Source organism: Limimaricola hongkongensis DSM 17492 (assembly GCF_000600975.2).
Taxonomy (GTDB): Bacteria; Pseudomonadota; Alphaproteobacteria; order Rhodobacterales; family Rhodobacteraceae; genus Limimaricola; species Limimaricola hongkongensis.
Genome location: NZ_KK088649.1, coordinates 466617 through 521768, shown reverse-complemented (window position 1 = coordinate 521768; position 55152 = coordinate 466617). Strand labels below are relative to the sequence as shown.

The 55152-nt window shown below is 70.1% G+C and carries 52 protein-coding genes, 1 tRNA gene, 1 pseudogene and 1 riboswitch (2 of these 55 running past the window's edge); of the genes and pseudogenes, 37 read left to right on the top strand and 17 right to left on the bottom strand.

Annotation, left to right across the window (positions count from 1 at the left end; all coding sequences use genetic code 11):
* Positions 1-1035, top strand: the 3' portion of a protein-coding gene (locus LOKHON_RS04545) for a DNA polymerase IV (protein WP_017927584.1). The gene continues 219 nt to the left of window position 1, outside the view; 1035 of the gene's 1254 nt are visible here — the last part of the coding sequence; its start codon lies beyond the left edge, outside the window; the stop codon is at positions 1033-1035.
* Here the strand turns inward: LOKHON_RS04545 and LOKHON_RS04540 are convergent.
* Together LOKHON_RS04540 and LOKHON_RS04535 are read right to left on the bottom strand one after the other, a co-directional pair.
* Positions 1032-1907 (bottom strand): lytic transglycosylase domain-containing protein, encoded by an 876-nt coding sequence (locus tag LOKHON_RS04540; RefSeq protein ID WP_017927585.1) that lies wholly within the window; start codon positions 1905-1907, stop codon positions 1032-1034. The two genes, LOKHON_RS04545 and LOKHON_RS04540, sit on opposite strands and share 4 nt — an antisense overlap.
* Before the next feature lie 71 nt (positions 1908-1978).
* Entirely contained in the window at positions 1979-2842 is an 864-nt protein-coding gene (locus LOKHON_RS04535; protein WP_017927586.1) for an N-formylglutamate amidohydrolase, read from the bottom strand.
* A 145-nt stretch (positions 2843-2987) separates the two neighbouring features.
* On the opposite strand from LOKHON_RS04535, the gene LOKHON_RS04530 reads away from it, so the two are divergent.
* Both LOKHON_RS04530 and ykgO read left to right on the top strand, forming a co-directional pair.
* A tRNA-Val gene (locus LOKHON_RS04530) sits at positions 2988-3062 on the top strand.
* An 82-nt stretch (positions 3063-3144) separates the two neighbouring features.
* Positions 3145-3270: a type B 50S ribosomal protein L36 gene (gene ykgO / locus LOKHON_RS04525; protein WP_008884645.1), complete on the top strand. Its 126-nt coding sequence runs from the start codon at positions 3145-3147 to the stop codon at positions 3268-3270.
* Positions 3271-3418: 148 nt separating this feature from the next.
* Here the strand turns inward: ykgO and LOKHON_RS04520 are convergent, their stop codons facing one another.
* The 3 genes from LOKHON_RS04520 to LOKHON_RS16045 form a co-directional block, all read right to left on the bottom strand.
* Positions 3419-5083 (bottom strand): peptidoglycan-binding domain-containing protein, encoded by a 1665-nt coding sequence (locus LOKHON_RS04520; protein ID WP_017927587.1) that lies wholly within the window; start codon positions 5081-5083, stop codon positions 3419-3421.
* Between the two features lie 156 nt (positions 5084-5239).
* Positions 5240-6085, bottom strand: coding sequence for a DUF481 domain-containing protein (locus tag LOKHON_RS04515; protein WP_017927588.1), 846 nt, complete (start codon positions 6083-6085; stop codon positions 5240-5242).
* A 187-nt stretch (positions 6086-6272) separates the two neighbouring features.
* Complete coding sequence (locus LOKHON_RS16045) at positions 6273-6449, bottom strand: hypothetical protein (protein WP_162561753.1); 177 nt, start codon at positions 6447-6449, stop codon at positions 6273-6275.
* Between the two features lie 108 nt (positions 6450-6557).
* Here LOKHON_RS16045 and LOKHON_RS04510 point away from each other — a divergent pair, with 108 nt between their 5' ends.
* The 6 genes from LOKHON_RS04510 (at position 6558) to LOKHON_RS04485 (ending at position 11948) form a co-directional block, all read left to right on the top strand.
* On the top strand, positions 6558-7556 hold the full coding sequence (locus tag LOKHON_RS04510) for a glutathione S-transferase family protein (protein ID WP_033315444.1): 999 nt from the start codon (positions 6558-6560) through the stop codon (positions 7554-7556).
* A gap of 79 nt (positions 7557-7635) precedes the next feature.
* On the top strand, positions 7636-8019 hold the full coding sequence (locus LOKHON_RS04505; RefSeq protein ID WP_017927590.1) for a DUF1636 family protein: 384 nt from the start codon (positions 7636-7638) through the stop codon (positions 8017-8019).
* Entirely contained in the window at positions 8016-8951 is a 936-nt protein-coding gene (locus tag LOKHON_RS04500) for a threonine-phosphate decarboxylase (RefSeq protein WP_017927591.1), read from the top strand. Before LOKHON_RS04505 ends, LOKHON_RS04500 begins: the two co-directional genes overlap by 4 nt.
* A 20-nt stretch (positions 8952-8971) precedes the next feature.
* Entirely contained in the window at positions 8972-9853 is an 882-nt protein-coding gene (cbiB, locus tag LOKHON_RS04495; protein ID WP_033315445.1) for an adenosylcobinamide-phosphate synthase CbiB, read from the top strand.
* A gap of 64 nt (positions 9854-9917) precedes the next feature.
* Positions 9918-11132 carry a lytic murein transglycosylase gene (locus LOKHON_RS04490; RefSeq protein ID WP_017927593.1) on the top strand — a complete coding sequence of 405 codons (1215 nt, stop codon included), beginning with the start codon at positions 9918-9920 and terminating at the stop codon, positions 11130-11132.
* Positions 11133-11210: 78 nt separating this feature from the next.
* Positions 11211-11948, top strand: a complete 738-nt coding sequence (locus tag LOKHON_RS04485) for a glutaredoxin family protein (protein WP_017927594.1) — start codon at positions 11211-11213, stop codon at positions 11946-11948.
* 355 nt (positions 11949-12303) lie between these two features.
* Here LOKHON_RS04485 and LOKHON_RS04480 read toward each other — a convergent pair.
* Positions 12304-15762, bottom strand: a pseudogene (locus tag LOKHON_RS04480) (chromosome segregation SMC family protein).
* A gap of 165 nt (positions 15763-15927) precedes the next feature.
* A riboswitch (cobalamin riboswitch) is annotated at positions 15928-16150 on the top strand.
* A 34-nt stretch (positions 16151-16184) separates the two neighbouring features.
* On the opposite strand from LOKHON_RS04480, the gene LOKHON_RS04475 reads away from it, so the two are divergent.
* Positions 16185-16355 (top strand): CbtB domain-containing protein, encoded by a 171-nt coding sequence (locus tag LOKHON_RS04475; protein WP_017927596.1) that lies wholly within the window; start codon positions 16185-16187, stop codon positions 16353-16355.
* 10 nt (positions 16356-16365) lie between these two features.
* Complete coding sequence (locus LOKHON_RS16655) at positions 16366-17142, top strand: CbtA family protein (protein WP_425412362.1); 777 nt, start codon at positions 16366-16368, stop codon at positions 17140-17142.
* Here the strand turns inward: LOKHON_RS16655 and LOKHON_RS15610 are convergent.
* The gene (locus LOKHON_RS15610) at positions 17052-17432 is read right to left on the bottom strand and encodes a DUF1636 family protein (protein WP_017927598.1); all 381 of its coding nucleotides are present in this window, start codon (positions 17430-17432) and stop codon (positions 17052-17054) included. The two genes, LOKHON_RS16655 and LOKHON_RS15610, sit on opposite strands and share 91 nt — an antisense overlap.
* On the opposite strand from LOKHON_RS15610, the gene cobW reads away from it, so the two are divergent.
* Both cobW and LOKHON_RS04455 read left to right on the top strand, forming a co-directional pair.
* Complete coding sequence (gene cobW, locus LOKHON_RS04460) at positions 17431-18495, top strand: cobalamin biosynthesis protein CobW (RefSeq protein WP_017927599.1); 1065 nt, start codon at positions 17431-17433, stop codon at positions 18493-18495. The two genes, LOKHON_RS15610 and cobW, sit on opposite strands and share 2 nt — an antisense overlap.
* Positions 18492-18944, top strand: a complete 453-nt coding sequence (locus tag LOKHON_RS04455; protein ID WP_017927600.1) for a GNAT family N-acetyltransferase — start codon at positions 18492-18494, stop codon at positions 18942-18944. The genes cobW and LOKHON_RS04455 overlap by 4 nt, the downstream gene beginning before the upstream one ends.
* Before the next feature lie 2 nt (positions 18945-18946).
* Here the strand turns inward: LOKHON_RS04455 and LOKHON_RS04450 are convergent, their stop codons facing one another.
* A complete protein-coding gene (locus LOKHON_RS04450) occupies positions 18947-19129 on the bottom strand; it encodes a hypothetical protein (protein ID WP_017927601.1) in 183 nt (60 codons plus the stop codon).
* Positions 19130-19207: 78 nt separating this feature from the next.
* On the opposite strand from LOKHON_RS04450, the gene cobN reads away from it, so the two are divergent.
* From cobN to cobO, 4 genes are all read left to right on the top strand, one after another.
* Positions 19208-22909 (top strand): cobaltochelatase subunit CobN, encoded by a 3702-nt coding sequence (gene cobN, locus LOKHON_RS04445; RefSeq protein ID WP_017927602.1) that lies wholly within the window; start codon positions 19208-19210, stop codon positions 22907-22909.
* A 91-nt stretch (positions 22910-23000) separates the two neighbouring features.
* Positions 23001-23351, top strand: a complete 351-nt coding sequence (locus tag LOKHON_RS04440) for a CidA/LrgA family protein (RefSeq protein WP_017927603.1) — start codon at positions 23001-23003, stop codon at positions 23349-23351.
* Positions 23348-24085, top strand: a complete 738-nt coding sequence (locus LOKHON_RS04435; protein WP_017927604.1) for an LrgB family protein — start codon at positions 23348-23350, stop codon at positions 24083-24085. The genes LOKHON_RS04440 and LOKHON_RS04435 overlap by 4 nt, the downstream gene beginning before the upstream one ends.
* 57 nt (positions 24086-24142) lie before the next feature.
* On the top strand, positions 24143-24751 hold the full coding sequence (cobO, locus tag LOKHON_RS04430) for a cob(I)yrinic acid a,c-diamide adenosyltransferase (protein ID WP_017927605.1): 609 nt from the start codon (positions 24143-24145) through the stop codon (positions 24749-24751).
* 21 nt (positions 24752-24772) lie between these two features.
* Here the strand turns inward: cobO and LOKHON_RS04425 are convergent, their stop codons facing one another.
* The 3 genes from LOKHON_RS04425 to LOKHON_RS04415 form a co-directional block, all read right to left on the bottom strand.
* Complete coding sequence (locus LOKHON_RS04425; protein WP_017927606.1) at positions 24773-26149, bottom strand: HWE histidine kinase domain-containing protein; 1377 nt, start codon at positions 26147-26149, stop codon at positions 24773-24775.
* A 77-nt stretch (positions 26150-26226) separates the two neighbouring features.
* Positions 26227-27876: a thiamine pyrophosphate-binding protein gene (locus LOKHON_RS04420; protein ID WP_026147369.1), complete on the bottom strand. Its 1650-nt coding sequence runs from the start codon at positions 27874-27876 to the stop codon at positions 26227-26229.
* 88 nt (positions 27877-27964) lie between these two features.
* Positions 27965-29011: an NAD(P)/FAD-dependent oxidoreductase gene (locus LOKHON_RS04415; RefSeq protein WP_017927608.1), complete on the bottom strand. Its 1047-nt coding sequence runs from the start codon at positions 29009-29011 to the stop codon at positions 27965-27967.
* Positions 29012-29059: 48 nt separating this feature from the next.
* Here LOKHON_RS04415 and mnmC2 point away from each other — a divergent pair, with 48 nt between their 5' ends.
* Together mnmC2 and LOKHON_RS04405 are read left to right on the top strand one after the other, a co-directional pair.
* Positions 29060-29737: a tRNA (5-methylaminomethyl-2-thiouridine)(34)-methyltransferase MnmC2 gene (gene mnmC2 / locus LOKHON_RS04410; RefSeq protein WP_017927609.1), complete on the top strand. Its 678-nt coding sequence runs from the start codon at positions 29060-29062 to the stop codon at positions 29735-29737.
* Positions 29737-30603, top strand: coding sequence for a DMT family transporter (locus LOKHON_RS04405; RefSeq protein ID WP_017927610.1), 867 nt, complete (start codon positions 29737-29739; stop codon positions 30601-30603). The genes mnmC2 and LOKHON_RS04405 overlap by 1 nt, the downstream gene beginning before the upstream one ends.
* 16 nt (positions 30604-30619) lie before the next feature.
* On the opposite strand, the gene LOKHON_RS04400 is transcribed toward LOKHON_RS04405, so the two are convergent.
* Positions 30620-32731: a lytic transglycosylase domain-containing protein gene (locus LOKHON_RS04400; RefSeq protein ID WP_017927611.1), complete on the bottom strand. Its 2112-nt coding sequence runs from the start codon at positions 32729-32731 to the stop codon at positions 30620-30622.
* Between the two features lie 148 nt (positions 32732-32879).
* Between LOKHON_RS04400 and dapA the strand changes: the two genes are divergently transcribed.
* The 7 genes from dapA to LOKHON_RS04365 all read left to right on the top strand — a co-directional run bounded on the left by dapA (position 32880) and on the right by LOKHON_RS04365 (position 39119).
* The gene (gene dapA / locus LOKHON_RS04395; RefSeq protein ID WP_017927612.1) at positions 32880-33755 is read left to right on the top strand and encodes a 4-hydroxy-tetrahydrodipicolinate synthase; all 876 of its coding nucleotides are present in this window, start codon (positions 32880-32882) and stop codon (positions 33753-33755) included.
* 220 nt (positions 33756-33975) lie between these two features.
* Positions 33976-34452, top strand: a complete 477-nt coding sequence (smpB, locus tag LOKHON_RS04390) for an SsrA-binding protein SmpB (protein WP_017927613.1) — start codon at positions 33976-33978, stop codon at positions 34450-34452.
* Between the two features lie 64 nt (positions 34453-34516).
* Entirely contained in the window at positions 34517-35416 is a 900-nt protein-coding gene (gene sseA / locus LOKHON_RS04385; RefSeq protein ID WP_017927614.1) for a 3-mercaptopyruvate sulfurtransferase, read from the top strand.
* A 2-nt stretch (positions 35417-35418) separates the two neighbouring features.
* Complete coding sequence (locus LOKHON_RS04380) at positions 35419-36603, top strand: amino acid aminotransferase (RefSeq protein ID WP_017927615.1); 1185 nt, start codon at positions 35419-35421, stop codon at positions 36601-36603.
* A 209-nt stretch (positions 36604-36812) separates the two neighbouring features.
* Positions 36813-37589: a hypothetical protein gene (locus LOKHON_RS16330; RefSeq protein WP_017927616.1), complete on the top strand. Its 777-nt coding sequence runs from the start codon at positions 36813-36815 to the stop codon at positions 37587-37589.
* Positions 37586-38023 carry a phage holin family protein gene (locus LOKHON_RS04370; protein ID WP_017927617.1) on the top strand — a complete coding sequence of 146 codons (438 nt, stop codon included), beginning with the start codon at positions 37586-37588 and terminating at the stop codon, positions 38021-38023. Before LOKHON_RS16330 ends, LOKHON_RS04370 begins: the two co-directional genes overlap by 4 nt.
* Positions 38016-39119: a DUF3618 domain-containing protein gene (locus LOKHON_RS04365; RefSeq protein WP_017927618.1), complete on the top strand. Its 1104-nt coding sequence runs from the start codon at positions 38016-38018 to the stop codon at positions 39117-39119. Before LOKHON_RS04370 ends, LOKHON_RS04365 begins: the two co-directional genes overlap by 8 nt.
* A 69-nt stretch (positions 39120-39188) precedes the next feature.
* On the opposite strand, the gene LOKHON_RS04360 is transcribed toward LOKHON_RS04365, so the two are convergent.
* Complete coding sequence (locus tag LOKHON_RS04360; protein ID WP_017927619.1) at positions 39189-40559, bottom strand: ammonium transporter; 1371 nt, start codon at positions 40557-40559, stop codon at positions 39189-39191.
* Between the two features lie 28 nt (positions 40560-40587).
* Positions 40588-40926, bottom strand: a complete 339-nt coding sequence (locus LOKHON_RS04355) for a P-II family nitrogen regulator (RefSeq protein WP_017927620.1) — start codon at positions 40924-40926, stop codon at positions 40588-40590.
* Between the two features lie 267 nt (positions 40927-41193).
* Here LOKHON_RS04355 and LOKHON_RS04350 point away from each other — a divergent pair, with 267 nt between their 5' ends.
* Positions 41194-43503, top strand: a complete 2310-nt coding sequence (locus LOKHON_RS04350) for a transglycosylase domain-containing protein (protein WP_017927621.1) — start codon at positions 41194-41196, stop codon at positions 43501-43503.
* Between the two features lies 1 nt (position 43504).
* Here LOKHON_RS04350 and LOKHON_RS16435 read toward each other — a convergent pair whose 3' ends face one another.
* Positions 43505-44161, bottom strand: a complete 657-nt coding sequence (locus tag LOKHON_RS16435) for a hypothetical protein (RefSeq protein ID WP_017927622.1) — start codon at positions 44159-44161, stop codon at positions 43505-43507.
* Positions 44162-44338: 177 nt separating this feature from the next.
* Here LOKHON_RS16435 and LOKHON_RS04340 point away from each other — a divergent pair, with 177 nt between their 5' ends.
* From LOKHON_RS04340 to LOKHON_RS04315, 6 genes are all read left to right on the top strand, one after another.
* Positions 44339-46078 (top strand): type I secretion system permease/ATPase, encoded by a 1740-nt coding sequence (locus LOKHON_RS04340; RefSeq protein WP_033315452.1) that lies wholly within the window; start codon positions 44339-44341, stop codon positions 46076-46078.
* Entirely contained in the window at positions 46075-47397 is a 1323-nt protein-coding gene (locus LOKHON_RS04335) for an HlyD family type I secretion periplasmic adaptor subunit (protein ID WP_017927624.1), read from the top strand. The genes LOKHON_RS04340 and LOKHON_RS04335 overlap by 4 nt, the downstream gene beginning before the upstream one ends.
* 70 nt (positions 47398-47467) lie before the next feature.
* A complete protein-coding gene (locus LOKHON_RS04330) occupies positions 47468-47941 on the top strand; it encodes a RidA family protein (protein WP_017927625.1) in 474 nt (157 codons plus the stop codon).
* A complete protein-coding gene (locus LOKHON_RS04325; RefSeq protein ID WP_017927626.1) occupies positions 47938-48714 on the top strand; it encodes a glycerophosphodiester phosphodiesterase family protein in 777 nt (258 codons plus the stop codon). The genes LOKHON_RS04330 and LOKHON_RS04325 overlap by 4 nt, the downstream gene beginning before the upstream one ends.
* A gap of 31 nt (positions 48715-48745) precedes the next feature.
* Positions 48746-49948: a GNAT family N-acetyltransferase gene (locus tag LOKHON_RS04320; protein WP_017927627.1), complete on the top strand. Its 1203-nt coding sequence runs from the start codon at positions 48746-48748 to the stop codon at positions 49946-49948.
* Positions 49945-50232 (top strand): 4a-hydroxytetrahydrobiopterin dehydratase, encoded by a 288-nt coding sequence (locus LOKHON_RS04315; RefSeq protein WP_017927628.1) that lies wholly within the window; start codon positions 49945-49947, stop codon positions 50230-50232. Before LOKHON_RS04320 ends, LOKHON_RS04315 begins: the two co-directional genes overlap by 4 nt.
* A 79-nt stretch (positions 50233-50311) precedes the next feature.
* Here the strand turns inward: LOKHON_RS04315 and LOKHON_RS04310 are convergent, their stop codons facing one another.
* Complete coding sequence (locus LOKHON_RS04310; RefSeq protein ID WP_017927629.1) at positions 50312-50797, bottom strand: peroxiredoxin; 486 nt, start codon at positions 50795-50797, stop codon at positions 50312-50314.
* An 88-nt stretch (positions 50798-50885) separates the two neighbouring features.
* Between LOKHON_RS04310 and LOKHON_RS04305 the strand changes: the two genes are divergently transcribed.
* Positions 50886-52097: an NAD(P)/FAD-dependent oxidoreductase gene (locus LOKHON_RS04305; RefSeq protein WP_017927630.1), complete on the top strand. Its 1212-nt coding sequence runs from the start codon at positions 50886-50888 to the stop codon at positions 52095-52097.
* The gene (gene rsmD, locus LOKHON_RS04300; RefSeq protein WP_017927631.1) at positions 52094-52654 is read left to right on the top strand and encodes a 16S rRNA (guanine(966)-N(2))-methyltransferase RsmD; all 561 of its coding nucleotides are present in this window, start codon (positions 52094-52096) and stop codon (positions 52652-52654) included. Before LOKHON_RS04305 ends, rsmD begins: the two co-directional genes overlap by 4 nt.
* Positions 52655-52657: 3 nt before the next feature.
* Here rsmD and map read toward each other — a convergent pair whose 3' ends face one another.
* Positions 52658-53491 (bottom strand): type I methionyl aminopeptidase, encoded by an 834-nt coding sequence (gene map, locus LOKHON_RS04295; protein ID WP_017927632.1) that lies wholly within the window; start codon positions 53489-53491, stop codon positions 52658-52660.
* 115 nt (positions 53492-53606) lie between these two features.
* Between map and LOKHON_RS04290 the strand changes: the two genes are divergently transcribed.
* Positions 53607-54329, top strand: a complete 723-nt coding sequence (locus LOKHON_RS04290; protein ID WP_017927633.1) for a competence/damage-inducible protein A — start codon at positions 53607-53609, stop codon at positions 54327-54329.
* A gap of 109 nt (positions 54330-54438) precedes the next feature.
* Positions 54439-55152 carry the 5' portion of an OmpA family protein gene (locus tag LOKHON_RS04285; protein ID WP_017927634.1) on the top strand. 210 nt of this gene lie beyond the right edge of the window, so the window shows 714 of its 924 coding nt (coding positions 1-714); the start codon lies at positions 54439-54441; its stop codon lies off the right edge, out of view.

The window sequence follows — 55152 nt, the reverse complement described above, 5'->3', positions numbered from 1 at the left end:
ACCGCCTGCTACCTCGCCCGCATCCGCGGCGTGAAATCGGCCATGCCGATGTTTCAGGCGCTCAGGCTCTGCCCCGACGCGGTGGTGGTGAAGCCGCGCTTCGAGGCCTACACCGAAGCGAGCCGCGCGATCCGCGCGATGATGGAGGAGATGACCCCCGCGATCGAGCCGCTCTCGCTCGACGAGGCGTTTCTCGACCTCACCGGCACCGAACGGCTGCACGGCGCGCCACCCGCGGTGATGCTGGCGCGGCTGACGCGCCGGATGCAGGAGGAGCTCGGACTCACCGGCTCGATCGGGCTGTCGCACAACAAGTTCCTCGCCAAGATGGCCAGCGATTTCGACAAGCCGCGTGGCTTTTCGGTGATCGGCCGCGCCGAGACCGTGGATCTTCTGCGCCCCAAGCCGATCGGGCTGATCTGGGGCGTCGGGCCGCAGGCGCAGGCGGCGCTCGACGCGGTCGGCATTCGCACATTCGAGGACGTTCTGCGCTGGGAGCGCGACGACCTGATCCGCCGTTTCGGCGGCCTCGGCGAACGGATCTGGTACCTCGCGCGCGGCGAGGACCGCCGCCGCGTCACCGCGCATGAGCCGGTCAAGGGCATCTCGAACGAGACCACCTTCGACGCAGACACACGCGACCCCGAGATTCTCGACGGCCATATCTGGCGCATGGCCGAAAAGGTGTCCTCGCGCGCCAAGGCGAAGGACCTCGTCGGTCGGGTCGTGACGCTCAAGCTCAAGCGCGCCGACCACACCTTGCTGACGCGCCGCGTCTCCTTGCGCGCGCCGACCCAGACCGCGGACACGCTCTATCGCACCGCGCGCGGGCTGTTCGACGCGCGCGGCGAAAGCGGCGCCTACAGGCTCTTGGGGGTCGGGCTGTCGGACCTGTCGGCGGCGGCGACGGCACCGTCCGAGGCCGACCTGCTCGATCCGAACCGCGCGGCGCGCGAACGCGCCGAACGCGCCGCCGACGCGATCCGGCAGCGATTCGGCGCCGACGCGATTCTCAAGGGCCGGGCCCTGCGCTAGTTCTTGAGCACCATGCAGGCCGCCCCGGCGGCCCGCAGGCGCCGGCACAGCGCCTCGGCCCCCGTGCGGCTGTCGCGGCCGATCTGGGCGACGTGACGGCGCGCGGGCTGGCCGGGCAGCCGCGACCGGGTGAAGGCCACCTGCTCGGCGCCGATCACCCCGCCGACCTGCCTGCGAATCTGCGCCAGCCGCCGCTCCACCGCGCCGCGTCCGGGCGCGGAAGCGAGAATCACGCCCCATGGCAGCACCGGCGCCGTCACCCGGAACTGGGAAATGCTGCGTCCCGCCGCCTGTTCGGTGCAGGCCTCCTGAAAGGGCCGCCCCGCCGCCAGCGCCAGGTCGATCTTTTCCGGCGGGCGGTCGCGCCATTCCAGTGCCGCGCGCCCGGTGATCGCCTGCACATAGGCCTCGGTCTCGCCGGGCAGCCAGTCATTGCCCGCGAGGAATTTCTCGGCCCGCGCCTCGCCCGCGTTATAGGCCACGGCGGCCAGCCCGAGCGAGCCATAGCGCTCGGCCAACTCGGCCAGATAGCTGGCCGAGGCCGCCAGCGCCTGCGCCGGGTCGAACGGATCGGCCAGCCCGCGCAGCTTGGCGGTGCCGGGCATGAACTGCGCGATGCCGAGCGCGCCCGCCGGGCTGACCGCGCCCGCATCGAACAGGCTTTCGCGCCAGACCAGCCGCGCGAAGAACCCCACGTCGAGCGCGTGGCGCAGGGCCAGCGTTTCGATCGCGGCGCAGACATCGGGGATGTAGCTGTCGAGCGCGATGCAGGGCCCGCCGGGCACGCAGCGCCGCTCGGAGGCGGGTTCGGCCATGGCGGGCGGCGCGGCGAAGGTGAAAACGAGCGACAGGCAAAGCGCGATACGGGACATGCCGACCAGTCTGATCGAAACCGCGGGGCGGAGGAAATCAACTCTGCGCGGCGGGCACGGCATCCGCGCGGCTATTCGGCGGCGAGCCGTTCGATCTCGGGCCGCCCGATGGCCGCGATCTCGGCGATCACCGCCGCGAGCCGCGCCCGGAACGGCTCGAACCCCGCATGCGGCGCGATTCGCGCCTCATCCATGTAGAGCGCGCGGTCGATCTCGATCTGCACGGCGTGCTGGCGCCGCGCCGGACGACCATAGGCCTGCGTGACATAGGCCCCGGCAAAGGGCGTGTTGCGCGCCACCTTGAAGCCGGCATCGGCAAAGGCGGCCTCGATCCGCGCCACGATGCGCGGCGCCGCCGCCGCGCCGTAACGGTCGCCCAGCACCACCTGCGGCCTCTGCCCGCCCGGCCCGCCCGCCAGGTCGATCGCCTCGTGCGGCATAGAGTGGCAATCGATGAGAATCGATTCGCCGAACTGCGCGTGGCTTTCGGCCAGAAGCGCGTCCAAAGCGGCGTGATAGGGCGCCCAGCCGGTGGCGAGACGCTCGCGCGCCTCCGCCAGATCGATCTTGCCGGTATAGATCGCCCGTCCGCCCGCCACGACGCGCGGAATCACCCCCAGCCCGCTGGCCACGCGCGGGTTGTGGCTGCGCCGCGTCACCCCTTCGATCAACGCGGGATCGAGCTCGTCGGCGGCGCGGTTGAGGTCGATCCAGGCGCGCGGCACCCGCGCCGCGATGAGCGGCGCGCCATGCTCGGGCGCCGCCGCGAACAGCCGGTCGACGAAGGCATCCTCGGAGGATCGGATCTGCCGCGAACCAAGCCGCGTGCGCGCCAGAAGCGTTTCGGGATAGTCGCGGCCCGAATGGGGCGAGGCGAAGACGACGCAGCTCGTGCGCGCCGCCGGTCGGGTCAGGTCGAAGGCGGCCATGCGCATGAACTCCGGGCGTCTCTACGGAAAGGATAGCTTGGAAACTTCTTCGTCCAAAACCCCTTGAACCCCTCCGCCGTTCCCCGTATAGCACCGCTCACCCGACGACGAACGGTGAGCCTGAAAGGGACACGGGGCGTTGAACGGCAAAGGGCGGTTAGCTCAGCGGTAGAGCACTTCGTTGACATCGAAGGGGTCACAAGTTCGAACCTTGTACCGCCCACCACGGATTTCACCGGCCCCCAATTTTGGGGGCCGAATCTTGCAACCACGGCGCAATCGCCGCGCCGCGACAAGGAGAGAGCACCATGAAGGTCGCCAACTCGCTTCGTTCGCTCAAGCAGCGCCATCGCGATTGCCGCGTCGTGCGCCGCAAGGGCCGCGTCTACGTCATCAACAAGACGCAGCGCCGCTTCAAGGCCCGCCAGGGCTGAAGCCGGCTTTCCACCCCATCGGTGGATCCACGGATCAGGGGCCGTCTCCGAAAGGAGGCGGCCCTTTCCGTTTGCCCGGCCCCGCCTGGTGCGATGTTCCCGCCCCTCTAGGCGATGCCCCCGCCCTCCGCGGGCGGGGGCGGGACGCTCAGGGATCGACGATGTCGCTGACCGAATCGGCCAGCAGCCGCACCACGGTCGCCTCGTCGAGAAAGCCCGACGCCTCCAGCTCGCGGTCGCGCTGGTAGCGGCGAATCGCGCGACGGGTCTGCTTGTCGAATTCGCCATCCACCTCGCCGGGTTCCAGCCCCTGCGCATCAAGCCGCTGCTCGACCAGCCGCGCGGTCAGCGCGTTGAGCCCCAGGTCGCGCTCGACCTGCTCGGCCTGTGCGCGCGTCTCGCTTTGCGCCGCCTCCTGCCGGAGCGCGGCGATTCGCGCCTCGGCCTCTTCGCCGAAGCTGCCCTGGGCAAAGGCCCGGCGGTAATCGCGATACGCCTCGATCGTGTCGGCCTCGCGCGCGCGGTCCCATGCGGCGCGGTCCTCGGCCTGCGCGGCGCGGCGCTTTTCGTCCTCGATCAACGCCAGCCGGTCGGCGGCGGTCTCGGCGAACAACCCGTCGGGATAGCGGTCGAGATAGGCCCGAAGCCCCGGCTCGTCGCCGCGCGACCCGGTTTCCTCCCAGAAGGAGCGGTCGGCCCGCGCCGCCTGCTGCCGCTGGCGCTCAGCCTCGGCCTCCAGCTCGGCGGCGCGGCGCGCGGCCTGCGCGTCGATCCGGCTGATCTGCTCGGGCGTAAGATATGAGGTCTGCGAAAAGCCGTTCTGCTGCTGCCAGTTGGTGATCGCCTGCCGCGTGCCGGGGCCGAAGATGCCGTCGATGCCGCGGGTGTTGAAATCCAGCAGGCTCAGGCTGCGCTGGATATCCCGGCGCTGCTCGCGGTCGAGATCGAGCGCCTCCTCGGCCAACCGCTGCTCGCGGTCGGGTTCGGCGATGATTTCGGCGATGGCGGTTTCGGCCTCGTCGGCGTGCACGCCGCGCGGATACCGCCCGAGATAATCGCGATAGGCCTCGACCGTGCCGAGCGCGACGGTGCCGCGCCACAGCGCCGCCTCGGCGGCAGAGGCTTCCTCCGGGGCGTCCGGCGCCTCCGGCGTCTCGACCCGGTCGGGCATGAACACGCGCGCGCGCGGCAGGTAGCCCTGCGCCTCCAGCCCGTCGGCCTCGCGGATCGCGCGCGAGAGATCGCCGCGCGGTTCGGCCAGGGGCCCTTCCATGAAACGCGCCACCGCGCGCGGGCTGCCGGTCAGCACCGTGACGCCCTGCGGGATCTCGAGCGCACCGAGCCCCTCTCCGACCCAAGGATCGAAGCTGTCCGATCCGTCCGGCTCCACCGCGATCAAGAGCAGCGACCGGCCCGGCGCCTCGGCCAGCGCCCTGAGCACCCCCTCGACCGGCAGCGCCGCGGCACCCGGCGTCAAAAGCCCCGGCCCCTCGGCCTCGGCGGTCAGAAACCAGCTGCGCGCCCCGTCGGTCGCGAACCGCCCCGACAGCGCCACCACCAGCCGGTTCGCCTCCGGCACCCGTTCGAGCCAGCCGCGCGCGGTTTCGGCGGTGGTCCCGGCCCGGCCATTGGGCAGGGAGAACACCTCGAACCCCAGCTCCCGCAACCCGTCCGCCGCATCGAGGATCTCGGTGCCGCGCGACAGCCGGCCCAGCGTCTCGTAGCGCTCGGTGCCCAGGAGCAGCGCCGCGTCCTGCGCCAGCGCCGCGCCGGCCCAGAAGAAGAGAGCGGTGCTCGTCAACAAATGGCGCATGCAGATCCTCCGTCCTGTGTCGCGGCCAGATTGGCCCGGTCGGCCGCCGTCATCAAATAGCAACTTCGTCACGTTGCGCGGCCGGGCCCCCGCGCACGAAAAAGGGGAGGTGGGTTGCCCCACCTCCCCTCTCGGAATGCAACCGATCGAGAAAGATCAGTTGAAGGAGTAGACGACCGACACGCCGAGGGTGTTGTCGGTGTCGTCGAAGCCGGGCTCCGGGTCGGTGCGGTACTCGGTGAACAGGTTGGTGCGCAGCGCCAGCGCGTTGCTCATCGAGACGGTCACGCCGAAATCGTTGGTGACATAGGTGTCGCGATCCGAAGCGAGGACGTCGGTGTCGTTCGTGATGAACATGTCCTCGTTGATGCGGTTGTAGTAGTTCGACGACACCGAAAGCGCGGCTTCGTCGATCTCTTCGCCGCTGTCGGCTTCGAGGTAACGGTAGCCCGGGCCCGCCTGCACGGTCCACTGCACGTCGGCGGTGTCGAACACGCGGTAGCCGACGCCGACGCCGACGAAGGCATCGGTTTCGAAGCTGTCGAACTCGTCATAGGCGAGCACGGCGGTCGCGAAGCCGTAGAAGGTGTCCGAGAAGTCGCGGGTATAGTCGTAGCCGGCGAGCAGGTTGTTGGTCAGCTCGTCGCCATCTTCCTCGGCATAGGAATAGCTCAGGCGCATCTCGTGGCCGTTGATGCCGTCGAAGAAGCCGAAGCGCGCGCCAAGACCGATGGTGGCGACGTCGGTGTTGCCGTCGGTCGCGGTGCCGCGGGCCGAGATCGAGCCGGTGAAGCCCAGCTCACGGCCTTCGTTGCCGAAGGTCGGGTCTTCGACTTCGAAATCGTCTTCGATGTCCTCGTCGAGATCCTCGAGGTTGTCGTCGAGACGGTTCTCGGTGCCGAAGACGCGGCCCTCGGCGGCGTCGAAGGTCTGCGCGATGGCCGAGGTGCCAAGCAGGCCGAGGATGGTGGAGGCCATCAGGAGTTTGTAAGTGGCGGTCATTTCATTGTCCTTTCGGGTCCAGAGTCCGGCCGTTCACCGGGGTCCGTTGCGGGTTCCATGGTCGCTGAACGCGGGCCTTTCAAATCCGGTCCCCCAGCGCAAGCGATGGCTGAAAGGAGGGACATTTTTGCAACAGGACCGCGCTTCGCCCTCTTCGTTCCGAGATATGAGCCCGTCGGACGGGGCGTCAAACGAAATTGACGTAGGGGAACGCGGCGATATCCACGCCAAAAAAGAACTGCGTCAAAAAAGCAACACAAACTATACCGCAAGCCGTGGCCGCGCCCGGCCGCACAACTCCTGAGCCGATGCGTCCGGTGCCGTTCGCCCCTTTCAATGCGTCTGGCCGCGCCCCGATCGCCATGCTCCGTTCCGCGCGGGAACCGCACAACTCCTGTTCGCGCAGCGGCCTGCCCGCGGCGGCGGTCCTGACCTAGATAGGAGGGGAACCGATACAACCGAGGAGCCGATGATGGGACGCTTGCACAACGGCGAATGGCAGGATGTCTGGTACGACACCAAGTCGACCGGCGGGAAATTCGAACGCTCCACCACGGCGTTCCGCAACTGGATCACTCCCGACGGGGCGCCGGGCCCCTCCGGCGAAGGCGGGTTTCCGGCGCAGTCGGGCCGCTACCACCTCTATGTCTCCTATGCCTGCCCCTGGGCGCATCGTGCCCTGATCTTTCGCGCGCTGAAGGGCCTCGAGGCGCATATCGGCGTCAGCGTCGTGCACCCCGAGATGCTGTCCGAGGGCTGGGAGTTCCGCGCCGATTTCGACGGCGCCACGGGCGATCGCCTGTTCGACCTGCCCTTCCTGCGCGACATCTACACCAAGGCCGACCCTCAGATCTCGGGCCGCGTCACGGTGCCGGTGCTGTGGGATACCGAGCGCGGCACCATCGTCTCGAACGAGAGCGCCGAGATCATCCGCATGCTGAACTCGGCCTTCGACGACCTCACCGGCAACCGCGACGATTACTGGCCCGAGCCGCTGCGGAGTGACATCGAGGAGGTCAACGAGCGGGTCTATCACAGCGTCAACAACGGCGTGTACAAGGCGGGCTTCGCGACCACGCAAGACGCCTATGACGAGGCGGTGGGCGAGCTGTTCGACAGCCTCGACTGGCTCGAGGCGCGGCTGTCCGAAAAGCGCTACCTGATGGGCGACGAGATCACCGAGGCCGACTGGCGGCTTTTTACCACGTTGATCCGTTTCGACGCGGTCTATCACGGCCACTTCAAGTGCAACCGCGCCAAGCTGGTCGAATATCCGAACCTCTGGAATTACACGCGCGAGCTGTACCAATGGCCGGGCGTGGCGCCGACGGTACATTTCGACCACATCACCCATCACTACCACTACAGCCACGAGACGATTAACCCGCACCGCATCGTGCCGATCGGGCCGGATCTCGACCTGATGGCCCCGCATGGGCGCGAAGGAATCGGGCAACGCGACGCCGCCTGACGGCACCGCGCCGCGCCGACGCTTCGAAACCGCCCCGTCCCGCTTGTGGACGGGGCGGTTTTCGGTTTGAACCGGCGCCATGAGCACACAAAGCCCCACCACCTGGATCACCATCTGCGACACCTGCAAGCGCGAGGGCTGGGACGCCGCCTCCGGCGCGACCGACGGCGAACGTCTCGCCGCGCTGGTCGAGGCGGCGGCCAAGGACATGCCGGTGCGCACCCGCCGCGTTTCCTGCCTGATGGGCTGCCAGCAGGGCTGCAACGTCGCCGTGCAGGCGGCGGGCAAGCTGAACTACACGCTGGGCCGGTTCGAGGTTTCGGAGGAAACGGCGCGCGGCATCGTCGACTGGGCGGTGCTGCACGGCGAGAGCGCGACGGGCCAGGTGCCCTACCGGACATGGCCGCAGGCCGTGAAAGGGCACTTCGTGACCCGCCACCCGCCGCTGCCCGACGCCGAATGACGGGCGCGCGCGACCATGGCGGCGGGCTCGACGCCGCGATCGCGCGCCATGGTGGCACGCGCGACGGCTGGCTCGACCTGTCGACCGGCATCAACCCCGTGCCCTACCCGGTCGGCACCCTGCCCTTCGACGCCTGGACCGCGCTGCCGGATGCGGGCGCCCAGGCCCGGCTGATCGCCGCCGCGCGGCGGTTCTGGCGGGTGCCCGAAGGCGCCGCGATCCTCGCCGCCCCCGGCGCCTCGGCGCTGATCGCCCGGCTGCCTCGCCTTGCCCCGACCGGCGCGGTGCGGATTCCGGGGCCGACCTACAACGAGCACGAGGCCGCCTTTGCCGCCGCGGGCTGGAAGATCTCCACCCGCTCGGCCAAGGCGCAGGTGGCGGTGCATCCCAACAACCCCGATGGCCGGATCTGGCAGGCCTCCGAGATCACCGCCGGATTCGCGGTGATCGACGAAAGCTTCTGCGACATCCGGCCCGATGCCTCGCTCATCGCGCTCGCGGGCCGTCCCGGCACGGTGGTGCTGAAAAGCTTTGGCAAGTTCTGGGGTCTTGCCGGTCTGCGCCTGGGCTTCGCCATCGCGGAACCCGCATTGATCGAGGCGCTGGCCGAAAGCCTCGGGCCATGGCCGGTTTCGGGCCCCGCGCTCGCCATCGGCGCGCGGGCGCTCGAGGATCACGGCTGGGCCCGGACCACGCGCGAGCGGCTGAAATCCGACGCGGCGCGGCTCGACACTCTGATGACGGCCAAGGGCGCGACCGTCTCGGGCGGCACCGACCTGTTCCGTCTCTACGAAGTCGACGACGCCGCCGCGTGGCAGGACCGCCTGGCGCAGGGCGGCGTCTGGAGCCGCGTCTTCCCGTGGTCGGCCACGCATCTGCGGCTCGGCCTGCCCGCGCCCGACCGCTGGGGGCAGATCGAGGCGGCGCTGTGAGCCTCTGGCTCGCCATCGCCATGGCGCTCGACGCCGCCTTCGGCGAGCCCGACGAAATCTGGTCCCGCGCCCCCCATCCCGCCGTGCTGATGGGCCGGGCGGTGGGCTGGTTCGACCGGACGCTCAATATCGGCGGCACGGCGCGCGGGCGCGGCATCCTCGCCTGCGCCGCGCTGGTCTTCGCCGCCTTCTCGCTCGGCGAGGCGCTGGCCGCCCTGCCCGGCCCCTTTGCCGAAATTCTCGTCGCCGCGATCCTGCTCGCGCAGCGCAGCCTCGTCGATCACGTCCGCGCCGTGGCGCGGGGACTGCGCCATTCGCTCGCCGAAGGCCGCCGCGCGGTTTCCATGATCGTCGGGCGTGACACCGGCGAAATGGACGAGCCCGCCATCGCCCGCGCCGCGATCGAAAGCGCCGCCGAGAACCTCTCCGACGGCGTCACCGCGCCCGCCTTCTGGTTCCTGATCGGCGGGCTGCCGGGCCTCTTGGTCTACAAGATCGTCAACACCGCCGATTCGATGATCGGTTACCGCACGCCGCGCCACGAAGGCTTCGGCTGGGCCAGCGCGAAGCTCGACGACGCGATGAACTGGATCCCGGCCCGGCTCACCGCGCTGCTGATCTGGCTCGTCGCGGGCCGCCCCGCCCCCTGGCGCGAGATCGCCGCCGAGGCCCGGCTGCACCGCTCGCCCAATGCCGGATGGCCCGAGGCGGCGATGGCGCGCGCGCTCGGCGTGGCGCTGTCGGGGCCGCGCGCCTATCACGGGCGAATGCAGGACTTTCCATGGGTGAACCCGCAGGGCTTTCGCGACATCGGCCCGGCGGCGATCGAGGCCGCCTGCGCGATGCTGTGGAAGGCTTGGGCGGCGGGGTTTTGCGTGGTGATCGTTCTGGCGTGGACGTGAGTTGCCCATGCCCGGTGCGGCTGGCAGGCTCCGCCGCGACCCGCAACGGACAGGACATTCACACATGCGCCCCAAGGCCCGTCTTCTCGCCCCGCTGATTCTCGCGGCCCTCCCCGCCTTCGCCCCCGCCCTCACGCAGGCGCAGGAGGCCACCGGCCCCAAGCCGCCCTGCGGCGGCGATTTCGGCGCATGGGTCGATGGCGTGAAGGCCGAGGCCACGGCGCTGGGCCACGCGCCAGAGACCGTCGACGCCTTCTTCTCCGGCATCCGCACCGATCCGGCGGTGCTCAAGGCCGACCGCGCGCAGGGCGTGTTCCAACGCGATTTCGTCGATTTCTCGCGCCGCCTGATCTCCGAGAACCGGATCGCCAATGGCCGCGCCAACGCCGAAAGATACGACGCGACCTTCGACCGGATCGAGGCCGAATACGGCGTGCCGCGCGGCGTGCTTCTGGCCTTCTGGGCGTTCGAGACCGATTACGGCGCGGTGCAGGGCGATTTCAACACCGCCGACGCGCTCGCCACGCTGGCGCATGACTGCCGCCGCCCCGAGCTGTTCCGCCCGCAGCTCATCGCCGCCATCGAGCTTTACGCGAAAGGCGGCCTCGACCCGGCCTCGACCACCGGCGCCTGGGCCGGCGAGATCGGGCAGGTGCAGATGCTGCCCGAGGACATCCTCGTGAACGGCGTCGATGGCGATGGCGACGGGCGCGTCGATCTCAAGAACTCGCCGCGCGACGCGCTTTTGTCGGGCGGCAAGATGCTGGCGCATCTGGGCTGGCGCGCCAACGAGCCGTGGCTGCAGGAGATCGTGGTGCCCGAGGGGCTCGACTGGAGCCAGACCGGGCTCGACACGCAAAAGCCCGTCTCCGAATGGCAGGCGCTGGGTATCGCCGGGCGCTCGGGCGATCTGGGCCGCGCCGACCTGCCCGCCTCGGTGCTGCTGCCGATGGGCAAGGACGGCCCGGCCTTTCTCGCCTACCCGAACTTCCGGGTCTATTTCGAATGGAACCAGAGCCTCGTCTACGTCACCACCGCCGCCTATTTCGCCAACCGGCTGAGCGGCGCGCCGGTCTATGACGCGGGCAACGCCGCGCCGGGGCTGTCGGGCAACGAAATGGTGCGACTGCAGGAAAAGCTGCAGGCGCGCGGCTACGATGTCGGCGGCGCCGACGGCATCCTCGGCGAAATGACCCGGCAGGCGGTGCAGGCCGAACAGCAGCGGCTCGGCATGCCCGCCGACGCATGGCCCACGCCGGCGCTGCTCGGCGCGCTCTGACGCGATGTGACGCGCGGGGAACCTTCCCGCGCTGGAGGGGCGTTGCGGGGGCAAGCCCAGTCGAGAGGAGCCCCCGCCATGGCCGAAGCCAAGCTCTACCGCATGTCGATGCCCAAGCACCTCTGCCCGTTCGGGCAGAAGTCGCTTCATTTGCTGAAATCCAGGGGGTTCGAGGTCGAGGATCACCCGCTCACCACGCGCGAGGCGACCGACGCCTTCATGCGCGAGCACGGGGTGAAGACCACGCCGCAGACCTTCATCGATGGCAAGCGCATCGGCGGCTATGACGATCTGCGCGCGCATTTCGACATGCGCCCGGCCAAGCCCGAGGGCACGACCTATGCGCCGGTGATCGCCATCTTCGGCATGGGGCTGGCGCTCGCCATCGCGGTGACATGGGTGGCGCTGGGCAGCTTTCTCGCCTGGCAGACCATCGGCTGGTTCATCTCGATCTCGATGTGCCTGCTGGCGCTGCAGAAGCTGCGCGACGTGGAGGGGTTCACCAACGGTTTTCTGAACTACGACCTCTTGGCGCAGAAATGGGTGCCCTACGCCTATGTCTACCCCTGGGCCGAAGCGGTGGCGGGGGTGCTGATGACCGCGCTGCTGCTCACATGGGTCTCGGCGCCGCTGGCGCTGTTCATCGGCACGGTGGGCGCGGTGTCGGTGATCAAGGCGGTCTGGATCGACAGGCGGGAGCTGAAATGCGCCTGCGTCGGCGGCGACAGCAACGTGCCGCTGGGGTTCATCTCGCTCACCGAGAACCTGATGATGGCCGGGATGGGGCTGTGGATGCTGGTGCGGCTCGTGGCCTGAGGCTTTACAATTTCTCAGCCGATGCACATTATACCGGCCATACGGTAGTGATCGGTCGATGATGTCTCATCCCTGATCTGGACCCCGCAGAGTGGCCGCTCTGCGGGGTTTCTCTTGGCCGGGACTTACTTTCCGACCCAGAGACGGATGGCGGTCATCACGAGCGTCGCCACTGCGATCCCCACCATCCACTTACGGTAGCTGGCTTCGGTCAATGCATATCACCTCCCCTCGCCGCGAAGTGTCGCGGCAGGGGGAAGTCTTGCCAAATAAGAGACCACCCCTCAAGTGTTCTCTTTATGTTCTTATATCACGACTTGCTTCGGGCTGAAAGAAAAGCCCAGAAGACAAGGCGTTAGGCTACCATCTGCTCGGCGCGGCGCAGATCGACGGAAACCAGCTGGCTCACCCCCTGCTCGCCCATGGTGACGCCGTAGAGCCGGTCCATCCGCGCCATTGTCACCGCGTGATGGGTGATGATCAGGAAACGGGTGTCGGTGCGGCGGGCCATCTCGTCCAGAAGGTCGCAGAACCGCGTCACGTTGGCATCGTCGAGCGGCGCGTCGACCTCGTCGAGCACGCAGATCGGCGCCGGGTTGGCGAGGAACACCGCGAAGATCAGCGCCAGCGCGGTCAGCGTCTGCTCGCCGCCCGACAGCAGCGACAGCACCGAGAGCTTCTTGCCCGGCGGCTGGCACAGGATCTCGAGGCCCGCCTCGAGCGGGTCGTCGCTCTCGACCAGCGTCAGCCGCGCCTCGCCGCCGCCGAACAGATGCGTGAACAGCGTGCCGAAATTCTCGTTCACCTGCGCGAAGGCGGCAAGCAGCCGCTCGCGCCCTTCGCGGTTGAGGCTGTTGATGCCGGTGCGCAGGGTGCGGATCGCCTCTTCGAGATCGGCCTTTTCGCCGACCAGCCCGTCATGCTCCTCGCGGATCGCGGCGGCGTCTTCTTCGGCGCGCAGATTGACCGAGCCAAGCCCGTCGCGCTGGCGCTTGAGCTTGGCGACGCGGGCCATACGACCTCGTCGGTGGGCGGCAAGGCCAGCGCGCCGATATCGAGCGTCTCGAACAGCGCCTCGGGCGTGGTTTCAAGCACCTCGGCGATCCGCTCGGCGGCCTGCGTGACGGCGGCCCGGGCGGCTTCGGCGCGCGCCTCCGAGGCGGCGCGGCGCTCGCGCGCCTCGGAGGCCGCCCGCTCGGCGGCGCGCTCGGCGGCCTGCGCATCCGCAAGCGCGCCCTCGGCGGCGCGCAGGGCCTCCGTGGCCGCATCGCGCCGCGCCTCGGCCTCGCTGATGCCCGCATCCAGCGTGCGCCGTTCGGCAAAGATCGCCTCGGGGCGGCTGCGCGCCCGCTCCAGTTCGGCCTCGGTCTCGGCGCGCCGCGCCGTCAGCTCGCCGACCCGGCCCCGCGCCGTCTCGGCGCGCTGGCGCCAGCCGTCGAGTTCGCGCGCCACGGTGTCAGAGCGCCGCGCGCGCGCCTCGCCGTTCCGGCGCAGCTCGTCGGCCTCCGAACGGCGGGTGATCATGGTGATCCGCGCCGCCTCGACCAATTGGCGGCCCTGTTCGACCGCGTCGCGCGCGGCGTCGAGATCGTCGAGATCACGGGCGGCGGCTTCGGCCTCGACCAGCGCCTCGCGCCCGGCGCGGCCTTCGGCCTCGTGGCGATCCATCGCCTCGGTCGCGGCCTCGCGCCGGGTCTGGGCACGGCCCTTTTCGCCCTCGGCACGGCTGAGCCCCCTCGCCGCCTCCGACAGCGCGGCCTCGGCGGCGCGGCGCGCGGCGCGGGCGCGGGTTTCGGCCTCGCGCGCCTGCTCCAGCGTGGCGGCGGCCTCTGCATGCAGATCGCTCAAATCGTCGAGCCGGGCCTCGATCACCTCCAGCTCCGCGCGCAACGCGGCGAGCCGGTTGACCTGTTCGAGCCGAAGCGCCGCGGCGGAGGGCGCATCCTCGGCGCCCGCGCGATAGCCGTCCCAGCGCCACAGGTCGCCCTCGCGGCTGACCAGACGCTGTCCGGGCATGAGCCGGGCCTGCAGCGCGGCGCCCTGATCGCGCGCGACCACGCCGACCTGCGCGATGCGGCGGCCCAGAAGCCCCGGCGCCGCGACGGCCGATGCCAGCGGCGCGGCCCCCTCGGGCAGCGGCTGATCGGCATCGTAGCCCGGCAGCTCGGCCCAGCCGGTCGCGCCGCGCGCCTCCACCAGCGGCGCCTTGAGATCGTCGCCCAGCGCCGCGCCCAGCGCCTTTTCGAAGCCCGGCTCGACCTTGAGCAGGTCGATGAGCTGCCGGCCCGTGTCGTCGCTGCGCTCGACCAGCCGCGCCAGCCCCGCCACCTCGGCGCGCAGCGCCTTGGCCTCGCCTTCGACGCTCGACCGGATGGCGCGCGCATCGGCTTCGGCGCCCTGCGCTTCGGCGCGCGCGGTTTCGGCCTGCGCGAGATCGGCCTCGGCGGCCTCGGCGCGCGCGCGCGCCTGCGTGTCGGCCTCCGCGGCCTCCGTCAGGCCGGTTTCGGCCTCGGCGCTCGCGGCATGGGCGGCGTCGAGCTGGGCCTTGGCCTGTTCGGCGGCCTCGGCGCTCGACGCGATGCGCGTTTTTCGCCTCGGCCACGAGCCGCTGCGCCGATTGGTGCCGCGCGGCCAGCCGCGCGGTGTCCTCGGTGCGCTGCCCTTGGGCGCGCTCGGCCTCGCTGAGGATCTCGCCCGCCTCGCGCGCCGTCTCCTCGATCTGCGCGAGCCGCGCCTCATGGCCCTGCCCGGCCTGCGCCAGCTCGTCGGCCTCGGCTTCGAGCGCGCGCATCGTCTCGCCCGCGTCACGGTCGAGCACGCTCTCGCGCTCCATGTCGCGGTCGAGCTGCTCGATCCGCGCGCCCAGCGCCCGGATCGCGCCGCGCGCGCGTTTTTCCTGATCGAGCAGCCGGTCGCGCTCGGTCTCCTGCCGGTTCAGCACGGCGTTGGCGACGGTCGCCTCCTCGCGCAGCGGCGGCAACGCGGCTTCGCAGGCCGTGCGCGTCTCGACCGCCTTGGCCGCGCCCCCGTCGGCGCGGGCCGCGGCCTGCGCCATCTCGCGCAGCTCTTCCTCGGCGGCGCCGCGCATCGTCTCCGCCGCGTTCCAGCGCAGCCACAAGAGCAGCCCCTCGGCCCCGCGCAGCGCCTCGCCGATCTCGCGGTAGCGCGCCGCCGTGCGGGCCTGCCGCGCCAGCGTCGCGAGCTGCGCGGCCTGTTGTTCGACCACGTCATCGACGCGGGACAGGTTCTGCTCGGCGCCGCGCAGCTTCAGCTCCGCCTCGTGGCGCCGCTGGTAAAGCCCGGAAATGCCCGCCGCCTCTTCGAGGATGCGCCGCCGCGAGGTCGGCTTGGCGTTGATCAGCTCGGCGATCTGGCCCTGCCGCACCAGCGCGGGCGATTGCGAGCCGGTCGAGGCGTCGGCGAAAAGCATCTGCACGTCGCGGGCCCGGACATCCTTGCCGTTGAGCCGGTAGGCCGAACCGAGATCGCGGGTGATGCGGCGCACGATCTCCAGCGCATCGGCATCGTTGAAGGCCGCGGGCGCCAGCCGCTCGGCATTGTCGATCGACAGCGTCACCTCGGCGTGGTTGCGCGCGGGACGGGTCGCGGCACCGGCGAAGATCACGTCCTCCATGCCGCCGCCGCGCATCGCGGTGGGGCGATTTTCGCCCATCACCCAGCGCAGCGCCTCCAGAAGGTTCGACTTGCCGCAGCCATTGGGGCCCACCACGCCGGTGAGCCCGTCCTCGATCACCAGATCGGTCGGGTCCACGAAGCTCTTGAAGCCGTTCAGCCGCAGCCGGGAGAATCGCATGAAAGCCGCCCTCATTCGCGCTCTTGTCCGCGCGCCTATGCGCGACGGGGGGGCTTGGAGTCAACGCGCGCGGCCCTTGGAACGCGGGCTTCCGCCGCGTTTGGACGCGCTGCGGGCCGCGACCGGGCCCGTGGCCTTCGCGCTTGACGCGGCCCGGCAGAGCGGCGCAGAACGGAGGAGCAAGGTTCCCCGATGCGGCGCGAAGCGCCCGAGGGGAGGAAATCGGGAATGCGGAAGGGGCCGATCCAGTCAGGAGGCCCGTGGCCGCAGCCGCCCCCGCGACTGTGAGCGGCGAGCGTCCCCCCGAAACCACTGGGAGCGATCCCGGGAAGGTGGGGGCACGTCACGACCCGCGAGCCAGGAGACCGGCCCTGCGTGACGCAACCCAATCCCCGTCGGGTGGACGGGACAGGAGACACGACATGACGACCAGGACCTTCGCCGCGACCGGCGCTTCGACCGACATCATGACCATCGCCTTTGCCGCGATCCTCGGCCTCGGCCTCATCTTTGCCGCCGGTTTCAGCCAGGCGGGCGCGATGCACGACGTGGCCCATGATTCGCGCCACGCCACCGGCTTTCCCTGCCACTGATCCTCTCGACATGATCAGACAGATTGGCGCCAGCGCGCTCTTCGCTGGACTCGCCGCAGGCGTGCTTGCCGCGCTCCTGCAATTCTGGTTCGTCGTGCCGCTCCTGATGGAGGCCGAGCTTTACGAGTCCGGCGCGCGATCGCATTTCACCGACGGCTATATCGGCTCGGACGCGGGCACGCCGCCCCTGGGCGATGCGCTGGCGCGCCATGCGGGCACGCTGGCGATGAACGTCGTCGCCTGGATCGGCTTCGGCCTCGTGATGGCGGCGGGCTTCGCGCTCGCGCATCGGCGCGGGGTTCGGACCGACGCGCGCACCGGGCTCTTGTGGGGCCTTGGCGGCTTCACCGCGCTGGCGCTCGCGCCGTCCTTCGGGCTGCCGCCCGAGCTGCCCGGCACGATCGCCGCCGAGGTGTCGGTGCGTCAGGTCTGGTGGGGCTTTTGCGTGATCGCCACCGCCGCCGGGCTGGGCGTCATGGCGTTCGGTCGCGGGCCGCTCTGGCTCGGGGCTGGGGGCGGTGCTGATCGCGGCGCCGCACCTGATCGGCGCGCCGCATCTCGACCGCTATTTCGGCACCGCGGCGCCCGAGCTTGCGGCGCTGTTCTCGACCCGCGCACTGGGCGTGTCGGCGGTGGCATGGGCGCTCTTGGGCGTCATGGGCGGCTGGATCTGGTCGCGCGAGACCGCCTGAGCGGTCAGGCGGCCGGGATGCGGCCCAGAAGCCGGTGCCTGAGCCCACCAAGGGGCCGCGCGTCGGTGATGTCACCGCCCGGCGCCGCCGCGTAGAGATCGGCAAGCACACGGATCTCGGCCGCCTGCGCGGCCGGGTCCACCCCGGCAAAGAGATAGGCCGTCTTGCCCGCCCCCCGGATCGACAGGGCGACGGGCGAATGGCAGACATTGAGACAACCCGCGAGGCGCACCACGCATCCCTCGCGCAGCCCGTCGCGCACCGCTTCGGCCAGCCTCGTTCCTTCGGGCGCCTGCCCCGGTGCCGCGCAGCTCGCGCAGATCGTGATGCAGTCCATATCCACCCCCGGCGCCAGTCGCGCCGACCAGTAACGGAAACGCACCATGCCCGCCAAGATCCCCGCCACCGTCGTCACCGGCTTTCTCGGTGCCGGAAAGACCACGCTGATCCGCCACATGCTCGACAATGCGGGCGGCAAGCGGATCGCGCTCATCATCAACGAATTCGGCGATCTCGGCGTCGATGGCGGCATCCTCAAGGGCTGCGGCATCGAGAATTGCCGCGACGAGGACGTGGTCGAGCTGTCGAATGGCTGCATCTGCTGCACCGTCGCGGACGATTTCATCCCGACGATGGAGAAGCTCCTCGACCGCGAGGACCGGCCCGATCACATCGTGATCGAGACCTCGGGGCTGGCGCTGCCGCAGCCGCTGATCCGCGCCTTCAACTGGCCCGGCATCTCGACCCGCGTGACCGTGGACGGGGTCGTCACCGTGGTCGACGGCAAGGCGGTCGCCGAGGGCCGTTTCGCGCATGACATCGCCGCGATCGACGCCCAGCGCGCCGCGGATGACGGTCTCGACCACGAGACGCCGCTGTCGGAATTGTTCGAGGACCAGATCGCCGCCGCCGACATGATCGTCGTCAACAAGACCGACCTGATGGAGCCGGGCGCCGCCGAGACGCTGGCCGCCAAGCTCAAATCCGAAGCCCGCGACGGCGTGCAGGTCGTGCGCGCGACGATGGGCGCGCTGCCCGTGGAGGTGCTGCTCGGCCAGGGTGCCGCCGCCGAGACCGACATGGAGGCGCGCCACGAGGTGCATCACCACCATGATCACGACGACGAGGACGGCGACCATCACGACGCCGAACACCACCACGGCCATGACGAGTTCGAAAGCTTTGTCGTCACCCGGCCCGAGGTGACCGACCCCAAGGCCTTTGCCGCGCAGGTTTCGGAGGTGATCCGCGCGCATGACATCCTGCGGCTCAAGGGGTTCGTCGCGGTGGCGGGCAAGCCGATGCGGCTGACGCTTCAGGCGGTGGGCCCGCGCGTCGACACGCATTTCGACCGGCCCTTCGGCGCCGATCCGCGCGAAACCCGGCTGGTGGTGATCGGCGAGGCGGGGCTCGACCGCGCCGCGATCGAGGCCGCGCTCGCGGCATGAGCGTCGAGATCATGGCGGCGCGCGCGACCGATCCCGGTCCGCGCGCGCTGATCGAGGCGAGCCAGGACCTGATGCGGGCGATGTTCCGGCCCGATCAGAACCATTTCCTGCCGATCGAGGCGCTCGACGCCCCCGACATCCGCTTTGTCGTGGCCCGCGACGGGGCCGCGCTTCTGGGCTGTGGCGCGCTGCAGGTGAAATCGGGCTATGGCGAGCTGAAATCGGTTTTCGTGCGCGACGCGGCGCGCGGGCGCGGCGTCGGCGCCGCGCTCATCGGCGCGCTCGAGACGGCGGCGCGGGCCGAGGGGCTGACGCTGCTTCGGCTCGAGACGGCGGAAGAGCTGGCCGCCGCCTGCCGGCTTTACGCGCGCCACGGCTATGCGCGGCGCGGGCGGTTCGGCGACTACGTCGAGAACGGCTGCAGCGTCTTCATGGAAAAGCGGCTGTGAGCTCAGCCCTTGGGCTCTGGCGCTTTCTCGGCGGCCTTTTTCGCGGCGTCCCTCATGCGGCGCAGCAGGTCGGCCTTGTCCTCGCGCTTGTCATACGGGGTCTTTTCGGTGCCGCGCGCGTTGTGCTCGCTGTGCTTGGGCGCGTTGCGGGTCTGTTTCGGCCCGCCCGACTTGCTGTAATCCATCATCCGCTCCTGTAACTGGGGGGTGCCGCTCCCTGCCCCAACGCGCAGACCTGCGCAAGCGTTCACGAAAGGGCCGCCATGCATCTTCTCGCCGCCACGCCGGGCACCGTCTCCGACGGCACCGAGGCCGTCGATCTCGGCCAGAGCCCCGGCGATCTCGTCGTCATCTCCGCCGCCGACACGGAACTCGCCGCGCTGAGCGCGGCGCGGGCGCAGATGCCGGACGCGCCCGACCTGCGGCTGGCGAGCCTCATGCACCTGCAGCACCCGATGTCGGTGGATCTGCATCTCGACGACTGCGCCACGAAATCGCGCCTCGTCGTGGCCCGGGTGCTCGGTGGCTCGGGCTACTGGAAATACGGGCTGGTGCAATACGCGGCGCGGCTGGCCGAGGCCGGCGTGCCCTTCGCCGCCCTGCCCGGCGACGACAAGCCCGACGCGGAGCTGCGCGAGCTGTCGACCGTGGCGGCGCGGGATTACGACGCGCTCTGGTCCTACCTCGTCGAGGGCGGGCCAGAGAACGCGAGCGCCTTTCTCGCCCATGCCCGCCACATGCTCGACGGTACGGAGGCCCCGCAGGCCGCCCGACCGTTGCTGCGCGCCGGTCTGTACTGGCCCGGTCTCGGCATCGCCGATCTCGACCGGCTGCAGGCGGCATGGACGCCCGATGCCCCGGTCGTGCCGATCGTGTTCTACCGCGCGCTGTTGCAGGGCGCGCAGCTGGCGCCGATCGACCGTCTGGTGCGGGCGCTTCTGCGGCAGGGGCTCAACCCGATGCCGGTCTTCGCGGCCTCGCTCAAGGACCCGGTGTCGCGCGATACGCTGGCGGGGCTGATGGCCGAGGCGCCGCCAGCGGTGATCCTCAACGCCACCAGCTTCGCGACCGGCGGCGCGGTGGCGGGCGACGCCGCCTCGCCCAACCCGCTGGCCGGGCCGGAGGCCAACGAGGCCCCGGTGTTCCAGATCGTGCTCTCGGCCAGCAGCGAGGAGACGTGGGAAGAAGGCCTGACCGGCCTCTCGGCGCGCGACATCGCGATGAACGTGGCGCTGCCCGAGGTCGATGGGCGCATCCTGAGCCGCGCCATCGGTTTCAAGGGCGAGGCCTTCTTCGACGAGGCGACGCAGTGCCGCGTCGCCACCTACCAGCCCCGCGCCGACCGGATCACCTTCGTGGCCGAGCTGGCCGCGGCCTGGGCGCGGCTGCGCGCCACGCCCGCGCCCGACCGCAAGGTGGCGCTGATCCTCGCCAATTACCCCAACAAGGACGGTCGTCTCGCCAATGGCGTCGGTCTCGACACCCCCGCCGCCACGCTCCATGCGCTGCGGCTGATGCAGGGTGCTGCGTATGGCGTCGAGAACATTCCCGAGGATGCGCAGGCGCTGATGGACCGGCTGATGGCGGGTCCGACCAACTGGCTCACCGACCGGGCCGCGCGCGAAGGCGGCGAGGTTCTGTCGCTCGAAGAGTACGAGCGTCATTTCGCGGATCTTCCCTGGGCGGCCAAGAGCCAGGTTCTTGATCGCTGGGGGCCTCCGGGCGACGATCCTTTCATCACTCCCCAAATACGCAGATCCGAGGCTGGGTCCGGGCGCGGCTTTGCCCTGTCGCTGCACCGTTTCGGCAATGCGGTTGTCGGCCTGCAACCCGCGCGCGGCTACAACATCGACCCCACCGACACCTATCATTCGCCCGATCTCGTGCCCCCGCATCACTACCTCGCCTTTCATTTCTGGCTCCGGCACCACTGGGGCGCGGATGCGGTGGTGCATATGGGCAAGCACGGCAATCTCGAATGGCTGCCCGGCAAGGCGGTGGCGCTGTCGGAGGGCTGCTGGCCCGAGATCGCTCTGGGCGCGACCCCGCATCTTTATCCCTTCATCGTCAACGATCCCGGCGAGGGCACGCAGGCCAAGCGCCGGGCGCAGGCGGTGGTGATCGACCACCTGACCCCGCCTCTGACCCGTGCCGAGAGCTATGGCCCGATGCGCGATCTGGAGGCGCTGGTGGACGAGTATTACGAGGCGGCGGGGGTCGATCCGCGCCGCATCACCCATCTGCGGCGCGAGATCCTGAGCCTTGCGGAAACCACCGGCCTCGCCTCGGATGCCGGGTTCGAGGGGCAGGCCGACACCGACCTGGCCAAGCTCGACGCGTGGCTGTGCGAGCTGAAGGAGGCGCAGATCCGCGACGGGCTGCACGTGTTCGGGCAGAGCCCCGAGGGGCGGCAGGAGCGCGACCTCGCCATTGCGCTGGCGCGGGTGCCGCGCGGGACCGGCGCGGCCTCGATTTTGCGGGCGCTGGCCGAAGATCTGGAGCTCGGCTTCGACCCGCTCGACTGCGATATGGCCGAAACCTGGACCGGCCCGCGTCCCGAGGCCCTGGACGGCCCCGGAAAATGGCGCAGCGCCGGCGACACGGTGGAGCGGCTGGAGGAGCTGTGCCAGCGGCTGCTCGATGGGCAGGCTCCGGCCCCCGGCCCCGCCTCGGCGGCGGTTCTGGAGGAAATCGAGACGCGGCTCCGCCCCGCCATCGCCGCCTGCGGCCCGGCCGAGGGCGCGGGCCTGCTGACCGGTCTCGACGGCCGCGCCGTCGCTCCCGGCCCCTCGGGCGCGCCGACGCGCGGGCGGCCCGACGTGTTGCCGACGGGGCGCAACTTCTTTTCGGTCGATGCGCGCGCGGTGCCGACGCCGACCGCCTGGGCGCTCGGCTGGAAATCCGCGAACCTGTTGATCGAGAAGCACCTGCAGGATCACGGCGACTGGCCGCGCAGCATGCTCGTCACCGCCTGGGGCACGGCCAACATGCGCACGGGGGGCGACGACATCGCGCAGGCTCTGGCGCTGATGGGCGTGAAGCCGACATGGGACAGCGCCAACCGCCGCGTCACCGGGTTCGAGGTGCTGCCCGAGGGCGTTCTGGGCCGCCCGCGCGTCGACGTCACGCTGCGCATCTCGGGCTTTTTCCGCGATGCCTTCCCGCAGCTCGTGGCGCTGGTGGATTCGGCGGCGCGCGCGGTGCAGGCGCTCGACGAGCCCGAGGAGATCAACCCGGCGGCGGCGCGGGTGCGCGCGGGCGAGAGCGAGGCGCGGGTCTATGGCTCCAAGCCCGGCGCGTACGGCGCCGGTCTTCAGGCGCTGATCGACGAGCGGATCTGGACCGAGCGCGCCGATCTCGGGGCGGCCTATCTCGACTGGGGCGGTTATGCCTATGGCGCGGGACAGGAGGGCGAGGCCGACCGCGACGGCTTTGCCGCGCGGCTGGGACAGGTCGAGGCGATCGTCCAGAACCAGGACAACCGCGAGCACGACATTCTCGACAGCGACGACTACTACCAGTTCGAGGGCGGCGCCGCGGCGGCGGTGGCGAGCCTTCAGGGCCGGGATCGCCCGATCTACCACAATGACCATTCCCGCCCCGAGCGCCCCGTGATCCGCAGCCTCGACGAGGAGATCGCCCGCGTGGTGCGCAGCCGCGTCGTGAACCCCAAATGGATCGATGGCGTGAAGCGCCACGGCTACAAGGGCGCGTTCGAGATCGCGGCGACGGTCGATTACCTCTTTGCCTTCGCCGCCACGACGCGGGCGGTGAAGACCCACCATTTCGATCTCGTGGAAGAGGCGGTTCTGGCCGACGAGGACACGCGCGATTTCATCGCCGAGCACAACGCCCCCGCGCTGCGCGAGATCGCCGAGCGGCTTCAGGAGGCGATCGACCGCGGGCTGTGGCAGCCGCGTTCGAACTCGGCCCGCGCGCGGATCGAGGCGCTGCGGCAGGCGTGACGGCGCCGGCGGTTGCCCGGTGGCAAAGGCGCGCGCGCTTGACGGCGCGCGTGCCGGCCCCAGAGTGAGGGCACCGCAGACCGGAGGCCCCATGATCGTCAATCTCGTCGTCCTTCTCGCCTGCCAGCTTTCAGGCGAAGTCGCCGCGCGTGGCCTCGGCCTGCCGGTGCCCGGCCCGGTGATCGGCATGGCGCTGCTGTTCGCCGCGCTGGTCCTGCGCCCCAAGCTGGCCGAGCGGATCGCGCCGACCACCTCCGGGCTGCTGGCGCATCTGTCGCTTCTGTTCGTGCCGGCGGGGGTCGGGGTGGTCGGCCATCTCGACACGCTGGGCCGCGACGGGGTGGCGTTGATCGCGGCGCTGCTGCTGTCGACGGTCGCGGCGATCCTCGCCGGGGTCTGGGTGTTTCTCGCCGTGGCGCGGTTGACGGGGGCCTCGGAATGACCCCCGCCGATCCCGCCGAGATCTGGACCTATCTGCGCCAGGATCCCTTGCTGTGGCTCACCGCAACGCTGGTGGCCTACAGCCTGGGCGATCTCGCCTTTCGCCGCTCGGGGCGCAGGCCGCTGGTGAACCCGGTGCTGGTCGCCGTGGCGCTTCTGGCGGTGCTCTTGCGCGTCACCGGCACGCCGTATGAGCGGTATTTCGACGGCGCGCAGTTCGTGCATTTCATGCTCGGCCCGGCCACCGTGGCGCTGGCCGTGCCGCTTTACGCCAATCTGCGGCTGATCCGCTCGGCCTTCTGGCCGATGCTGGCGGCGCTGGCGGCGGGATCGGTCACGGCGCTGGTCACGGCGGTGGGCATCGGCGCGGCCTTCGGGCTCAGGGGCGAGACGCTGTTGTCGCTGGCGCCCAAATCGGTGACCGCGCCGGTGGCGCTCGGCGTGTCGGAGACGATCGGCGGCGCGCCCAACCTGACGGCGGTGCTGGTCATCATCACCGGCATCACCGGCGCGGTGGTCGCGACGCCGCTTCTCAATCTCTTTCGCATCCGCGACTGGCGCGCGCGCGGTCTCGCGGTGGGGGTGGCCGCGCATGGCATCGGCACGGCGCGGGCGTTTCAGGTCAACGAGACGGCGGGGGCGTTCGCCGGGATCGGCATGGGGCTCAACGCGCTGCTGACGGCGCTGATCGCGCCCTTGCTGGCGCCGTGGCTGGTGGCGCTTCTGACCGGCTGACGGGTTGCGCAGCGGCGCGGTCCGGCGCAGTCTGGCGCCCCGAAAAGGAGCCATGCCATGACCGACGACACCGACCGCCACGCGATGAAGATGGCCAAGAAGAAGGCCGCGCGCGACAAGATCATGGCCACCAAGACCGACGAAAAGGGCCTCGTCATCGTCCATACCGGCAAGGGCAAGGGCAAATCCTCGGCCGCCTTCGGTATGATCTTCCGCTGCATCGCCCACGAGATGCCCTGCGCGGTGGTGCAGTTCATCAAGGGCGGCATGTCCACCGGCGAGCGCGACCTGATCCTTGAGCGGTTCGCGGATGTCTGTCAGTTCCACACCATGGGCGAAGGCTTCACCTGGGAGACGCAGGACCGCTCGCGCGACACGGAAATGGCGCAGGCGGCGTGGGACAAGGCCCGCGAGCTGATCCGCGATCCTGCCAACCGCATGGTGCTGCTCGACGAGATCAACATCGCGCTGCGCTACGAGTATCTCGACATCAACGAGGTCGTGACCTTCCTGCGCGAGGAAAAGCCCGAGATGACCCATGTGGTGCTGACCGGGCGCAACGCGCATGAGGACCTGATCGAGACCGCCGATCTGGTGACCGAGATGGAGCTCGTGAAGCACCCGTTCCGCGCCGGCATCAAGGCGCAGATCGGCGTCGAATTCTGAACCGGCCCCGGCGGCGCGGCGTCAGCCGCGCCGTTCGATCAGCCGCTTCAGCTCGGCCACCACGCGGTCTTCGCTCACCGGCTTGGACAGCACCTCGCTGTCGGGGAACTCCTGCTTGAGCTTCTCGCCATCGACATTGCCGGTAACGAACAGCAACGGCACGCCAAGCGCCGTGAGATCGCGCGCCAGGGGCAGGCTCGATTCGGTGCCGAGCCGCACGTCGAGCACGGCGGCATCGGGCCGGGTCGACACCGCCTGCCGCGCCTCGGCGAGCTTGGTATAGGGGCCCTCGACCAGCGCCCCCTGTTCGCCCAGCGCCATTTCCAGAGAGATCGCGATCAGGAATTCGTCCTCGACCACCATCACGCGCCGCCCTTCGAGCCGCGCCTCGCCGCGGGTGGCGCGCGCGCTTTCGGCGACGTCATGGCCCACCGGCAGCTCGATGATGCAGGTCACGCCGGTCTCGGCGTAATCGATCCGCACATCGCCCTCATCGGCGCGCAGGATCGACCGCAGCAGCGTCGAGCCAAAGCCCGACCGTTCGGGCGGCGCGACCCGCGGCCCGCCGCTTTCGCGCCAGACCACCTGCGCCCGGCCCGGCGCGAGGCGGCTCACCTCGACCGACACCCGGCCCTGCTCGTTGCTCAGCGCGCCGTACTTGATGGCATTGGTGGTCAGCTCGTAGAGCGCCAGCGACAGGCTTTCGGCGATCTTGGGCTCCAGCGTCGCCCCCGTCGCACCGGTGACGACGAAACGTTCGGGGTCCGGCGCAAAGGGCGAGACGGCGCTGTCGACCACGTCCCAGACCCTCAGCGCACTTTCGGAAAGCTGCACGGTCAGCGCGTGGCTGCGCGACAGCGCCTCCATCCGGCCCAGCAGGCTGCGCTCCAGATCGGCGACGCTGTCCGCGCGGCGCGCCGACATGCGCACCATGCCCTGCAGCACCGACAGCATGTTGCGGGTGCGGTGATTCAACTCTGAGGTGAGAAGCCGCAGCCGGTCCTCGGCCTCCTTGCGGTCGGTGATGTCCATGACATGGCCGATGATCCGGGCATGGCCGGTGTCGGAATCGGTCATGAAGCGCCCCGTCGCCGCGATCCAGCGCAGCTTGCCATCGGCGCGCAGGATGCGGCATTCGAAGGACCAGCCCTGCTTGGCCGCCAGCGCCGCGCCATAGGCCTCGTCGACGGCGGCGCGATCCTCATCCACCACGTGGCGCAGGAAATCCTCGTAGCTCCATGACGGCAGCAGCGCCTCATAGCCGAAGATCTGGTCGTGACGCAGGCTGCGCCAGGCCTTGCCGGTCGCCGTGTCGAGATCCCAGACACCGATCTCTCCCACGGCCAGCACAAGCCTGAGATGTTCCGCTCCGCGTTCCAGTTCCGTCAGATCTTCCATTCGCACTTCCGTTGTCCCTAGGGGTGAGCTACAGGTTCGCCCCTCCGGTTTGAACAGTTGCGCGTGCCGCGCCCCCTTTACGTACGGGTTCGTACCTCGCCTTGCGTCAGAACCTGCCCGGTCGACAGCGCCGCCGGATCGACCCGCAGCTCGATCACCGCGACCCGCCCGCTCGCTTTCGCGCGGGCAAACGCCTCGGGGAACGCGGCGTCGCGTTCGACCACCTCGCCATGGCCGCCATAGGCGCGCGCCAGCGCCGCGAAATCGGGATTGGCCAGCGCGGTGCCCGACACCCGGCCCGGATAGTGCTTTTCCTGATGCATGCGGATCGTGCCGTAGTGGCCATTATTGACCACGATCACGATCGGCGCGGCCCCGTGCTGCGCGGCCGTCGACATCTCGTTCAGCGTCATCTGGAAACAGCCATCCCCCGCGAGGCAGACGACCGTGCGATCGGGATGCGCCAGCGCCGCCGAGATCGCCGCCGGAAAGCCGTAGCCCATGGAGCCCGAGGTGGGCGCAAGCTGCGTGCGGAACCCCTTGAACCGGAAATAGCGGTGCAGCCAGCCGGCGTAATTGCCCGCCCCGTTGGTCAGGATCGCATCCTCGGGCAGGTTGTCCGACAGCCAGCCTATGACCCGCTCCAGCTTGACCGCGCCGGGGGTCTCGCGGGGGGCGAGCCAGCTTTCGTAATCGTCGCGCGCCGCATGGGTCCAGCCGGACCAGTCGGCGCCGCAGGCGGGCTGCGCGGCCAGCGCCGCGATCATCGCGGGCGCCTCGGCCACCGCCGCCAGTTCGGGCCGCCAGACCCGGCCGATCTCGTCCGCATCGGCATGGACGTGGATGAGCGTCTTGTCATGCCCCGCCGGATCGAGCAGCGAAAATCCCTGCGTCTCGATATCGCCGAGCCGCGATCCGATCACCAGAAGCGCGTCGGCGGCGCGCACCCGCTCGGCGAGCCGGGGGTTCACGCCGACATTCAGGTCGCCCACGTAGTTCGGGTGCCGGTTGTCCATGTAATCCTGCCGTCGGAATCCCGCCGCGACGGCGAGGCCCTGCGCTTGGGCAAAGCGGGCGAGATCGGCGGCGGCCTCTGCCGACCAGTGCGCCCCCCCCACGACCACCAGAGGGCGTTCGGCGCGCGCCAGCCGCGCCATGATCCGCGCCGCCGGGCCGGTCAGGTCGGGCACGAGCCGTTCGGGCGCGGGGGCGAGATCGGGCGCCTCGGCCAGCCCCGACAGCACGTCCTCGGGCAGCGCCAGCACCACCGGGCCGGGGCGGCCCGACATCGCGACCTCGAAGGCGCGGCCGACATATTCGGGGATGCGCGCGGCATCGTCGATCTCGGCCACCCATTTGGCGAGCCCGCCGAACATGGCGCGGTAATCCACCTCCTGGAACGCCTCGCGGTCGCGGTCGCCGCGCGCGATCTGGCCGACGAACAACACCATCGGCGTGCTGTCCTGCCGCGCCACATGCACCCCCGCGGAGGCATTCGTCGCCCCCGGCCCGCGCGTGACGAAGGCCACGCCGGGTCGGCCCGAAAGCTTGCCATGCGCCTCGGCCATCATCGCGGCCCCGCCCTCGTGGCGGCAGACCACGTTGGCGATGGCGCTGTCATGCAGCCCGTCGAGCACGGCGAGAAAGCTTTCGCCGGGCACCGAGAACACCCGCTCGACCCCGAGCCGCGTCAGCTGGTCCACCAATATCCGTCCGCCGTGCCGCATCATCGTCTCCCCTGTTGCCGCGACGAGCATGGCGGCCCGCGACGCCGCGGGCAAGACGCGCCGGAGACGGGCCTGCGCAGGGGCGCGGCTACAGGCTGGCGTCGGGGCGAAACCCTTCGGGCACCCGGTCGCGCCCCTCCAGCACCAGGTCGGCCATCACCTCGCCCACCAGCGGCGCGAGGCCGAAGCCGATCTTGAACCCACCATTGGCGATCCACGCGTTTTCGCGGAACGGATGCGCGCCCAGCATCGGCGCCCGGCTTCTGGCGCGGGGCCGCACCCCGGCCCAGCGCGCGATCACCTCCGCCTCGCGCAGCGCCGGACAGATCGCCCGCGCCTTGTCGATCAGCGCATCGAGCTGACCGTCGGTGGCCGCGCCATCCTCGTAATCGCGCTCGGAGGTGGAGCCGATGCCCACCGTGCCGTCGGCATGCGGCACCGCGTGGAGCCCGTCGACGAACAATTGCGGCGCGGCGGAGGGATCGAAGCCGCGCGGGCGCAGCAGCGCCGCCTGCCCCTTCACGCCGGTTCCGGCGGTTCTGCCCGCCTGCGCCGAGATCTCTTCGAGCCCGGCGACACCGGTGGCCCAGACCACCGGCCCCTCGGGCAGGCCGTCGCGCAGGGTTTCGCCGCCCAGCACCTCCAGCGCGCGGGCCAGCGCCAGCGTCGCGCGGCGCGGATGCAGCCGCGCGGTGAGCGTGTCGTGCACCAGCCGCCCCGACGGACTGTCGGGCGACCAGTCGCCGCCCTCCGCGTCGATCACCCGCCATTCGGCCCGGCCCTGCCACAGATCGGCGGCGCCCTGCGCCCGGCCTTCGGCCCGCGCGACCGCCGCCTCGTCGGCGAGCGGTTGCAGCCGCCCCGTGCGCGCATAGCCCGGATCCTCGCCCGACAGCCGGGCGATATCGGCCCAGTAGCTTTCGGCCATGAGCAGCGCCTCGAGCTGGAACGCCTTCTTTTCGTTCCACTGCTCGGGCACATGCGGCGCCAGCGCGCCGACGATGCCGCCGGAGGCCCCGGCGGCGGGACCGGCGGGATCGATCACCCGCACATGCGCGCCGCGCCGCGCGCAGGCCACCGCGACCGCAAGCCCCCAGGCCCCCGCGCCCATCACCGTCAGATCCACGCTTGCCATCGTTCCTCGTCCCCGTCATCACGAGCATGCAACCTAAGGCATGGGCAGATGGACGACCAGCGCGCGCAAATCGACTGGCGGGACGACCGCGTGCCGGTCTCGGCCCGCTTCGACGATCCCTATTTCTCGATCCAGGACGGGCTGGCGGAGACGCGCCACGTGTTTCTTGCGGGCAATGGCCTGCCCGAGCGGTTCGGCGGCGATTTTCGGATCATGGAGACGGGCTTCGGCACCGGGCTCAATTTCCTGACCGCGTGGGAGGCATGGGAGATGGCCGGCGCGCAAGGCACGCTGCGCTTTACCAGCTTCGAGGCCTTTCCCATGTCCGCCGCCGACACGGCCCGCGCGCTCGACGCCTTTCCCGTGCTCGCGCCGCGCGCGGCCCGGCTGGTCGCGGCGCTGCGGGCGGGGCCGGGTCCGCATGTGTTCGACGGCGCGGTGACGCTCGAGATCGTCATCGGCGATGCGCGGCAGACCCTACCCGCGCATGAAGGCCGCGCGGATGCGTGGTTTCTCGACGGGTTCGCGCCCGCCAAGAACCCCGAGCTGTGGGGCGATGCGCTGATGGCCGAGATCGCGGCGCATACCGCGCCGGGCGGCACGGCTGCGAGCTATACCGCCGCGGGCCATGTGCGCCGCGCGCTGGCCGCCGCGGGGCTCGAGGTCGCGCGCGCGCCGGGCTTTGGCCGCAAGCGCCACATGACCATCGCCCGCAGGCCCGGCTGATGCGCAGCGACAACCGCCTCGGCATCCTTCTGATGACCGTCACCACCTTCGTCTTCGCCATGCAGGACGGCATCTCGCGCTATCTCGCGGCGGAGTACAACGTCTTCATGGTGGTGATGGTCCGCTACTGGTTCTTCGCCGCTTTCGTGATCGCCATCGCGCGGCGGCAGCAGGGGTCGGTCCGTGCCGCGGCGCACACCACCCAGCCGCTGTTGCAGATGGCGCGCGGGCTGCTGCTGGCCGGCGAGATCTGCGTGATGGTGATCGGTTTCGTGCATCTGGGGCTGATCGAGAGCCACGCGATCTTCGCGGCTTACCCGTTGCTGATCGCGGCGCTGTCTGGACCGGTTCTGGGCGAGACTGTCGGCTGGCGGCGCTGGGCCGCCATCGGCATCGGCTTTGCCGGCGTACTGGTGATCCTGCAGCCCGGCTTCGGCGTCTTCGCGCCCGCCGCGCTGTTCCCGCTGACCGCGGCGATGATGTTCGCGCTTTACGGGCTGCTCACGCGCTTTGCGGCGCGCCGCGATTCCGCCGCCACCAGCTTTTTCTGGACCGGCGTGACGGGCGCGGTGCTGACCACCGCGATCGGCCTGCCCTACTGGCAGCCGATGCAGGGCTGGGACTGGGGCGTCATGGCGCTTTTGTGCGTCTCGGGCGCGGGCGGGCATTTCCTGCTGATCAAGACCTACGAGGTGGCCGAGGCCGGGGCGGTGCAGCCCTTTGCCTACCTGCAACTGCCCTTCGCGGCGGCGCTCGGGCTTCTGGCGTTCGGCGAAACGCTCGCCCCCAACGTGGCGCTGGGGGCGGCGATCGTGGTGGGCGCGGGCGTGTTCACGCTGATCCGGTCCCACCGCAGACCCGCCTAGGCCGGTCGCGCCGGGTTCAGTCGACCGGACGCTGCGGCGGGCGCATCCCGCCGATCGACATCGGCGCGAGGATCGACAGCGACATCGACGAGGCCCGGCCTTCGGGCGTCACGTCCACGGCGGGCGGCACCGGGGCGGGCGCGGTTTCGGCCAGAACGGTTTCGCCGCTGCGCGCCCGGGGGCGCACGAAGGGCGGCCTGCCGTCGAGAAGGTCCGAAAACCGCACCGGCCCCGTCTCCCCGGTCAGCCGCGCGCGGTAGACCGGAATCGATTCGCTCACCCGCATCACGTAGTTGCGGGTTTCGGTAAAGGGGATGTGCTCGATCCAGTCGACGACATCCGCCTGCCCGATCCGCGGATCGCCGCGCTCGGCCATCCATGTGCGCGGCCGCGAGGCGCCCGCGTTGTAGCCCGCCGAGATCATCACCGGGCTCTGGCCAAAGGTCTCTTCGAGATACTGGAGATAGCGCGAACCAAGCCTGGCGTTGTAGCGCCAGTCGGTGGTCAGCTTGGCGCGGCTATAGGGCAGGCCGAGCCAGCCCGACACCTCCTCGGCGGTGGCCGGCATCAGCTGCATCAGGCCCAGCGCGCCCACCGGGCTGCCGACGCCGATGTTGAACTCGCTCTCGCGGCGCGCGATCGACATCGCCAGCTCCGGCGCGACCGGCATCTCGGTTTCGGCCAGCGCGTGCAGCGGAAAGTAGATCTCGGGGATCACGATCTGCCTGTAGGCCGCGGCCTTGCCGAGCGTCAGCGCCAGATGCGTCTCGTCGCGCTCCATCAGCATCCGCCCGAGCTGCGCCAACCCCTCGCGGTCGAGCGTGCGGCCCAGCTCGATCACGAAGCGCAGCGCGTCGCGGTATTCGCCCGCGTCGAGCAGATAGGTCACGGCCTGCGTCCGGTCATCCTTGAGGAAATCGCCCTGCCGCCAATCGGCCACCGACTCGTGGCCGGTGAGCGCGGGGTCGAGCGACAGGCCGAGCTTTTCGGCAGAGAGCAGCCCGTAGAACGCGGTCTGGTGCAGCGCCGCGCGCGCGTAATCGAGCGCGGCCTGGTCATAGGCGCCCGATGCCTCGCGCGCCCGGCCCTGCCAATACCCGGCGCGGGCCAGCGAGATCGGGCTTTCGACATCGCCTTCGAGCTTCTTGAAATGCGCCAGCGCGCGGGCCGGATCGTCGAGATAGGTCAGCGCCAGATAGCCCGACAGCCATTCGAGATCGGCGTAGAAGCTGCCCTCGGTCAGGAAATGCCGGCTGGCGAGCTTGTAGGCGCGCTCGGGCTCGCCCTCGCGCATCAGCCAGCGTGCCAGAGAGGCGCGCCACGATGCCCAGCGGAACGGCTCGCCAAGGCTCTCCGCGCTGCCGGTGTGGCGCTCGATGATCTGAAGCGCCTCGGTGTAGTCGCCCTTGTCGGCAAAGCGGTTGAACCGCGCATTGGCGAGACCGGGCGTGTCGCGCAGCCGATCGGGCACGCGGCCCAGCGCCTGCGCCGCGCGGTTGTCGCGGATCAGCGCCACGCGCGCCTCGGCCACGCGGCGTTCGTCGGCCGATAGCGTGTCGAACAGCCGCTGCGCATCGGTGATGCGCCAGCGCCAGAGCATCGCGTCGACCCGCGCCGCGTGATGCGGCGCGAGGATGTCGCCGAAAGCATCGACCATCGCCGCGTGACCGGTGCCGTCGAGGCCCAGCGTCAGCCAGCTGTCGACCAGCATCTCGCGGGCGGCATCGACCCGGCCCTGCGCCATCAGCGCCTCGGCCAGCCGCACCGCGCCTTCGCCGGTTTCGGGGGTGGTGTCGCCGAACCACGCCATCACCTGTTCGGGCGGCAGCCCCTTGGGCATGTCGCGCTCGCCCTCGGCGCGCACCCGGTCGAGCCGCGGCCAGTCGGAATGGGCGGCGACGAAGGCGACGTATTCCTGCCAGTCGCCATCGCCGGCCTGCAGCTTTTCCCAAGCGACGAGGTCGAGCGCCACGGCGCCCAGGGGCGCGGCCAGCGCCCGCGCCTCGGCCCAGTCCTGGCGTGCCGCGGCATCGAGCGCCTGCTCGATCCCGGCCTTGGCAGGCAATGCGGGCAGGCCCAGCGCCAGCACGGCCGCGAGGGCGGTGGAGAATCGGGTCGATGTCGTCATGCGTGGCTGCTCCGGGATTTCGGTGACTCTCGGCATGAACCGCCAACCTAGAAGTACATGGTTAAGGCGCAACTCACAAACTTGGCAAGCCGGGGAAAGAGGTCTAGGGTCCGCCCGATTTTCACCCCACGGACTCAGGACGCTTCACATGTTCAAGGGATCTCTCCCGGCCCTCGTCACCCCCTTCGCAGATGGCCAGGTGGACCTCGTGACGCTGAAAAAACTGGTCGAATGGCACATCGAGCAGGGCAGCGAGGGGCTCGTGCCGGTCGGCACCACCGGCGAAAGCCCGACGCTCACCCACGAAGAGCACGATCTCGTCGTCGAGACCGTGGTGAAGACCGCCCGCGGGCGCATTCCGGTGATCGCCGGCGCGGGCTCGAACAACACGATCGAGGCGGTGCGGCTGGTCGAGGCGGCGAAGGCTGCCGGCGCCGATGCCGCGCTGGTGGTGACGCCCTATTACAACAAGCCGACCCAGCGCGGCCTGATCGCGCATTTCATGGCCACCGCCGAATGCGGCCTGCCGATCGTGATCTACAACATCCCCGGCCGCTCGGTCGTCGACATGAGCCCGCAGACCATGGGCGAGCTGGCACGCCACCCGATGATCGTCGGCGTGAAGGACGCGACCGGCGACCTCTCCCGCGTGCCCAAGCAGCGCATCCATTGCGGCGCCGATTTCCTGCAGCTTTCGGGCGAGGACGCGACCGCGCTCGGGTTCAACGCCCATGGCGGGCGGGGCTGCATTTCGGTCACCGCCAATGTCGCGCCCAAGCTGTGCGCCGAGTTCCAGGCAGCGACGCTCAAGGGGCGCTACGACGTGGCGCTCGACTTGCTGGACCGGCTGATGCCGCTGCACGAGGCGATCTTCCTCGAACCGGGCGTCGCGGGCGCGAAATACGCGATGAGCGTGCTGGGGCTATGCCGCGACGAGGTGCGCTCGCCGCTGACCACGCCGCTCGAAGGCACGCGGCTCGCGATCAAGGACGCGCTGCGCCACGCGGGGCTGATCGGGCACTGACCCCGCCCCGCCGCGCTTCGGGGCGACGGCGGGATCTGCGTATTTGAAGAATGGTGAAAGGGAGCGGCGTGCCTCTGTTTCACCATTCCACAAATACGCATGGCGCAGCCTGGAATGCCGCGCGCCGCGGCGGCGATGGCGCGCTCGGCCTCTTCGACGAAATGCCGAAAGGACGGGCGGCGCGCTGGACTTGCGCGGCCCGCATCCCTAGATCGGGCGCATGGCCAAGAAAGAGCAGAACAAGAACTACAAGGTGATCGCCGAGAACCGGCGGGCGCGCTACGATTATGCCATCGAGGACGATCTCGAATGCGGGATCATCCTGATGGGGTCGGAGGTGAAAAGCCTGCGCACCGGGCAGTCCAACATCGCCGAGAGCTATGCCTCTGTCGAGGATGGCGAGCTGTGGCTCACCAATGCCTATATCGCGCCCTATGACGCGGGCCGCACCTTCGGCCACGAGGAACGGCGCAAGCGCAAGCTTCTGGTCAAGCAGAAGGAAATCGTCCGGCTGTGGAACGCCACCCAGCGCGAGGGCATGACCATCGTGCCGCTGGTGATGTATTTCAACGACCGCGGGCTGGTGAAGCTCAAGATCGCCACCGGCAAGGGCAAGAAGAACCACGACAAGCGCGCCACCGAGGCCAAGCGCGACTGGGGCCGCCAGAAACAGCGGCTGCTGCGCTCCAGCGTCTAGGCGGCTTGCGCCCGGCGGGCGGCGGGTCTACTCCTCGCCCGACGGAACCGACCCGAGGTCATGCATGCCCGAGACCGCCGACGATCCCCGCACGCTCGTCTCCACCCGCTGGCTGGCCGAGCGGCTGAAGGACCCCGACCTGCGGATTCTCGATGCCTCGTGGTATCTGCCGGACACCGGGCGCGACGGGCGGGCCGAATACGAGACCGCGCATATCCCCGGCGCCCGATTCTTCGACATCGACGAAATCTCGGACCACCGCAGCGGCCTGCCTCACATGGCGCCGCCGCCCGAGAAATTCGTCTCCAAGCTGCGCGCCATGGGCGTCGGCGACGGGCACCGGGTCGTGGTCTATGACGGCGCGGGGATCTTTTCCGCCGCGCGGGTGCGCTGGCTGTTCAAGCTGATGGGCAAGGACGATGTCGCCGTGCTCGATGGCGGCCTGCCGAAATGGCGCGCCGAGGGCCGCCCGCTCACCGCCGAGGCGACGGTGCTGCGCGACCGGCACCTGACGGTGAGCCCGCGCCGCGACATGGTGGTGGATGCCACCGAGGTGGCCCGTGCCGTCAAGCTCGGCAGCCATGTCATCGTCGACGCCCGCGCCCCCGCCCGTTTCGAAGGCGGCGCGCCCGAGCCGCGCGCCGGGCTGCGCTCGGGGCATATCCCCGGCGCGCGCAACCTGTTCTTCCGAGACCTGCTGCGCCCCGACGGCACGATGCTGGACGAGGCCGGTCTTCGCGCCGCCTTCGCGGCGGCGGGCGTCGATCTCGACCGTCCCGTCATCACCAGCTGCGGTTCCGGCGTGACGGCGGCGGTGCTGTCGCTCGCGCTCGAACGCCTCGGGACATCCGACCACCTGCTCTATGACGGCTCGTGGTCCGAATGGGGCATGTTCCCCGACCTGCCGGTGGAAACCGGCCCCGCGCCGACCCCCGGACCCGCCAAAGACAATCCCGAAGGATAGACATGTTCGAGCACCTGACAGACCAGCCCGCCGACAAGATCCTGGCGCTGATGAGCGCCTACAAGGCCGATCCGCGTGAGCAGAAGATCGATCTCGGCGTCGGCGTCTACAAGGACGCCGATGGCAACACCCCGATCATGCGCGCGGTCAAGGCCGCCGAAGCCCGCCTGCTCGAGTCCCAGACCACCAAGAGCTACACCGCGCTCGCCGGCGATCCGGGGTTTGCCGACGCGATGATCGACCTGGTGCTGGCCGACACGCTGCCGCGCGACCGGGTCGCCGCCGTGGCGACGCCCGGCGGCACCGGTGCCGTGCGGCAGGCCTTCGAGATGATCGGCATGGCCTCGCCCGAGGCGACGATCTGGGTGTCGGACCCGACCTGGCCGAACCACCTGTCGATCCTCAAGCATCTCGACGCGAAAACCCGCAGCTACCGCTATTTCGACAGCGAGACGCGCTCGGTCGACATGGCCGGGATGATGGCCGATCTGGCCGAGGCGCAGCCCGGCGACGTGGTGCTGCTGCATGGCTGCTGCCACAACCCGACCGGCGCCAACCCCAGCCCCGAGCAGTGGGACGAGATCGTCGCCACGCTCAAGGCGCGCCATCTCGTGCCGATGATCGACCTCGCCTATCAGGGCTTCGGCGACGGGCTCGACGCCGACGCCGCCGCGACACGGCTGATCGCGGGCGCGCTCGACGAGGTGATCATCGCCGCGAGCTGCTCGAAGAATTTCGGCATCTACCGCGAGCGCACCGGCATCCTGATGGCGATCGGCCGCGACGTGCCGCAGACCCAGAAGGCGCAGGGCACGCTGGCCTATCTGAACCGCCAGAACTATTCCTTCCCGCCCGATCACGGCGCGCGGGTGGTCACCACCATCCTCACCGATGCCGAACTGCGCGCCGACTGGCAGGCCGAGCTGGAAGAGGTGCGCACCGGCATGCTGCGGCTGCGCGAGGCGCTCGCCGCCGAGCTCAAGCGGCTGTCGAACTCGGACCGCTTCGATTTCCTCGCCCAGCATCGCGGCATGTTCTCGCGGCTCGGCGCCACGCCCGAGCAGGTGGCCAAGCTGCGCGACGACAACGGCATCTACATGGTCGGCGACAGCCGCATGAACATCGCCGGGCTCAACGACCGCACCATCCCGGTGCTGGCACAAGCGATCGTCGACGCCGGCGTCTGACGCCACAATCCGTTCCCTATCGTACAGAACGCCGCCCGCTTCGGGCGGCGTTTCGCATTTTTCGCGCCGATTTCGACGTTTTTCTCGGAATCCCCGCCACTGCGCCCGATCGGGCGAAACTTTTGCTCCGCCTTGGTGGTTTTGGCTGCGAAACGGGCCCGACGCACCCCGCGTCCGGTGGCCCGGCACCGCAACCCAAGGAGGTCGACATGGCCAGCACTGGCGAGACGATGGACGAGAAAGCAAAGCGCGCGGCCGCCGACGCCAAGAGCGGCGCCGCCGAGTTTGCCGAAACCGCCCGCGACCGGGCCCGCGACATGGCGAGCGAAGCCCGCGATCGCGCCTATGAATACGGGCGCGGCTACAAGGACGAGGCCGCGAGCGAGACCTCGAAGATCGCCGACGCCCTGCGCAAGGCCGCCGACGACCTGCATGACGGCTCGCCGCAGGAGCGTGTCTTCGCCAAGCTCGCCGATACCGTCGCCGATACCGCCGATGGCATGCGCGAGATGGAGATCGACGAGATGGCCTATGCCGTCAACGATTTCGCCCGCCGCAACTCGGCGGCCTTTCTCGGCGGCGCGGCGCTTCTGGGCTTCGTGGCGGCGCGCTTCATGAAGGCGTCGGCCCGGCATGACGCCCCCCGCATCGGCAGCGCCGGCGGCTATGGCCGGGGCGGCCGCACCGCCCCCGACGTGACGCCCAACGACTATGACGAGGATGACCGCGTGTCGCGCCCGGTCCCGACCTCCGAGCCGGTGACCAGCGCCGCGCCGCGGCCCGCGCCGACCACCACGACACAGCCCGCCGCGCGTCCGGCGACGGCCGGGGCCGCCACCGGCACCGCGGGCACGACCGCGGCCACGACCACCACCACGACCACGGGCGGCAAGACCGATCATGTCGGCGGCATCGACAAGCCCGATGAGAAGCCCGAGATCCCCGGCGCGCCGCAGCCCGGCACCACGGGGGCGGTGAAAAAATGACCCAAACCGACCCGCATCATGACCCCGCGCCCGGCGCGGGCGCCCGGGCCGACAGCAGGAGCACCGCATCGCTGCTGTCCGAGGCGCTCAACCATGTGAGCGGTCTCGTGCGCAAGGAAGTCGATCTCGCCCGCGCCGAGATGTCGCGCGCCGCGAACCGCGCCGGGATGGGCATCGGCCTCATCGTCGGCGCGGTGATCCTGAGCCTGACCGCGCTCGACGTGCTCGCCGCCGCCTTCGTCGCATGGCTCGCGGAAACCGGCCTCGGGGCCGGCCTGTCGGCCCTGATCGTCGGCGTGGTGATCCTCGTGATTGCCGCGATCCTCGTGAAAGTCGGCCTCAACCGCGTCAAAGCCGTGACCAATGCACCCAAGCGCAGCGCCGAGAGCCTCCGCAAGGACGCCGCTGCCGTCAAAGGAGCCATCAATGACTGACCAGACCCGCACCCCCGAAGAGATCGAACGCGAGATCGAGACCGAACGCTCCGACCTCCAGCGCACGATCGACGACCTGCAGGAGCGCCTGTCGCTCGACGGAATCATGCGCTCCGTGACCGACGGCGTCACCGACAACGCCTCCGATATCGGCCGCACCATCTCCACCACGGTGCAGCGCAACCCGGTGCCGATCGCGCTGGTCGGCGCGGGTCTCGCCTGGCTCGCCGTGTCCAATGCCCGCGGCCGCGACGACGATGCGCGCTATGCTGGCGAGGTCGATTACCGCGACCAGCGCGACTATGCCCGCTCGGGCCGTCTCGGCGCCGATCCGTACCTGTCGCGCAAATACGGCACCGACAAGATGGACGAGCCGCGCGGCCCGGTCCACGCCACGCCCGAGGATCACGGCGATTCGCCGTGGAACGAGACGCGGTCGCGCGGCGGCGCCCTGAAGGACCGCCTGCGCGGCAAGGTCGGCGGCGCACGCGGCAAGTTCGGCGAATACCGTGACCGGGCCCGCGCCCGCGGCGTTGCGGCCGGCGCCTCGGCCCGCAGCCTGCGCGACCGGATCGCCGACGGCACGCATGGCATGTCCGAAGAGGGCAAGAAGCGCGTCATCGCCGCCCGCACCCGCGCCTACGAAGCGCAGGTGAAGGCCGAGTACTACGCCCGCCAGGGCCGCGACAGCGCCAAGGGTCTCTACGAGCAGCAGCCGCTCCTGGGTGGCCTGCTGGCGATGGCCGCCGGTGCCGCCGTGGCCGCGATGCTGCCGCGCACCCAGCGCGAGGACGAGGCGTTCGGCGCCTATCGCGACGACCTGATGGACGAGGCGTGGCATGTCTACGAGGAGGAGCGCGCCCGGCTGACCGACGTGGCCCGCGCCACCGCCGAGGACGCCCGTGAGCAGGCCGAAGGTCTTGCCCGGACCGTGCAGGACGATCTCAAGGACGCCGCCGCCGACGTGCAGGGCCGCGCTCGCGAGGCCGCCAACCACGTCGCCGACACCGCGAAATCCGAAGCCGAGAAGAAGGATGTCGGCGCCACGGCGCAGGCCGAGGCCGAAAAGGCCAAGCAGAAGGCGGGCGGCCACTGATCGCCGCCTCTTCGACAAACGAGAAAAGGCGCCCCGAGGGGCGCCTTTTCCATGTTCCTGCTTCGCCCGTCAGCTCGGGGTGAAGTCGGGATAGGCCTCCATGCCCAGCTCGGCCATGTCGAGCCCCGCCATCTCGACCTCTTCGTCGACCCGGATGCCCATCACCGCCTTGAGCGTCATCCAGACCACGAGGCTGACCGTGAAGGTGAAGGCGCCGACGATGACGATCGGGACGATCTGGCCCGCGAAGGTGGCGTCGGGGTTGGTGAACAGCACCGCGATGGTGCCCCAGATGCCGCAGAACAGGTGCACGGGAATGGCGCCGACCACGTCGTCGATCTTCATCCGGTCGAGCATCGGGATCGCGAAGACCACGATCACCCCGCCCAGCGCGCCGATCAGCGTCGCGGCCCCGAGCGAGGGGGTCAGCGGCTCGGCGGTGATCGAGACGAGACCGGCCAGCGCGCCGTTCAGCACCATGGTGATGTCGGGCTTCTTGTAGAGCACCTGCGTCAGGATCAGCGCGGCGACCGCGCCACCGGCGGCGGCGGCATTGGTGTTGGCGAAGATCCGGCCGATATCGGCCACGTCGCCCACCGTGCCCATCGCCAGCTGCGACGCGCCGTTGAAGCCGAACCAGCCCATCCACAGGATGAAGGTGCCGAGCGTGGCCAGCGCGAGGTTCGAGCCGGGCATCGGGATCACCCGGCCATCCTTGAACTTGCCCGAGCGCGCGCCGAGCACCAGCACCCCCGCCAGCGCCGCCCAGCCGCCGACCGAATGCACCACCGTGGAGCCCGCGAAGTCGAGAAAGCCCCACTGGCTGTCGAGAAATCCGCCGCCCCACTTCCAGCTCGCCTGGATCGGGTAGATCAGGCCGGTCAGGACGATGGTGAAGATCAGGAAGGGCCAGAGCTTGATCCGCTCAGCCAGCGTGCCCGAGACGATCGAGGCGGTGGTCGCGGCGAACATCAGCTGGAAGAAGAAATCGCCCGAGGTCGCGGCATAGCCGTAATCATCGGCCCCGTCGCGGCCGATGCCCACGGCCTCCAGCACCGCGACGCCGAAGGCGCCCAGATAGCCGCCGGTCTCGTCAGAGCCGATCGACCAGCTGCCCAGCGGATACATCAAATTGTAGCCGACCAGGTAGTACATGATCCCCGCGAAGGAAAAGAGCGAGACGTTCTTCATGCACTGCATGGCGACGTTCTTGGAGCGCACCAGCCCGGCTTCGAGCATCGCGAAGCCGGCCGCCATCCAGAACACCAGAAAGCCGCCGATCAGGAACAGCAGCGAGTTGAGGATGAAGGCGGTGTCGGTCGCGGCGGCGATTCCCGCCGCGGGGTCGGCGGCCTGCGGCGCCTCCTGCGCGAAGGCCGGTCCGGCCATCAGGCAGGCGAGCGGCAGCAGCCCGCGAAACGGGGTTTTCCAATGGGTCATCTTGTTCAGGTCTCCTGCGGAGGAACGCTCAGAGCGCGTCGTCGTCGGTTTCGCCGGTGCGCACCCGCAGGGCGCTTTCGACATCGAGCACGAAGATCTTGCCGTCGCCGATCTTGTCGGTGCGCGCGGCCCGCGCGATGGTCGAAACCACGGTTTCGGCCATGGCTTCGGGCACCACGATCTCGAGCTTGACCTTGGGCACGAAATTCACGGCGTATTCGGCGCCACGATAGATCTCCGTATGACCGGATTGCGAGCCGAAGCCCTTGATCTCGGTCACCATCATGCCGCGGACGCCCTGGGAGGTCAGCGCCTCGCGCACCTCCTCAAGCTTGAACGGCTTGATCGTTGCGATGATGAGTTTCACGTCGGTCCCCTTGTGGCGTCGGTTCGGCACGGCCCCGGCTGCGGGCCGTGGCTGCCTCAAAAACGCCCGTTCCTGCCCCACAGGCAAGCGGGGCGCGACCCCGAACCCGCCCCGGACCGGGCGAGATGCACAATCTTTGCACTTTGCCATGGAACTGCCCGATTCATGGGCGGCATAAAAAAGCCGACAGGACAAAACCCGGCTGCTCAACATTCCGCCGCGATGCAGCTATGGTGGCCGTCAATCCAAACGGACAGGCATCGGCAGATGAGCGCGAGCAAAGGCAGGACACCGCCCCTCACCGCGGAGCGGCGTTACGGCGCGGCCCCCGGACAGGGCGGCAAGGGCGGCGGCGGCAAGGGCCCGGCGAAACCGGCCGGGAAGAAAACGACGCGGACGCGCCGCGCGGCGCCCCGCGCGGCAGAGCGCACGCCCCGCGGCCCGCTGGGTGTCGCCGCGGCGCTGGTGCGCGGTGTGCTGCGCTTCGTGCTGCGCCTGGTCTGGGGCGTGGGCTGGCGTGTCGCCGTGGCGCTGGGGCTCGTGACCGGGCTCGGCGTCGCCTATTATGCCGCGCAGCTGCCCGATGTGACCGATCTCGTCGACGGGCGTGCGCGGGGCTCGGTGACGCTTCTGGACCGCGACGGCGCCACCTTCGCATGGCGCGGCGACCAGTTCGGCGGCATGGTCACGGCCGATACGATCAGCCCGCATCTGCGCAACGCGGTGGTCGCCACCGAGGACCGGCGCTTCTGGTGGCATCCGGGCGTCGATCCGCAGGGCATCGCCTCGGCCATGCGCATCAACATCTCCGAGGGGCGCGGGCCCTTGTCGGGCAATGGCGGCTCGACCATCACCCAGCAGACCGCCAAGCTTCTGTGCCTTGGCAAGCCGTTCGACCCGGAGGTCTGGAAGAACGAGACCGAATACGAGGCCGACTGCCGCCGCACCACGCTGTGGCGCAAGGTGCAGGAAGCGACCTACGCGATGGCGATGGAGGCGCGCTATTCCAAGGACGAGATCCTGACGATCTACCTCAACCGCGCCTATCTCGGCGCCGGCACGCGCGGCTTCGAGGCCGCGTCGCAGCGCTATTTCGGCAAGCCCGCGGCACAGGTGGACCCGGCCGAGGCGGCGATGCTGGCGGGGCTTCTGAAGGCGCCGACCACCTATGCGCCGACCAACAATCTCGGGCGCAGCCAGGACCGGGCGCGCGTCATCGTCGGGCTGATGGAGGAGCAGGGCTATCTCACCGCCGCGCAGGCCGAGGCGGCCCGCGCCGCCCCCGCCACGCTGTCGGCCACCGCGCAGCAGGATCAGGGCGGCTATTTCGCCGACTGGGTGATGGATACCGGGCCGGAATTCTTCACCCGCGACACCACCGAGGACGTGGTGATCCGCACCACGCTCGACCCGCGCATCCAGACCGCCGCCGAAACCGCGCTCTTGCGGGTGTTCAAGGAGCGGGTCAGCCCCGGCTCCGAGGCGCAGGCCGCGATCGTGGTGATGAGCGCCGACGGCGCGGTGCGCGCCATGGTCGGCGGGCGCAACGTCTCGGCCTCGGGCGCCTTCAACCGCGCCACCCAGGCGCTGCGCCAGACCGGATCGGCCTTCAAGCCATTCATCTATGCCGCCGCGCTCGATCTCGGGATGCAGCCCTTCGACATCGTCGAGGACAGCCCGCTGACCATGAACATCCCCGGCTCGGGGCCGTGGTCGCCCGAGAATTACGACCGCAAATACGCCGGGATGGTGACCCTGACCGAAGCGCTGGCCCAGAGCCGCAACATCCCCGCGGTGCGGGTGTCCGAACAGGTGGGCCGCGAGAACGTGCGCACCGTGGCCTCGATGTTCGGCATCGACAGCGACCTCGCCGCCGGGCCGGCGCTGGCGCTGGGCGTGTCCGAAAGCACGCTGCTCGAGATGACCGGCGCTTATGCCGGCATCCTCAATGGCGGCTCGTCGGTGACGCCCTACGGGCTGATGGAGCTGCGGCTCAAGGGCGATGACACGCCGCTGATGGGCACCGGCGGTGGCATCGGCGAGCGGGTGATCTCGCAGCAGGCCGCCGAGGAACTCACCTACATGATGAGCCGCGTCGTGGCCGGCGGCACCGGCGGGCGGGCGCAGATCGACGGCTGGGAGGTGGCGGGCAAGACCGGCACGACCCAGGGCGCGCGCGACGCGTGGTTCGTCGGCTTCGCGGGCGACTACGTGGCCGGTGTCTGGATGGGGTACGACGACAACCGCCCGCTCACCGGCGTCACCGGCGGCGGGTTGCCCGCCACGATCTGGCGCGAAACGATGGTGGGCGTGCTCGACGGCCAACAGGTGAAACCGCTGCCGATGCGGGTGCCCGAACCGCAGGCGCCCGGCGCGATCGCCGCCGGCGAGGTGTCGCCTTCCGGCGGCCAGGCCAGCGACCCCGAAACCGACCGGCTGCTGCGCGAAATGCTCGGTACCCCCGAATCCCAGCCGCAGCCCTCGGCGCAGCAACAGCCGCAACCTCAGCGGCAGCCCGAGCCCGAGCGGATGATTCTCGACGTGCTGAACAACATCCTCGGCGCGGCGACGAACTGAGCTAGCCCGCCCCGCCCGCGCCGGAGGCGCGGGCCGAGGTGCCGGCGCTGGCGTCGGGCGCATCCTCGGGCGTGTCGTCCTCTGGCCTCTCTTTCGGCGCGTCCGCCCCGGGGGGCTCCTCCTCCGGCATCGGGGCAGGATCGTCCCCGATCTCAACCGCCGGGCCGGCATCCCCGGGCAGCAGGATGCGCGGCAGCAGCACGCGCGGCGGCGGTCCGGCCACCGGCGCGGGTTCGTCGTCCGGCGCGGCCGCGTCGCTCTGGTTGGCTGGCGGCGTCTCGCCTGCGATGGCCTCGGCCGAACAGCGCGCGTAGCGGAAGGCATAGCCGTTCCACAGCATGATCAGCCCGTCATCGCCGGCCGCCTGCATCAGCAGCGCCCGCTCGGTCCAGCGGGTTTCCCCGGCGCTGCATTCCATCGTGTAGAGCGTGGCGTCCATGTCGACCACGTCGACCGGCCGGGTCATCCGGCATTCGCTTGCGATTCCCTCGAACAGCCCGTCCTCGATCCGAAGCGCCCCGCCCTCGACCCCGACCCGGCTGCAGTCGCTGTCCGCGCTGGGCCGGTAGGTGCCGTCGTAAGGCGTGGCCATGGCCGCCCCGGCGGACAGCGCCCCCGTCGCGACCGCCAGGGTGAGCCGGTTGGTTATGAACGACATTCCAGACATCATGACCTTCAAGCTAGCAGCGCCACGCCGCCGGTCCAGATGCCTCCCCGGATTCACCCGGCGGCGCCATGCAAGCTGCTACCCAGATTGCGCGGATTGCTTTATTCAAGAGGAACGGAGGGTGACGAACAATCAGCGGCCCCGTCACCGGTGGAAGACGAGGACATGATGACACGCGATGCAAGCGCGCTTGGCGCCGAGGAGTTGCGCGAGGCGCGCAGCCAGAGCCGATGGCTGTTCTGGGCCGTCGGGATTTTCAGCCTGATCGTCAACCTGCTGATGCTGACCGGCCCGCTCTACATGCTGAACGTCTATGACCGGGTGCTCGGCTCGCGGTCGCTGGCGACGCTGGTGGCGCTGTCGGTGCTGGTGGTGTTTCTCTACGCGATGATGGGTCTTCTGGACCTCGTGCGGGGCCGGGTGATGAGCCGGATCGCGGCGCGGTTCCAGGCCCGGCTCGACCGGCGGGTGTTTGCCGCGGCGCTGCGCGCCAGCTCGGGCCAGAAGGCGCGGGCCGAGGCCGCGACCGCGCAGCGCGACCTCGAATCCGTGCAGCGGCTGATCGCCTCGCCGGCGCTGATATCGAGCTTCGACCTGCCCTTCGCGCCGCTCTTCTTCTTCGGGATCTTCCTGTTCCACCCGTTCCTGGGCTTTCTCGGCCTGGCCGGGGCGGCGGTGCTGATCGTGCTGGCGGTGGCCAACCAGCTGATGTCGCGCAAGCAGCTCGAAGAAAGCAACGCCGCCACCTTCCGCTCCGAGCAGATCGGCGCGCAGATCCGGCAGGATTCGGACATGGTGCAGGCGCTGGGCATGCGCGGCGCGGCCTTCGGGCGCTGGAACGAAGCGCGGGCGCGCTCGCTCACCGCCTCGATCGGCGCGACCGATACCGGCGGCGGCTTTTCCGCCATCATCAAGGCGTTCCGGCTGGCGCTGCAATCGGGCATGCTCGGCCTTGGCGCCTATCTCGTGCTGCAGGGCGCGATCACGCCCGGCGCGATGATCGCCGGCTCGATCCTGCTGGGCCGGGCGCTGGCCCCGATCGAGATGATCGTGAACCAGTGGCCCTCCTTCCAGCGCGCCCGCGAAGGCTGGCAGCGGCTGTCGGTGCTCCTGGGCGAGATCCCGCCCGAAGAGCGCCGCACCAACCTGCCCAGGCCCCGTGCGCAGCTGACCTGCGAACAGGTCACCGTGCTGCCGCCCGGCGAAAGCCAGGCGTCGCTGCGGATGATCAGCTTCCGGGTCGAACCGGGCCAGGCGGTCGGGGTGATCGGCCCCTCGGGGGCGGGCAAGTCGACGCTGGCGCGGGCGCTGACCGGGCTGTGGCGCCCGGCGGCGGGCAAGATCCGCCTCGATGGCGCCAGCCTCGACCAGTACGATCCCGACGTTCTGGGCAGCTATATCGGCTACCTGCCGCAACAGGTCACGCTGTTCGACGGCACCATCAAGGAGAACATCGCCCGGATGTCGACCCAGGCCGATGATGCCGAGGTGGTCCGCGCCGCCAAGGCGGCGGCGGCGCATGACATGATTCTCAAGCTTCCCGATGGCTACGACACGGTCGTCTCCTCGCAGGGCGGGCGGCTGTCGGGCGGCCAGATCCAGCGCATCGGCCTTGCGCGCGCGCTGTATGGCGACCCGGTGATGCTGGTGCTCGACGAGCCGAACTCCAATCTCGACAACACCGGCAGCACCGCGCTCAACCAGGCGATCCGCGACGCCAAGGCGGCGAAGAAATGCGTGCTGGTCATGGCCCACCGCCCCGCCGCCATCGTCGAATGCGACATGATCCTGATGATCGAGGGCGGCGGGCGCCGCGCCTTTGGCCCCAAGGAGGACGTCTTGCGCGAAACCGTGCAGAACCACCGTGAAATCGCCGCCTCGGGCGGCAAGGGCGGAGGCGTGTCGTGAGCCGCCCCCCCGTTTCCCCCGATGACGCGCCCTCGGCCTGGTCGGCGGCGCGCCCGCTCGTCCTGGGCTTCGGCGCGCTGATCGTGCTGCTCGGCGGCTTCGGCGTCTGGGCCACGACGAGCGAGATCTCCGGCGCCGTGGTGGCGTCGGGCCGGATCGAGGTCGACCAGAACCGACAGGTCGTCCAGCACCCCGATGGCGGCGTCGTCGACGAGATCCTCGTCGACGAGGGCGACGAGGTCGAGGCCGGCCAGATGCTGATCCGGCTCGACCCCGAGGAGCTGCGCTCGGAGCTGGCCGTGGTCGAAGGCCAGCTTCTCGAGGTGCTGGCCCGCCGGGCCCGGCTCGAAGCAGAACGCGACGACACGGACGAGCTGGTCTTCGCCCCGCTGCTGCTCGAAACCGACAACCCGGTCGCGCCCGAGCTGATGGAAGGCCAGCGCCGCCTGCTCGAGGCGCAGTTCGAAAGCGAACAGCAGCAGGCCGACCAGCTCGCGCGCCAGCGCGAGCAGATCGAGGACCAGGTCGTCGGCATCGAGTCCCAGCAGGAGTCCACCGCCCGTCAGCTCGAATTGATCGAGGAGGAGCTGGGCGACCAGCAATCGCTGCTCGATCGGGGGCTCGCGCAGGCGACGCGCGTGCTCGGGCTGCAACGCCAGCAGGCCGAGCTGCTTGGCCGACAGGGCGAGCTGCGCGCCTCCGCCGCGCAGGCGGGCGGGCGTCTCGCCGAGATCGAGATCGAGATCCTGCGTCTCTCCTCGACCCGGCGGCAGGACGCGATCCGCCAGCTGCGCGACCTGCAGTTCAACGAGATCGAGCTGTCGAACCGCCGCCGCGCGCTGCTGACGCAGCTCGACCGGCTCGACATCCGCGCGCCCGTGGGCGGCATCGTCTACGGGCTCACCGTGTACACGCCGCGCTCGGTGATCCGGCCCGCCGACCCGGTGCTCTACATCGTGCCGCAGGACCGGCCCCTGGTGATCGCCACGCAGGTGCAGCCGACCGATATCGACCAGCTGCATCTCGGTCAGGAGGTGATCCTGCGCCTGCCCGCCTTCGACCAGCGCCGCACCCCGGAGCTGACCGGGCAGGTCGTGCAGATCTCCGCCGACGCCTTTCAGGACGAAGGCCGCGCCGTGTCCTATTACCGCACCGAGATCCAGCTGTCGGAAGGCGAGATCGAGCGCATGCCCGCGGACATGACCCTGATCCCCGGCATGCCGGTCGAAGCCTTCATCCGCACCGGCGCGCGCACGCCGCTGGCCTATCTGGTCAAGCCGCTCTCGGACTACTTTGCCAAGGCCTTCCGCGAGGGCTGACGCGGCGCGGCGTTGCCCCCCTGCCCGGCGCGGGCTAGCTTGCGCCGGGACAATACAGCGGAGGCGCACCATGGGCATCACGTCCGAACAGATCGAGAGCAAGCTGGCGCAGAAGGGGCTGTCGCTGCCCGACGCGCCCAAGCCCGCCGCCAATTACGAATCTTTCGTCGTGCATGACGGGCTGCTTTATGTTTCGGGACAGATCTCGGCCGGGCCGGACGGGCTGATCAAGGGCCGCCTCGGCGACGGCATGTCCACCGAAGAGGGCGCCGAGGCCGCGCGCGCCTGCGCCCTGAGCCTTCTGGCGCAGGCCCGCGCCGCCTGCGATGGCGATCTGGGCCGGATCGCGCGGCTGGTGAAGCTGACCGGTTTCGTCGCCTGCACGCCCGACTTCACCGACCAGCCCAAGGTGATCAACGGCGCCTCCGATCTCATGGCCGAGCTGCTCGGCGAAGTCGGGCGCCATGCCCGCGCCGCCGTGGGCGTGGCGGCGCTGCCGCTCGGCGTGGCGGTCGAGATCGAAGCCGTCTTCGCGCTCGCATGAGCCGCCCGGCCCCGGCCCTGCCGGCCGCGTTTCTCGACCGGCCCATCGCCCATCGCGCCTTCCACGGCGCCGGTCGGCCCGAGAACGCGCTCTCGGCGGTACGCGCCGCCATCGAGGCGGGCTACGGCATCGAGATCGACGTGCGCGTCTCGCAGGACGGCGAGGCGATGGCCTTCCACGACGCCACGCTGGAGCGGCTGACGCTCGAACGCGGTCCGGTTTCGGCGCGCGGGGCCGAAGCGCTGCGCCAGATCCAGTTGATCGGCAGCGCCGACACCATCCCGACGCTGCGCGAGGTGCTCGATCTCGTGGCGGGGCGGGCGCCGCTACTGATCGAGACCAAGGATCACGACTATTCGCTCGGCCCCAATGTCGGCGCGATCGAGGCCGCCGTGGCGCGCGATCTCGAAGGCTATGAGGGGCCGGTGGCGGTGATGTCGTTCAATCCGCATTCCGTCTCCGAAATGGCCCGGCTCGCGCCCGACCTGCCGCGCGGGCTCGTCACATGCGGCTTCGATGCGCAGGACTGGCCCGACCTGTCGCCGCGCATCGCCGACCGGCTGCGCGAGATCCCCGATTACGACAATCTCGGCGCGAGCTTCGTCAGCCATGACGCAAGGGATCTCGACAGGCCGCGCCTCGCCGAGCTGAAGGCGCAGGGCGCGGCGCTTTTGTGCTGGACCGTCCGTTCGCCCGAGGAAGAGGCGCGCGCCCGTGCCATTGCCGACAACGTGACCTTCGAAGGCTATCTCGCGGCCCCCGGGTCTTCTTGACCCGGCGGCCCGCGAGCCCAGTTCTGCGCGCATGAGCCAGACAGACACGGACCCCGACGCGGTGGTCGAGATCACCGCCCATTCCAGCCTGCACGACATCCCCGCGGCGGCGTGGGACGCCTGCGCCTGCCCCGAGGCCAAGGACGGCCGGCCACGAGATCCCTTCACCACGCACCGCTTCCTTTCGGCGCTGGAGGAAAGCGGCTCGGTCGGCCCCGGCACCGGCTGGCAGCCGCACTACCTCGCGGCGCGACGCGCAGGCGATCTGATCGCCTGCGCGCCGCTCTACGCCAAGGGCCACAGCCAGGGCGAATACGTCTTCGATCACGCCTGGGCCGACGCCTATGAGCGCGCGGGCGGCGAATATTACCCCAAGCTGCAGGTCGCGGTGCCGTTCACGCCCGTCACCGGGCGGCGCTTCCTCGCGAAACCCGGCCACGAGGCCGAGGGTCTGTCGGCGCTCGTGCAGGGCGCGGTGCAGCTTGCGGCCAATAACGGGCTGTCCTCGCTGCACGCCACCTTCTGTTCGCAGGCCGAGGCCATCGCCGGTGAACAGATGGGGCTGATGCGCCGCGTGAACCAGCAGTTCCACTGGATCGACGAGGGCTACGGCGATTTCGACGGCTTTCTCGCGGCGCTCTCCTCGCGCAAGCGCAAGACCATCCGCCGCGAACGGCGCGGCGCGGCCGAGAGCGGTCTCGACATCGCCTTTCTCACCGGCGATGAGATCGAGCCGCATCACTGGGACGCGGTCTGGGCCTTCTACCAAGACACCGGGCGCCGCAAATGGGGCTCACCCTATCTCACCCGCGAGTTCTTCGAGATCGCGCATGAGCGGCTGCGCGACGACATGCTGCTGATCCTCGCCTCGGATGGCGACCGGCCCGTCGCGGGCGCGCTCAACCTGATCGGGCGCGACACGCTTTACGGCCGCTACTGGGGGGCGCTCGAACACCACCCCTTTTTGCATTTCGAACTGTGCTACTATCGCGCCATCGACTGGGCGCTGGCGCAGGGGTTCACCCGCGTCGAGGCGGGCGCGCAGGGCGAGCACAAGCTCGCGCGCGGCTATCTTCCGGTGCCGACGCAGTCGCTGCACTGGATCGCGGATGCGGGGTTTCGCGATGCGGTCGCGCGCTATCTCGACGCCGAGCGCACGGCGGTGGACGAGGAGATCGAGGTGCTGACGGGCTATGGTCCGTTCCGGCGGGTGCGGATGGAGGACCAGGAATGAACGAACCGTTGGACGATGCTGCGCGAGAGACGTTGAAGGCGGCGGGGTGGCAGGCCGTCGAAGCGCGCGATGCCGTCACCAAGACATACCGCTTCGCGAACTTCGTCGAAGCCTTCGGCTTCATGACCCGCGCCGCGATCTGGGCCGAAAAGCTCAACCACCACCCGGAATGGTCCAACGTCTACAAGACCGTCACCGTCACGCTCACCACCCACGACACCGGCGGCCTGACGGCGCTCGACGCGAAGCTCGCGGCGAAGATGGACAAGCTGGCGGGCGGCTGACCGGCCCTCGGACGGGCCGACAGCTCGCGCCATACGTATTTTTGGGAATGGTGAAGGGCCATGGCCCTCCGCCCGAAGCTCAGAGCGCCGCGACCATGCTTTCGCCGCCCGAGATGTCGCAGGCCGTGCCCTCCTCGGGGTGCCAGACCCGCACCACGCCATCCTCGGCCATCAGCGCGTAGCGCTTCGAGCGCCCGATCAGCCCGCGCGCGGGGTTGGAGAACACCATGCCGATCGCGGCGGTGAACGCGCCCTCTGGGTCGGCCAGCATCGCGATCCCCGCCGCCGTGGCGCCCGTGTCCTCGCCCCAGGCGCGCATCACGAAGGGATCGTTGACGGCAATGCAGACGACCTCGTCCACGCCCTTGGCCTTCAGCGCGCCCATGCTGCGCAGGAAGCTCGGCACATGCGCGCTCGAACAGGTGCCGGTGAAGGCGCCCGGCAGGCCGAAGATCACCACGCGGCGGCCTTTCAGGATGTCCTCCAGCGCCACGGTCTCGGGACCGTCCTCGCCCATCCGCATCAGCGCCGCGCCTGGCAGCCTGTCTCCCGTCGAAATCGTCATCTGTGCCCATCCCTTTCGCGATTGCGGTCTACGCCACGCGATATAGTCTGCCGCCCGCAACCGCGCCACTCGAGCAAGGAGACCGCCCATGTCCCATTTCGTCGTGATCGGGGCCGGACAGGCCGGGGCCGCGCTCGTGGCCAAGCTGCGCAGCCAGGGCTTTGACGGGCACATCACGCTGCTCGGCGCCGAAGACGCGCCGCCCTATCAGCGCCCGCCGCTCTCCAAGGCCTACCTGCTGGGCGAAATGGCCCGCGAGCGGCTCTTCCTGCGCCCCGAGGCGTGGTATGCCGAGAACGGCGTCGAGCTGCGTCTCGACACGCCGGTCGAGGCCATCGACGCGAAGGCGCGCAGCGTGACACTGTCGGGCGGCGAGACGCTCTCCTACGACCGGCTGGCGCTGTGCACGGGCGCGCATCCGCGCCGCCTGCCGGGCGCGATCGGCGGCGATCTGCCCGGCGTTCTCACGATGCGCGATCTCGCCGATGCCGACCGGCTGTCGCCCGAGATGGTCGAGGGCCGCCGCCTGCTCGTGGTGGGGGGCGGCTATATCGGGCTGGAGGCGGCGGCGGTGGCGCGCAAGCGCGGGCTGGAGGTGATTCTCGTCGAGACCGCCGACCGCATCCTGAGCCGGGTCGCGGCGCCGCAGACCTCGGATTACTTCCGCGACCTGCACGCCCGTCACGGCGTCGACATCCGCGAAGGCTGCGGGCTGGAGCGGCTTTTGGGCGAAGATCGCGTGACCGGCGCGCGGCTGTCGGACGGCACGCGGATCGAGGTGGATTTCGCCATCGCGGGGGTCGGCGTCGACCCCGCCACCGATCTTGCCGAAGGCGCGGGGCTCGCCATCGAGAACGGCATCCGCTGCGACATCCACTGCCGCAGCTCGGATGAACACATCTGGGCGGCGGGGGACTGCGCCTCGCTCTTGTGGACCGACATGCGGATCCGGCTCGAAAGCGTCGGCAACGCCATCGACATGGCCGAAACGGCGGCGCTCAACATGCTGGGGCGCGGGGTCGAATACCGGCCCAAGCCGTGGTTCTGGTCCGACCAGTACGACGTGAAACTGCAGATCGCCGGGCTCAATGCCGGCTGGGACGCAGTGCATGTGCGGGCGGGCGCCACGCCCGCGCAGGCCTCGCACTGGTATTACCGCGGCGCCAAGCTGATCGCGGTCGACGCGATGAACGACAGCCGCGCCTACATGGTCGGCAAGCGGCTCATCGATGCGGGCAAATCGCCCGACCCCGCCCGCGTGGCCGACCCGGACACCGATCTCAAGGCGCTTCTGGCATGAGGATCATCGCCGGAAGCCATCGCGGCCTCGCGCTCGCCTCGGTCGGCAAGGGGGATGCGGGCGCGCATCTGCGCCCGACCGCCGACCGGGTGCGCGAAAGCCTGTTCAACGCGTTGATGGGCGGGCGCTACGGCGATCCGGTCGACGGCGCGCGCGTGCTCGACCTCTTCGCGGGCACCGGCGCGCTGGGGCTCGAGGCGCTGTCGCGCGGCGCGTCACACGTCACGCTCGTCGATGACGGGCGGGTGTCGGGACGGCTGATCCGCGAGAACGTGGCCAAGATGCGCGTGGTCGACCGGGTGACGCATCTCAAATGCGACGCCACCCGCCTGCCCGCGGCAGAGGCACCCGCGGATCTCGTCTTTCTCGATCCGCCCTATGGCAAGGGTCTCGGCCCGCGGGCGCTGGCCTCGGCCGTCGCGGGCGGCTGGATCGCGCCCGGCGCGCTGATCGTCTGGGAGGAAAGCGCGCCGCAGCCCGCGCCCGAGGGGTTCTCCCCGCTCGATGCGCGGCGCTACGGCGACACCCATGTCACGCTCATGGAGCGCGACGGCTGAGCGTCAGATGTCCCAAGTGGGATGAAACCGGTCGGCGGGCGAGAGGGTGAAGATCTCGTTGCCCTGCGCGGTGATGCCGATCGTGTGCTCGAACTGCGCCGAAAGCGACTTGTCGCGGGTCACGGCGGTCCAGTCATCGGCCAGCACCTTGGTTTCCGGGCGGCCCAGATTGACCATCGGCTCGATGGTGAAGAACATCCCCTCCTCGAGCACCGGGCCGGTGCCGGGGCGGCCGTAATGCAGCACGTTGGGCGGCGCGTGAAACACGCGGCCGATGCCGTGGCCGCAGAAATCGCGCACCACCGACATCCGGTTTTCCTCGACGAAGCTCTGGATCGCGTGGCCGATATCGCCGAAGGTGTTGCCGGGCCGCGCCGCCTCGATCCCCTTCATGAGCGCGTCATGCGTCACCTGGATCAGCCGCTCGGCCTTGCGCGGCAGCTTGCCGGCCACGTACATCCGGCTGGTGTCGCCGTAGAAGCCGTCGACGATGACGGTCACGTCGACATTGAGGATATCGCCATCCTTGAGCTTCTTGTCGCCCGGAATGCCGTGGCAGACCACGTGGTTGACCGAGATGCAGCTCGCGTGCTGGTAGCCCTTGTAGCCGATCGTGGCGCTCTTGGCGTTGGCCTGTTCGATCAGGTCGGTGATGACCCGGTCGATCTCGGAGGTGCGCTGGCCCACGACGACATGCTCGGCGATGTCGTCGAGGATCGTCGCGGCAAGCCGGCCCGCGCGGTTCATCCCCGCGAAATCCTCGAGCTCGTGGATGCGGATGCCGTCCCGTGTCAGGCGGCCCTTGCGTTCGTCGGCGGCGGTCTCGTCCAAAGTCATCACCTCTGTTCCTTTCCCCATGAAATAGGCCCTCGGGCCACGGGAATCCACCCGCCCGCGTGGAAATGCCCCCCGCCCCGGCCTATACCTTGTGACAGCCAACCGGAGCCCGCCCATGACCAACCCGACCGCCGCCATGCTCGTCATCGGGGACGAGATCCTCTCGGGACGCACCCGCGACAGCAACATGCACCACCTCGCCCGCGAATTGACGCTGCGCGGCATCGACCTGCGCGAAAGCCGCGTGGTGTCCGACGATCACGACGGCATCGTCGCTGCGGTGCGGGCGCTGGCCGCGGCGCATGACCACGTCTTCACCTCGGGCGGCATCGGCCCGACGCATGACGACATCACCGCCGAGGCGGTCGCCGCCGCGATGGACACCCCGATCGGCGTGCGCGACGACGCGCGCGGCATCCTCGCCGCCCATTACGAGGCGCGCGGGGTCGAGCTCAACGCCGCGAGGCTGCGCATGGCGCGCATTCCCGACGGCGCCACGCTGATCGACAACCCGGTCAGCGCCGCGCCGGGGTTTTCCCTACGCAACGTGCATGTCATGGCCGGCGTGCCGCGCATCTTCGAAGCAATGCTGGCGGGGCTTTTGCCGTCGATCCCCGGCGGTCGGCCGGTGCTGTCGCAAAGCGTCCGGGTCGAGCGTGGCGAAGGCGACGTGGCCGAGCCGCTGGCAGATCTGGCCAAGGCGCATCCGGCGCTTTCGATCGGCTCCTACCCGTTTTCGGAAAACGGCGTCACCGGCACCAATATCGTGATCCGCGGCGCCGAGGGCGCCGAGATCGAGGCCGCGCTCGTGCAGCTTTCAGAGCGGTTCGGCGCGTGACGCCGCGGGCGGGCTTCGCGGCGCGCGCCATCACCTGGGCCGCCGCCCTTCCGCGCGATTTCGGTCCGTTCCGGCGGCGCGGTGGTGCAGGCGGCAGCCGCGGTCCCGCATGAAAGGCCGCCTGTTTCTTGCCGCGCTGTCCGCCGGTCTCGCCCCCGGCCCAGCCCTGCCGCAAGAGCTGCCTGTTCCGGCGGGCGCCGAGCTCGTCGTCGAAACCACGCGCGAGACGGGCACATACGATCTGCCGACGGGCCCGGCCCGAAACGGTCCGCCCCCGGTGATCCGGCAGGAAGGAGAGGTGCGACTGCGCGGCTGGCGCATCGAGAGCGGCACGGATCCGTCACGGATCGTCGCGCCGATCCGCGCGGCGCTGGAACAAGCGGGCTTCGGGATCGTGCTCGATTGCACCGCCAGGGCCTGTGGCGGTTTTGATTTCCGCTTCGGGATCGAGGTGCTGCCACCGCCCGAGATGCATGTCGATCTGGGCCGGTTCCACGCCTTGTCGGCGCGTCGCAGCCCGGGCCGGGACGGCCCCGCCGCGGTCGGCGTCCTGGCAAGCCGGACCGGCACGACCGCGCATCTGCAGATCGTCACCGTCACGCCGGACGGCGCCCGCGCGGCGCCCACGATCGTCCCGCCGCCTACCGTGCCCGCCGCCACGGGTGATATCGCCGATTTGCTCGAACGCGACGGTCACGCGGTTCTCGACGGGCTCGACTTCGCACCGGGGCGCGCCGCGCTCGGGGGGCGGGATATCCCGGCGCTCGACGCGCTCGCGCGCTGGCTCGACGCCGATCCCAATCGCAGGCTCGTGCTGGTGGGG

Coding starts and splice junctions, on each gene's coding strand:
- LOKHON_RS04540 (WP_017927585.1), bottom strand. CDS start 1,907: ATGTCCCGTATCGCGCTTTGCCTGTCGCTCGTTTTCACCTTCGCCGCG.
- LOKHON_RS04535 (WP_017927586.1), bottom strand. CDS start 2,842: ATGCGCATGGCCGCCTTCGACCTGACCCGACCGGCGGCGCGCACGAGC.
- ykgO (WP_008884645.1), top strand. CDS start 3,145: ATGAAGGTCGCCAACTCGCTTCGTTCGCTCAAGCAGCGCCATCGCGAT.
- LOKHON_RS04520 (WP_017927587.1), bottom strand. CDS start 5,083: ATGCGCCATTTGTTGACGAGCACCGCTCTCTTCTTCTGGGCCGGCGCG.
- LOKHON_RS04515 (WP_017927588.1), bottom strand. CDS start 6,085: ATGACCGCCACTTACAAACTCCTGATGGCCTCCACCATCCTCGGCCTG.
- LOKHON_RS16045 (WP_162561753.1), bottom strand. CDS start 6,449: ATGGCGATCGGGGCGCGGCCAGACGCATTGAAAGGGGCGAACGGCACC.
- LOKHON_RS04510 (WP_033315444.1), top strand. CDS start 6,558: ATGGGACGCTTGCACAACGGCGAATGGCAGGATGTCTGGTACGACACC.
- LOKHON_RS04505 (WP_017927590.1), top strand. CDS start 7,636: ATGAGCACACAAAGCCCCACCACCTGGATCACCATCTGCGACACCTGC.
- LOKHON_RS04500 (WP_017927591.1), top strand. CDS start 8,016: ATGACGGGCGCGCGCGACCATGGCGGCGGGCTCGACGCCGCGATCGCG.
- cbiB (WP_033315445.1), top strand. CDS start 8,972: ATGGCGCTCGACGCCGCCTTCGGCGAGCCCGACGAAATCTGGTCCCGC.
- LOKHON_RS04490 (WP_017927593.1), top strand. CDS start 9,918: ATGCGCCCCAAGGCCCGTCTTCTCGCCCCGCTGATTCTCGCGGCCCTC.
- LOKHON_RS04485 (WP_017927594.1), top strand. CDS start 11,211: ATGGCCGAAGCCAAGCTCTACCGCATGTCGATGCCCAAGCACCTCTGC.
- LOKHON_RS04475 (WP_017927596.1), top strand. CDS start 16,185: ATGACGACCAGGACCTTCGCCGCGACCGGCGCTTCGACCGACATCATG.
- LOKHON_RS16655 (WP_425412362.1), top strand. CDS start 16,366: ATGATCAGACAGATTGGCGCCAGCGCGCTCTTCGCTGGACTCGCCGCA.
- cobW (WP_017927599.1), top strand. CDS start 17,431: ATGCCCGCCAAGATCCCCGCCACCGTCGTCACCGGCTTTCTCGGTGCC.
- LOKHON_RS15610 (WP_017927598.1), bottom strand. CDS start 17,432: ATGGTGCGTTTCCGTTACTGGTCGGCGCGACTGGCGCCGGGGGTGGAT.
- LOKHON_RS04455 (WP_017927600.1), top strand. CDS start 18,492: ATGAGCGTCGAGATCATGGCGGCGCGCGCGACCGATCCCGGTCCGCGC.
- LOKHON_RS04450 (WP_017927601.1), bottom strand. CDS start 19,129: ATGGATTACAGCAAGTCGGGCGGGCCGAAACAGACCCGCAACGCGCCC.
- cobN (WP_017927602.1), top strand. CDS start 19,208: ATGCATCTTCTCGCCGCCACGCCGGGCACCGTCTCCGACGGCACCGAG.
- LOKHON_RS04440 (WP_017927603.1), top strand. CDS start 23,001: ATGATCGTCAATCTCGTCGTCCTTCTCGCCTGCCAGCTTTCAGGCGAA.
- LOKHON_RS04435 (WP_017927604.1), top strand. CDS start 23,348: ATGACCCCCGCCGATCCCGCCGAGATCTGGACCTATCTGCGCCAGGAT.
- cobO (WP_017927605.1), top strand. CDS start 24,143: ATGACCGACGACACCGACCGCCACGCGATGAAGATGGCCAAGAAGAAG.
- LOKHON_RS04425 (WP_017927606.1), bottom strand. CDS start 26,149: ATGGAAGATCTGACGGAACTGGAACGCGGAGCGGAACATCTCAGGCTT.
- LOKHON_RS04420 (WP_026147369.1), bottom strand. CDS start 27,876: ATGCGGCACGGCGGACGGATATTGGTGGACCAGCTGACGCGGCTCGGG.
- LOKHON_RS04415 (WP_017927608.1), bottom strand. CDS start 29,011: ATGGCAAGCGTGGATCTGACGGTGATGGGCGCGGGGGCCTGGGGGCTT.
- mnmC2 (WP_017927609.1), top strand. CDS start 29,060: ATGGACGACCAGCGCGCGCAAATCGACTGGCGGGACGACCGCGTGCCG.
- LOKHON_RS04405 (WP_017927610.1), top strand. CDS start 29,737: ATGCGCAGCGACAACCGCCTCGGCATCCTTCTGATGACCGTCACCACC.
- LOKHON_RS04400 (WP_017927611.1), bottom strand. CDS start 32,731: ATGACGACATCGACCCGATTCTCCACCGCCCTCGCGGCCGTGCTGGCG.
- dapA (WP_017927612.1), top strand. CDS start 32,880: ATGTTCAAGGGATCTCTCCCGGCCCTCGTCACCCCCTTCGCAGATGGC.
- smpB (WP_017927613.1), top strand. CDS start 33,976: ATGGCCAAGAAAGAGCAGAACAAGAACTACAAGGTGATCGCCGAGAAC.
- sseA (WP_017927614.1), top strand. CDS start 34,517: ATGCCCGAGACCGCCGACGATCCCCGCACGCTCGTCTCCACCCGCTGG.
- LOKHON_RS04380 (WP_017927615.1), top strand. CDS start 35,419: ATGTTCGAGCACCTGACAGACCAGCCCGCCGACAAGATCCTGGCGCTG.
- LOKHON_RS16330 (WP_017927616.1), top strand. CDS start 36,813: ATGGCCAGCACTGGCGAGACGATGGACGAGAAAGCAAAGCGCGCGGCC.
- LOKHON_RS04370 (WP_017927617.1), top strand. CDS start 37,586: ATGACCCAAACCGACCCGCATCATGACCCCGCGCCCGGCGCGGGCGCC.
- LOKHON_RS04365 (WP_017927618.1), top strand. CDS start 38,016: ATGACTGACCAGACCCGCACCCCCGAAGAGATCGAACGCGAGATCGAG.
- LOKHON_RS04360 (WP_017927619.1), bottom strand. CDS start 40,559: ATGACCCATTGGAAAACCCCGTTTCGCGGGCTGCTGCCGCTCGCCTGC.
- LOKHON_RS04350 (WP_017927621.1), top strand. CDS start 41,194: ATGAGCGCGAGCAAAGGCAGGACACCGCCCCTCACCGCGGAGCGGCGT.
- LOKHON_RS16435 (WP_017927622.1), bottom strand. CDS start 44,161: ATGTCGTTCATAACCAACCGGCTCACCCTGGCGGTCGCGACGGGGGCG.
- LOKHON_RS04340 (WP_033315452.1), top strand. CDS start 44,339: ATGACACGCGATGCAAGCGCGCTTGGCGCCGAGGAGTTGCGCGAGGCG.
- LOKHON_RS04330 (WP_017927625.1), top strand. CDS start 47,468: ATGGGCATCACGTCCGAACAGATCGAGAGCAAGCTGGCGCAGAAGGGG.
- LOKHON_RS04325 (WP_017927626.1), top strand. CDS start 47,938: ATGAGCCGCCCGGCCCCGGCCCTGCCGGCCGCGTTTCTCGACCGGCCC.
- LOKHON_RS04320 (WP_017927627.1), top strand. CDS start 48,746: ATGAGCCAGACAGACACGGACCCCGACGCGGTGGTCGAGATCACCGCC.
- LOKHON_RS04315 (WP_017927628.1), top strand. CDS start 49,945: ATGAACGAACCGTTGGACGATGCTGCGCGAGAGACGTTGAAGGCGGCG.
- LOKHON_RS04310 (WP_017927629.1), bottom strand. CDS start 50,797: ATGACGATTTCGACGGGAGACAGGCTGCCAGGCGCGGCGCTGATGCGG.
- LOKHON_RS04305 (WP_017927630.1), top strand. CDS start 50,886: ATGTCCCATTTCGTCGTGATCGGGGCCGGACAGGCCGGGGCCGCGCTC.
- rsmD (WP_017927631.1), top strand. CDS start 52,094: ATGAGGATCATCGCCGGAAGCCATCGCGGCCTCGCGCTCGCCTCGGTC.
- map (WP_017927632.1), bottom strand. CDS start 53,491: ATGACTTTGGACGAGACCGCCGCCGACGAACGCAAGGGCCGCCTGACA.
- LOKHON_RS04290 (WP_017927633.1), top strand. CDS start 53,607: ATGACCAACCCGACCGCCGCCATGCTCGTCATCGGGGACGAGATCCTC.